Below are 57,671 nucleotides of genomic sequence, written 5' to 3' on the forward strand. Positions count from 1 at the left end.
ACCAATTGCTTCCTTAACAACTAAATCGTCGCCACGTCTTTCTTCAAATTCAAAATTATCTAATGCATCTCGTGCAGCTTCAAAATGATTTAACCCCATTTGATAATGGACATTTTCAGATACTTTTAAAGGAGCTCCTAATTCGTCAGTTATTGCGTCAACAATATCATCTTTTCTATTTTTATATTCTTGAACAATTTTATCTAACAGTTCTTTTCTTTCTGCTACAGAACTTTGTCTAAATTCTAAATATACTTTATCTGCTGCTTCTACCGCTTTATTAACATCCTCTTTATTGCCTTTAGCAATTGTGCCTGCCACTTCTTCAGTTGCTGGGTTGATTACATCAAGTGTTTCTCCACTTGCACTTTCTACCCATTCTCCGTCGATATATTGTTTAGTAAAATTTCTCATCAATTATTCACTCCTTAATTTGTGTTCATGCTTTTATTCTAACCTAGATTTTTAATTTTAAAACATATCTGCTCATTCCAAATCATTGCAAACGTTGTTATTACAGGGTTTTACGCCTGAAATTTATGCATAGTTATAATAGCATTATTTTGTTATATATCAATTAGAAATAACATTTATATCCTTAAAATTTTGCTTTTTTTAGAACATTTAAACATACCATGACATGTCAATCGGCACATCCACTCTTAATCAACAAAATTATTTTAACACTACTAAAGGTTAGATGATTCGACAATAAATAAAAAAGCTATAAAGAAATCTTTAATTAAAGATTTCTTTATAGCTAATCTTAGTATGTTAAAAACAGACTAGATATAACAATCATATTCAAATAAAATATTACATGAAAATGTCAAATTAAAAAGTTAAAATCATTCGCTTTCTAACTCGATATATTCTTGGGCCCATTTTTCCATAGGAACCAATGCCGATGCTAAGGCATCACCTTTATCTGTAAGTTGATATAAAATGTTCATAGGACTAGTAGAAATAATTTTTTTCTCTACAAGTCCCCATTCATTAAGGTCTGTGAGCTTTATGCTAAGTGCACGAGGCGTAATTGTTTTCAAATCACGTTTCATATCAGAAAAATGAGCAGATTTTTCCGTGCACCTAGACAAGTAATTAATGATAAGACCGTTCCAACTTCTACCTACTATTTTAAAGGTCTCTTCTAGATAAGGGCAAACCTCCATGGTCATCACCTCATATCAATTATATTTCCCCACTGTATAAACTATAATTTACTTTATACATTCAGTATAATTATTATACCACATGTTTTATATTTTTTCAGTCCAAATGTCTGCTCCAAGTGATTTTAGTGTTTTAACAATATTAGTATAACCACGATAAATATGTTTTACATTATAAATTGTAGTAACACCTTCAGCTAATAAGCCAGCTACAATTAGACAAGCACCTGCACGTAAATCACTCGCGTATACTTCTGCGCCTGTTAATTTAGATGGTTTGATTGTTGCAGTACCATTATCTGATGTAATATTAGCACCCATATTTTTAAGTTCTTCGACATGCTTGAATCGAGCTGGATAGATTGTTTCAGTCACAAAAGAAACTCCATCAGCCATAAATAATAATGGCGTAATAGGTTGTTGTAAATCTGTAGCAAAACCTGGGTATACTAATGTTTTAATATCTACACTAGAATATGGTGTACTTCTCTTAATCGTTACACTATCATCACCAACATTTATGTTTACACCAAGTTCTTTCAACTTAACAGTTAATGGCTCAACATGGGTAGGGATAATATTATTAATCACAATATCTTCACCACAAGCTGCGGCAATACACATATAAGTTCCTGCTTCAATTCTATCTGGTATCACTTGATGATGTGATCCATGTAAATGCTCAACACCTTTTATTTTGATTGTACTTGTACCAGCACCTTTAATATTAGCGCCTAAACTTGTTAAGAAGTTAGCTACATCAACCACTTCTGGTTCTTTCGCTGCGTTTTCAATTACAGTTTGTCCTTCAGCTCGTACTGCTGCCAACATAATATTAATCGTTGCACCTACACTAACGATATCTAAAAATATATTAGCACCTATTAAACGATCAGCTTCAATTTTCATAGATGTTTCACTGGATTCATCAACATGCGCTCCTAATGCTTTAAAACCCTTGATGTGTTGATCAATCGGTCGTGGACCTAATGGACAACCGCCAGGCAACCCAATTACACATTTTTTAAATCTACCTAACATTGCCCCCATCATATAATATGAAGCACGTAGTGATTCTACTTTATTATTAGGTAATGGAGCATTTTCAATTTCATTTGGATCAACTTCAAGTGTCGTGCCGTCTAGCTTTGCATCAATATTCAAATCACCTAATAAACTCACTAGCGTTTCAACATCTGAGATTTGTGGTAACCCTTCTATTGTAACTTTATCTTCCGCTAGAATTGTAGCTGGAATGATTGCTACAGCACTATTTTTTGCACCATGATTATTAACTTCACCTTTTAGTGTTTGACCGCCTCTAATTTTTATTACTTCTTGAGCCATTCGCTTGATCTCCTTTGCCTTTCAATCAGTATTTCAATTTAATTACATTATTTGCATTATAAAGTAAAAAAATGAAGTTTGCAAAACACACCAATGAAACAAAACTTTTTTAATTTTAAATTATGTATTGCTTCACTTTTATGTATACTATAATGATATTTTTATTCCCGATTTAATAGGGTTCAAATCTTATTTATCTTATTTCTGTTTAAAATTTATGTTGATATTTCAATTTGCTTAATTTTAACGCTCATAGATTATAACATAAAAAAATAAGACTGCGACATTAAAAATTGTCACAGCCTTACCGATTGAATCATCAAGATTACTTTAAAATATGCATCTTTCTATTATAGGCAGATTATTTAGCTCTATTTGATGTACCAAACTCTTTAATTTTACCCACTACTGTTGTTTTAATCGCTTCACGTGCTGGTCCTAAATACTTACGAGGATCATACATTTCTTTATCATTGTCTAAAGCTTCACGTACTGCTTTTGCAGAAGCAATTTGATTTTCTGTATTAACATTTATTTTTGCAGTGCCAAATGGAATCGCTTTTTGAATATCTTTAGTTGGGATACCAGTTCCACCATGTAATACTAATGGTAAGCCAGTTGAAGCACCAATTTCTTCCATTTCTTTAAATCCTAATTTTGGTTCACCTTTATATGGTCCGTGAACTGAACCTAATGCAGGTGCTAAAGTATCAATACCTGTTCTTTCAACAAGCTCTTGACATTCTTTAGGATCTGCATAAATAACACCTTCAGCAACAACATCGTCTTCTTGTCCACCTACTGTACCTAATTCAGCTTCTACCGATACACCATGTTCGTGAGCGTATTCAACTACTTTTGATGTAATTGCTACGTTATCTTCAAATGACTCATGAGAAGCATCAATCATAACTGATGTAAATCCAGCATCGATAGCTTCTTTACATTTATCAAAACTTGAACCATGGTCTAAGTGAATTGCCACTGGAACCGAAATTTCTTTATCGTGCATTAATCCTTCTACCATTTTAACTACTGTATAGAATCCGCCCATATAACGTGCTGCACCTTCAGAAACTCCTAAAATAACTGGAGCATTTTCTTCTTGTGAAGCTTCCAATATCGCTTGTGTAAATTCTAAGTTATTTAAGTTGTATTGGCCAACCGCATAACCATTTTCTTTTGCATCGATTAACATTTCTTTCATTGAAACTAAAGGCATGAAAGTTCCTCCTTAGTGCATTGAGCACATATTTTTACAATTTAATTATATCAAAATCCCAAACAATTTGCATTCTTCTATTCATTTGTAAGCGTTTTTAATTTATTTTTTTAATTTATTCCATTTAAATCAGTCTTTAGCATTCATACTTTTATATAAAATTGCAATATTTTCTATCATTATTTAAAATAAGTTGAGTGAATAGAACGGAGGTACATATATGTCTAAAATTTTAAACACACAATTAAATGGTGTTTTCAATCGAATTGAAGCACAAGATTTAGATATTCAAATGGCAGCTCAATGCTTAATTCAAGCAATAGGCGGAGAAGGTAATGTGTTTGTTAAAGGTTATGGGGACTTGAATTTTTTTGAAAATTATATTTTAAATAGTAATGAAAAGTTAGAATCTAGTGTTGCATTATCCTCACTTAATACATTCGAAGATATTGACACAACAGATAGAGTGTTTCTTTTTTCCCCTTACTATACTGAGAATGTTGAAAATGATGTTAAGTCATTAATTGCAAATGATGTAGACTTTGTCTTAATTTGTAATAAACCAAAAACAGGAAATTTTCCAGATCATTTATTTCATTTTGTTAATCTAAGTACACCAAGACCTATTGTGTATACCGAAGATTACGATAAAATTGTTATACCACATCCAATTGCATTCAACTACATTTATTATGATATATATACACAAATGGTTGAAATGGTTAGAGATTTAAATCTTTAACATCTAAATCACTATTATTCTTCATATCTCATCTAATTTAATAAACAAACTAACTTTAAAAAGGCTGAAACGAATGTCATCGTTTCAGCCTTTTTAATCAATATTTACTTTGTTTGTTGATGATTCAATGATGCTTCTATAAATGCTTTGAATATAGGTTGTGGTCGATTAGGTCTAGATAAGAATTCTGGATGAAATTGACATGCAACGAAGAAATCATTTTCAGGAATTTCTACCATTTCAATCAATCTACCGTCTGGACTAGTTCCAGAGAAAATCATACCTTTTTCTTCTAGTTGATCTCTATATTCATTATTGAACTCATAGCGATGACGATGTCTTTCTTCTATATCTACTGCGTCATAAATTTTATGCGCTAAAGTTCCTTCTTTAATATGACATGGGTATAGCCCTAATCTTAACGTACCACCTAAATCTTCAATGTCTTTCTGTTCGGGCAATAGGTCAATAATCGGATGTGGCGTTGAGGGATCTAATTCTGCAGAGTGTGCATTTTCTAAGCCAAGCACATTTCTTGCAAACTCTACTGTAGCAAGTTGCATTCCTAAGCAGATACCGAAATATGGTACATTATTCTCTCTCGCGTATTTGATAGCGGATATTTTTCCTTCACTTGCTCTGAATCCAAATCCACCAGGAACTAAAATGCCATCAACATCATTCAGTATATCATGTACATTTTCATCAGTTACTTCACTAGAATCTATCCACTTAACTTCAATATCCTTTTTAAATGGATAACCTGCATGTTTTAACGATTCAACTACTGATAAATAAGCATCTTGAAGACTTACATATTTACCAACTAAGCCGATAGTTATTTTGCCATCTAAACTATTTACTGTATCTAGTAAATATTGCCATTCATCTAACTGAGTATCATACTTAGCGTTAAGTTCTAAGCGTTGAATTACAATATCATCCATGTCCTGTTTACTTAATTGTAATGGAATTTCATAGAGTGAATCTGCATCGCGACATTCAATGACACTTTCTTTGTTAATATCACAGAATAAAGCAATTTTATCTTTTAAATCTTGTGTTAATTCATATTCTGTACGTACTACGATTAAGTCTGGTTGAATACCCAACCCACGAAGTTCTTTAACACTATGTTGTGTGGGTTTTGTTTTCATTTCACCGGCAGCTTTTATAAATGGTAAAAGTGTACAATGTACGTACATGACGTTTTCACGACCCAAGTCACTACGAATTTGTCTAATCGCTTCTATAAATGGTAATGATTCAATATCTCCAGTAGTACCACCAATTTCAGTAATAACTACATCAGCATTCGTACTTTCTCCTGCTAAAAGTAAACGCTCTTTAATTTCATTTGTAATATGAGGAATTACTTGAACCGTACCACCTAGATAATCACCACGGCGTTCTTTTTTCAAAACATGTGAATAAACTTTACCAGCAGTAACATTTGAATACTTATTTAAATTAATGTCAATAAATCTTTCATAATGTCCTAAGTCTAAATCTGTTTCCGCACCATCATCAGTAACAAATACTTCACCGTGTTGGTATGGACTCATTGTACCTGGATCAACATTTAAATAGGGATCAAATTTTTGTATTGTAACTTTTAATCCTCTATCTTTTAATAAACGTCCTAAAGATGCTGCTGTGATACCTTTACCTAGTGAAGATACAACCCCACCAGTTACAAAAATAAATTTTGTCATTTTCTGCCTCCTATTATTAAAACAGTCATTCCCACAATACCAACAAAAATTTATGGCATGTTTCATTAATCATTGAAATAGTTATAATTTATGTAAACGTCTAAGCGTTATAATTTATAAATATCATTATATTCACTAAAAATAACGTCATAAATTAAAATTTTATAAAATTTGTATAGTCATTCAAATAAAAAAATCGCTCCCTCTCACAGTATTTGCAAGGGGGAGCGTATAATATTTATACACGTCGTCCTAATTAAAGGAGCCCGAATAAAATTTTATCATTTTCGCAGAAAAAGTCAAATGAATATTGATAGATTATTGATTAATTTTCTTCGTCTTCTTCCTCTTCATCATATTCATCTTCGTCTTCTTCTAAATCTTCATCTTCGTCATCGTCTTCATCAATAACGATTTCATTTTCAGGAATCTCTTCGTCAACTTCTTCTTCATCAGGTTCTTCGATTGTCTCTTGGTCATCAGTGACTGCTGGGATGTCATCATCGTCGTCTGCCTCATCTTCACCAAGTAATTTTAATGTTTTATCTTCTTCATCGTCATCGTCTAAAATGTCGAATTTTTGGATAGTTGGTGCTATTTTTTCTTCAATATCGGCAACTGAATACCAATCACGTAAGCCCCATATGTTTTCTCCAACATTTAGGAAACGACCATCTGTGTTTAAGTCTGTATAGAATTGAACAATTCTATTTTCAATTTCGTGGTCTTCGTAATGACCTAAAGCTTTAAATTCGTCAATAATATCATATAAGTTCATTGTATCGCCTTTTTCAAGTAATAATGTGTAGGCCATATCAATAAATGATTTCTCGTCAACCATTTCTTTAGTGTAATCTTGAATTCTCATTATTTATTCTTCCTTTCAGAGGCATTTATGCATTTATCCAAATCAGTACTATTCATCTTAAGTAATAATAACAAAAGTAAATTATAAATGACAATCCCTGATTTCGCAAACACTATTAATAATTAATATATTTTTCAAAAACAGAAAAATCTTCTGCCTTTTCAATTTCAACAAAATTACTGTTTATACATAGTGGTTTTAATTCATTATTTTCCCCATAAAGTGTTATTGTTATTAGTTTTATACCTTCAAAATGTTTTCGAATATATGTAGGTAATTGTCTCAATGCACTTTCCGCTATGCCGTTATGTCTCTCTGCTTTATCAACTTCAATTGAATTAATATTCATACGCTGTTCATGTTGCTCAATTGCTATAAAACCTACCTTATTATCGTCTTTCATCATATCAATAATATGCACATCATAAGGTGATGTATCTCCATTTGCTGTTAGCTTTAAAGAAGATACATGCTTAGAATCTAAATCTAAATAATATAGACGTTCTTTGCCGATCGGGCCTTCTTCTTTTGTGGCAGCATGCATAAAACCTGCACGTTCATATACATTCCATGCACCTTTATTTTCCGCATCTACAACTAAGTATAAATGATTAAAATTTGGAAATAGCTTTTGAACATATTGTGGCAAATACATCATCATTTTTGTACCATACCCAAACCCTTGAAAATCTTCGTTTACAGATAAAGAACGAACATATATAACTTGTTTAGGTGTATCATAGCCTTCATGTTGATAATATTGATGTAAGACAAAAAAACCTACTACTTCTCCTTCATCATTCAAAGCAATATTAGCTACTCGATCGTTATCCTTCAACGCATCACTAAGCACATCTTTTGGCAATGAAGAATATATCTGTTGGCGCTCACTTAATTTAAAATGACATACAGCTGTTTTATATTTTTCTTCAAAAACTTGTATTGTAATATTTTCAAACGTTTCTTTAATAAACATATTATATCCCCTATTGTGTTTAACTTTTATTAGTTATTAATACCACTTTTACACTAATATAATCGAAAGTTGAACATTTTGTCTTATTAATCTAAGAAACAATTCATGAGCCAGTTGACTTCAAATTGGTCTTTCACTTGTCCATGCATCGCATTAAAAAATGTTTTAGACAGAGGCATATGTGGGTCACCCGCTTCGCTTAATTTATCATATACTTGTTTTTGAGTTTTCAAATCGTCGAAAGTTAAAATTATATTTGTGTTGTCATTGCTCCATTCCCGTCCATATGTGCTGGAAATATGTAATACAACTGTTTCATTAATATGGAGCTCCGCGTGTAAAGTTTTACCGTTTGTTTCGTTTAATATTTTTTCGCTACCACCAAACGCATTTTTATAAAATGTTAATGCTTGTTCTACATCATCTACTTTAATAAAAGGGCTTAATTTCATTAAAACCATTCCTTTCTAATTTTCTATATTTGATTTTCCCTCATTTTATTATACTATAAGTTATAATGTAAATTTTTTAGGAGGTACACAGATGAAAATAGGCATTGATGCCGGCGGAACACTTATAAAAATTGTTCAAGATGATAATGGTAAACGACAATATACTACAAAATTAACTACTGAAATAAATGACGTCATTGAATGGTTGGAACAACAATCTTGTGAAAGTATTAGTTTAACAGGGGGGCAAGCTGGGACAATTCAAAATAGTTTAAATTGTGAATCTCGTATTTTTGTAGAGTTTGATGCTGCTGCAAAAGGCTTAGAACTCTTGTTAGAAGAACAAGGTCATCATTTAGATAATTATATTTTTACTAATGTTGGTACTGGAACATCATTGCATTATTCAAATGGCAAAGAACAACAACGTGTTGGTGGTGTCGGTACAGGCGGTGGTATGATACAAGGTTTGGGTTATTTATTAACTGGATTAAAAGATTACAAACAATTGACAGATACTGCTCAAAAAGGAGATCGCGAATTTATTGATTTAAAAGTAAAACATATCTATAAAGATAGTGAACCTCCTATTTCAGGAGATTTAACTGCTGCTAATTTCGGTCATGTGTTACATAATTTAGACAAGGATTTTTCAGATTCTGACAAATTAGCTTCATTGATTGGTGTCGTGGGAGAAGTCATTACTACGATGTCTATTACAGTAGCGAGAGAATATGGTACAGAAAACGTAGCTTATATTGGTTCTTCGTTCCACAATAATCATTTACTTAAAGAAGTTGTAAAAGATTATACGGTATTACGTGGTTTTAAACCATTTTATATTGAACACGGTGCCTTTTCCGGTGCACTAGGCGCAATTCATTTAAGTTAAAAAAATACCATGACATAAATGTAAAGAATTGTTTTTCTTTACTTATGTCATGGTAAAAAATGAATGTAATTATTCCGTTTGAATATCACAATTCATTCAAACGGAATAATTACTTCCAACAGTGCTTGTATTCAATGATATTAAAACGGTAATTGATCTAATACTTTCTGAGCTGAGACTACGGTACCTACAACGCCTGATTTCAAATCAATCGCTACTGCTTTGTCATCATCTCTTAAAGTATCTAACCATTCTGCGAAGACTTCACCCTCTATTTCAATAATATCGCATTCTTCAAAATCTTCATTTCTTACTTTTTCTGCCCTATTTCTAATACTCCACACCGGCATAATATGTGGTTTTTGATGCTCATCATCACTAATCATAATGAATTGTTTGGCATCTTTATTAGTTAAACCAAATACAGCATCTTCTTCTGCTATATCAATAACAAATTCTTTGAGACGAATTTCATCTAAATCTGACATCAATTCATTTGTAAAATCAATAATATTTACTAAATCACCATCTGTCTGAGATGAAGCATTCATCAACACTTCTTCACCTTCTGCAAACACATCATCCATTTCATATGTTACGAAACGATCAATATCAATTTTTTTAATCTTATCATAATCGGTGTCATGTTTATTTAAGAATGTTTCAGCTGTTTCTTTTTGAGTCCAAACACAAATGACATCTTTCCCTAAAATTTCATGTCTAATTAGTTGTTTTGACTTTGTTGCTATATAAAAATATTCATTTACCAGAATATCTTGAAAAAATGAACTTGCTTTATAAGACATAATCACACCTTCAATTCATTAAAATATTTAACTATATTTAAAATATAAATGAGTATAATACTATAGTCAATTAACGTCATACAATAAATATTAAAATTTTAATATATCTAAACAATAAACTAAGTTAACAAATCCTATTAACTGAATTTTTCCTATATTACTGATTATATTTTTAATTCTTTTAAAAATTGTTGTTCTAGTTTATCCACTTGTTCTTGAGACTGTCCATGCCAAATACATGCAAATCTTGAAGGAACGTTTTCATTATTATACCAATCACCATCATAATATGATAGCGGAAACAAGCAACCCTTACGAACATATTTTATAATTGTTTGAAAGAAATGTTCATTATCATGAGGTGCAATATAACTATAAAACTTTTGATATCCAGACTGAATTAATGGATCTAATAAAAGCATGCTTGTTGAGCCATTTTGTCTAAAATTTAAATCAATCGCAAATATATCACCGTGCTCATCTATAAGTAAATCAAAACCCGCAATGCCAAAATAACCTTTCGACACACCTATTTCCATGATTTCTTTGCCTGCTTGAATGACTGATTCAGGCACATCATGTACATTTTGATTACCACTATAATGTCCATATTTGTCTGTAATTTGCTCTGATGTACCTATATAGTGAATACCCCCTTCTTTTTCACATGCAAATTGCACGCAATAATTAGCTATTTCCTGAATTTTTTGTTCGATAATAATTGTGTCAGTCTCATCTTTTGCTTGTTCAATACGTGATTTTGCTTTAATCAAGTCCTCATCGTCATAACATATCATCACGCCATAACCGCCTGCAGTTGGTAAGTCATCACCAGGCTTCAAGACAAAAGGAAACGTCCAGTTTGTAATCGCATCTTCAAACGCTTCTACTTTTACCACTTCACGTGCAGGTAAATATTTTTGATTCGTCCATTCTGGAATGCGTGCTTTATTATTTAATGCAACAAAAATATCTTTATCCATTGCGTAATATTCTTTTTCTAAAATAGATTCACTATGAATATATTGAAAATAAATGCGTTTATTGTCTTGTTTGGCAAGTTTTTTTATTGTTTTTTCGTACGAAGTTTGATCATAAAAAGTATAGATATTGGTCGGCATTGGTTTGCCAATCAATTCCAATAACATTTCCAATTTCTTTGTGACACTTGCTTGATGTACAATAACAGGCATTTGATCAGCTATAATCAATTCCCTACCAGTCAAAAAATTAGATTGATGTTCCTCTGGTTCTAACCATGGATTGGAAATATAAGATGGTCTAGAAGTATATACGACATCATCATTGTATAAATCACTAAGTGTTAATTTAGGGTGTTGAGTACTTAGTTTTTTCATTTTTTGTTCCCCTTTATATATTGGTGCTGTTCAACTATTTCATTAAGTTCTGCTTGATTTTCTATTAATTCTAATCCCATTAATGCAAGGATTTTAGCACCTCTTATTAAAGCTTGATCTCCATGGGCACTTCCTGCCGCCTCTCGAAAACGATGTGTATGTCCTACTAAATTTCTAGAACCTATTTTAATATGAGGATGAATCGTTGGTACAACGTGACTTACATTACCCGTATCTGTCGAGCCAAAACCAAAATCATCATCTATCACTGCCTCTCCCATTTTCGTAGCATATTTTGCAAATAAATCATCTAATTTGGGTGTTTTAATAAATTCATTAACACCATTTTGTATGGGACCAAATTCATAGTCACATCCCGTTTGAATCGCGGCTCCTTTTGCAATTTGCCCTACTCTATCAGTTAAAATATCCAATTCTTTACGAGATGTTGCACGTGTATAAAAGCGCGCATGTGTGTAGTCTGGGATAATATTAGCAGCTTTTCCACCATCTAATATAACACCATGAACTTTTTGACTTTTTTTGATATGCTGTCTTAGCTGAGCCACGCCATTAAAATATGTAATCATTGCATCTAAAGCATTTCTTGCTTCTTCAGCATTCTCAGACGCATGTGTACTTTTACCATAAAATTTAATGTCTAAAACATCTACCGCTAATGTGTTAATTGTTTTGTAAGTTTCATTTCCGGGATGTACCATTAAAGCAACATCCATTTCATCTACAATACCTTCTTTAACGTAAGCAGCTTTTGCGCTACCATTGACACCACCCTCTTCGGCTGGACAACCAAGTATTACTACTTTTCCACCTGTTTGTTCAATCACTTGCTTCAAAGCTATACCAGCAAATGTACTTGCCGTACCTATAATATTGTGTCCACAAGCATGTCCTAAGCCTGGTAAAGCATCATATTCTGCTAAAAAACCAATAGTTGGTCCATCGATGTCTGAATCATAACGCGCAATAAAGCCTGTAGCATAACCTGCAATATTTGTTTCAACATCAAACCGATGCTTCTCTAAATCTTCAATTAACGTTCTTGAAGCAAATATTTCTTCATTACCTAATTCAGGTCTTTGATGAATAAGGTGACTCAATTCTATGTATGTTAATTTTTCATTTTCTATATAATCTAATATGATTTGTTCATGTGTCATTTTCAATACAACTCCCTTGTACTACAACATTTCACACGTATTATAAAACTTATAAATAAAGCATATTTAATACTAAATGTGCAAAATACATTTTTATTATTACTTATTCTATCCGTTTTGATTAATTCTGTCATTATTTTTCTGAAATTTTAAAAAATGATATTTAGTTGTGTTTTCTAAAATTTATAGAAATTGTAAATAGCGTTACGTCTTGTTACAATTATGATAATTATTATTTTAGGAGGACATCACATGCCAAAAATGAACGTTGAAAGTTTTAATTTAGATCATACCAAAGTAGTAGCACCATTTGTTCGACTTGCAGGTAAAATGGAAGGTGCTAATGGAGATGTTATCCATAAATATGACATTCGTTTTAAACAACCAAACAAAGAACATATGGAAATGCCTGGTTTGCACTCACTTGAACATTTAATGGCTGAAAATATTAGAAATCATTCAGATAAAGTTGTTGATATAAGTCCAATGGGTTGTCAAACTGGTTTTTACGTATCTTTTATCAATCATAGTGATTATGATGATGTGTTAAGTATAATTGAACAAACACTTCAAGATGTATTATCTGCTACAGAAGTTCCAGCATGTAATGAAGTACAATGTGGTTGGGCTGCTAGCCATTCATTAGAAGGTGCCAAAGAAATTGCACAAGCATTTTTAGATAAAAAGAATCAATGGCATGATATTTATGGCGAAGGCAAATAATATCTTATTACCGTTGTAAAATAAGATACAAAAATCAAATTCAAAATATAAGTAACTATTTTTGAATAAGCACTGACAATATTCTAATTTATTTAAAAAGATTGCTTGATTTGAATCGTTATCATCTAATGTCAAAATACACAAGAATCTGAGACATAAAACCTAGAAAAATAGCACGCAGATGATTTAATTAATACATCTGCGTGCTTCTTTATTATTCAATACTGCGGCGTATTATTGTTGGCTCGCTTGCTTAAGAGGACGACTTCAGCCTGTCGTCTTCAGATTGTTCCGTTCCCTCAAGCGTCTCGCCAAAATACACCGTATTTATATGTAATTTCAAATTAAAACACTTTAAAAACAAGTCCATATTTGAATCTTTATTTCTTTGTTTTAATGGCATTTAATATAAAAAAGTAGTAACTTAATGCGCTAATGATAATTAAAACAAAATTGAAAAATGGTATTTTTTATTATTTCCATTTTTAAACGTTTATGTTTATCAGAAATATATTTTTGTAAAGTTTGAACATGCAACTGCTCAAATTATAAGGTTACCTTGGCTGTCCGCATGTTTCGACACAGCTATAAAACTCTATTTTTAAAAGAAATGATGTTATCGTTTAAGTTTTGTTTTTCAAGTTTTCACCTTAACTATAATATATAAAACATAGAAAACGCCAATTTCTATATTAATTTAATAGAAATTGGCGTTTAGTCTATAACCAGAGCATTCTAACCATGGCGCTTTATAATGTATATCCAGTCACGCAACTATTGATTGTTCACTCTATAGTTTGTTCACGATTTTTATTAAGACAAATTGTAGTGGGATTCGACTGTATAACAAACTATTCGGTAGTTGTTTATCGCCTAGTGGCAATTTTTTTCTTGCCATATAAATATTTGCAGGCAATACTGCTAATAAAAACATATTAATCATTTTCTTGAGACATTGGCCAGGTCTATTAACTATTAAAAGCAAGCCAAAAATTATTTCGACTACACCCGAAATAATGACTGCCGATTTTCTAAATGGTAAATATTCAGGTACAATTTTTCTAAAACGTGACTCATGTTTAAAATGTAAGACACCAATAATCATGAAGCCACAGCCTAAAATCAAGCTTAATAACCGCTTCATTTATCGACACCCATTTCTTTTAAATAGCTTCGACCAAATTCTGGTAATGTAACGTCAAAATTATCCGCAATTGTAGCACCTATAGAACTAAACGTATCGTCCGTAGATAGTTCATGGTAATCTTTTATTTTAGGACTAAACATTAGGACTGGGATGTATTCTCTTGTATGATCTGTCCCCGGTGCCGTAGGATCATTGCCGTGGTCTGCAGTAATGATTACTAAGTCGTCATCTTTAAGATGTTTGATAAGTTCTGGTAAACGCTCATCAAAATCTTTCAATGCCTCAGCATATCCATTTTTATCACGTCGATGTCCATACAGAGCGTCAAAATCCACTAAATTCAAGAAACTTAACCCCTTAAATTCACGTTGTACAGTTTCTATGAGCTTATCCATGCCATCCATATTGCTTTTTGTTCGAATTGCTTCAGTAACACCTTCACCATCATAAATGTCATTGATTTTTCCTAATGCAATCACATCAAATTGATTCTCTTTCAACTCATTCATCACTGTTCGTCCAAATGGTTTTAACGCATAATCATGTCGATTAGAAGTTCTTGTAAAAGCACCTGGTTCACCTACATATGGTCGTGCAATGATTCGACCAATTAAATATTTTGGATCTTTAGTTAGTTCTCTTACTTTTTCACAAATATCATACAATTCTTCGAGTGGAATAATATCTTCATGTGCCGCAATTTGAAGTACTGGATCTGCTGATGTATAGACAATCAGGTCTCCAGTTTTCATCTGATGCTCTCCCCACTCATCAATAATTTGTGTACCAGAAGCTGGTCTATTTGCAACTACTTTTCGACCTGTCATCGTTTCAATTTCACTGATTAATTCTTGTGGAAATCCATTAGGATAAACTTTAAAAGGTTGCATAATATTTAAGCCCATAATTTCCCAATGGCCCGTCATCGTATCCTTACCTACAGAAGCTTCACTCATCTTAGTATAAAACGCTTCTGGTTTAGACACTTTTTCGACATTAGGTAATGCAGCGATATTACCTAGACCTAACCTTTGTAAATTAGGTAATGATTTATCAAAACCTTCAAGCGTATGCTTCAAAGTGTGACTACCTTCATCATTAAATGCTTTTGCATCAGGCCCTTCGCCTATACCCACTGAATCCATGACAATTAAATGTACCCTTTTAAATGGTATAGCCATCATTCCATCTCCTATTCAGTAATTATTTTATGAATCAACGTAGGAACTTCGCCGTGTGAACTTATCATAATGCTTTGATTTAATTTTTCCTTAACATCATCAATTTGCTCACGGTTACTATGAATCGTTAATAAAGCTTCGCCTTCATCAACTGAATCTCCTACTTTTTTGTGAAGGACAATGCCAACACTTAAATCAATATCATCTTCTTTAGTTTGTCTACCTGCCCCTAACATCATAGATGCAACACCGATTTCATTGGCAATAATTTCGGTTACTGTACCAGATTTTTGCGAAAGTAAATCAATTTGAAAACGCGCTTGTGGTAGTTTACTAACATCATCAACTACTGAGCCATCACCGTCTTGATTTTCTAAAAATGTACGGAAACTTTCCAATGCTGAACCATCTTCAATTGCTTTTTCTAATAATGCTTGGGCTTCCTCTAAATCTTTAGCTTTGCCGCCAACCACTACCATTTGCGAACCTAAAGTCATAACTAACTCAGTTAAATCTTTTGGACCTTGACCTTTCAGTGTTTCAATCGCCTCTTTAACTTCTAAGGCATTACCTATTGCATTACCTAATGGTTGACTCATGTCTGAAATAATCGCCATCGTGTTTCGGCCAACATTATTACCAATACTAACCATCGCATGTGCAAGTGCTTCAGCATCTTCGATTGTTTTCATAAAGGCACCATTGCCTGTTTTGACATCCAATACAATAGCATCAGCGCCAGCGGCAATTTTTTTACTCATAATAGAAGATGCAATCAGTGGTATTGAATTAACTGTTCCAGTCACATCACGCAACCCATAAAGTTTTTTGTCAGCCGGTGTTAAATTTCCAGTTTGACCAATCACAGCTACTTTCGCTTCATTTACAAGTTCAACAAATTTATCTTCACTAATTTCAACGTGGAATCCTTTGACTGATTCTAATTTATCAATTGTGCCGCCAGTATGACCTAATCCTCTACCACTCATCTTAGCCACAGGAACACCAACAGAAGCTACTAATGGAGCTAATACTAGTGTCGTTGTATCTCCAACACCACCTGTAGAATGTTTATCAACTTTTATCCCATTAATCGCTGATAAATCAATCACGTCACCAGAATTAACCATTGCCATTGTAAGTGCTGCTCTTTCTTGATCATTCATATCCTGGAAAAAAATTGCCATCGCTAAACTCGAAGCTTGATAATCTGGTATTTCACCACTGGTATAAGCATTAATAAAGAATTCTATTTCTTCATTTGTTAAAGCTTGACCATCACGTTTTTTTTCAATAATGTCTACCATTCTCATTTGAGTTGGCCTCCCCTGTTAGACACACTTATCTTCAGGTGTCTCAATTTATACTTAAATATAGCACTTAGTAATCTGAATTACTTTCTAATCCTTGGATGATCTGTACACCTGCACTGGCCCCTATTCGAGTCGCACCTGCTTCTAACATTTTATTGAAATCTTCTAAGTTTCTGACACCACCTGAAGCTTTAACTTCTAATTCATCTCCGACTGTATCTTTCATTAATTTAACATCCTCAGGCGTGGCACCACCACCAGCAAATCCAGTTGATGTTTTCACAAAGTCAGCACCTGCTGCTTTACTGAGCTCACAAGCTTTTACTTTTTCATCATCAGTTAAAAGGCAAGTTTCAATAATTACTTTTACCGTTTTACCATTAGCTGCTGCTACTACGCCTTCAATATCTTTTTGGACTTCATCATAACGTCCGTCTTTTAAGGCACCAATATTGATAACCATATCTACTTCTGATGCGCCATTTTTAATAGCATCTTCTACTTCAAACACTTTCACTTCAGTATTTGTAGCACCTAATGGAAAACCAATAACTGTACATACTAATACGTCAGTATCTTGTAATTTATCAGCTGCGTATTTAACATGTGTAGGGTTAATACACACTGACTTAAAATGGTATTCTGTTGCCTCATCAAGAATTTTATCTACTTGTGTTCTAGTAGACTCCGGTTTTAGTAAAGTGTGATCTATATATTTTGCATAATTCATTCTAATTCCTCCTAATATATTAACTGTATGAAATTATTCTAATTCTTGAAAGTCATTACTATTCTAAAAAATTAATAACATCACAACAAGTGCTTTACCTCTATATTACAAAAATTCGCAAAAATAATAAACAAATGTTATCTTTATTTTGATAAAAGAATTTAAAGGAGAAGAAGTCTATGACAAAATCTACACCACATATTCAACCTAACGGAGTTAAAATTGCTAAAACTGTTTTAATGCCTGGCGACCCCTTGAGAGCTAAATATATCGCTGATAACTATTTAGAAGATGTAAAACAATTTAATGAAGTTAGAAACATGTTTGGTTATACAGGCACTTATAAAGGAAAAGAAGTTTCTGTGATGGGTTCTGGAATGGGTATTCCAAGTATTGGTATTTATTCATACGAACTATATAATTTTTTCAATGTCGACACAATTATTCGAATTGGATCATGTGGCGCTTTACAAGAAAACGTTAACCTATATGACATCATTATTGCTCAAGGTGCTTCTACAAATTCGAGCTATGTAGAGCAATATAATATTCCAGGTCACTATGCGCCCTTAGCTGATTTTGACTTAATGTTAAAAGCAAAACAAAAAGCGGATGAAATTGGTGCTACTACGCATGTTGGTAATATTCTTTCTTCAGACACATTTTATAATGCCGATCCAACATTTAACGAAAAATGGCAACGTATGGGCATCTTAGGCATTGAAATGGAATCTGCTGCATTATACTTAAATGCAACTTTTGCTAATAAAAAGGCATTAGGCGTCTTCACTGTAAGTGATCATATTCTACGTGATGAAGCTACTACTGCAGAAGAACGTCAAAACTCATTTACTCAAATGATGGAAATAGCATTAGAAATTGCTGAATAAAATTTTATAACGTTCATACATGAAGTAAGTTCTTATTTCTATCTCTATTACAAAAAAGACAGGAATCAAATGAAAAATTTGATTCCTGTCTTTTACTGTTTTAAATATAAATACTGTTTGTCTATCTATAAACTATTATTTTCCTAAATAAGATTTTAACATCCAATTGTGTTTATCAATATTGGTTTGCATACCAATAAACATATCTTCAGTTACATCATCTTCGGCATTAGAAGCAACTTCAATTGCTTCTTCTAATTGTTTTGAAATATTTTCAAAATCTGTTGATAATGCTTCAACGATTTGTTCTGCTGTATAACCTTTACCTGCTTCATCTATAATTGATAACTCTAAACTTTCTTTTAATGTACCTACTGGATTACCGTCTACTGCTAAAATACGCTCTGCTAAATCATCTATATATTGACTTGCTTCATCATATAATTCTTCAAATTTTGTGTGTAGTGAGAAGAAATTTGGTCCTTTTACATACCAATGAAAATTGTGTAATTTGGTGAATGCAACTGTCCAGTTTGCTACTTGTTGGTTTAATACTTTTACAACTTCTTCATTATTTTTTGACATATCAAAAATCTCTCCTTTAAATTTTTGTCGTAACTAAGCGACAATCAATTTCCTATTACAATAATTATTATATTATAATAATTACAATCTGTAAAGTGTTTATCGGTATTAAATTATAATTATTATAATTTAGAACGCAGCTTAATCACTCACTTATATTATACCCTGAATTAAGTCATTTAATCTAGTTCTTTTCTGTATGGCATTGCACCTTGAGCACCTAATCCTGTAACTGAAAAACTAGCAGCTAAATTGGCAAAATTAACTGCTTCCTCTAATGACTTATTTTCAATTAGAGCAACTGCTAGCGCACCATTAAACGTATCTCCAGCCCCTGTAGTATCAACTACTTCTTTTTTATATCCCTTAACAAGTTGTTGAGAATCACTGTAAAACAATGCACCCGCAGCCCCTTTAGTTACGATTAATTTTTCAGGATACATCATAAGAGCTTTATCAACTTCATTTTCAAATAATAGTTCACTTTCTGATTCATTTGGCGTCAACCAATTAACTTTCTCAATTATTTCTTTATCTAATGGTCGAAATGGTGCAGGATTTAACATTACCCTCATTTCATGTTTTTGTGCATATTCCACTACTTTTTTAATAGTCTCTTCAGGTATTTCATGTTGCATTACAATAATATCGCCAGCAGCAAAAAATTCTAGTTTTGGAATTACTTTATCTGGCGTTACATAATTATTTGCTGCCGGCACTACAACAATTCGATTATCATCTTCAAACAAGGTTATATGTGCAGTTCCTGACGCTTCATTTTCAATAATATCCATATACTTTGTATTTACATTGTTTTTTTTAAGATTTGAAAGTATTTGCTGTCCATTATCATCATCGCCTACAGCCCCGATCATATAAACATGGTCGCTTAAGTGTGCAGCCGCAACAGCTTGGTTAGCACCTTTACCTCCAGGATTTGTGAAAAATGATTCCCCCATTACTGTTTCACCTACATTAGGTAAAATATCTGTTTTTACCACTAAATCGATTGATGCGCTACCAATCACAACTATGTTTCCCATATTCTTTTCCTCCATCTATGCATTCAGTCAATAAAAAATGATTGCTCATAATCATTAGGTTTGTGCCAATGTGTTTTCCACATTCTGTTTCTATTATCTGCAAAAAGTTGATAACCAAAATCTCTTAACCATTTAGGGGTCATATATAATAATAAGCCAATCCATTTATAATTTGTTAAAGATGAAATCAATGATGCTATTGCATCTGATTTATACTTAAATTGGTCTCCTTCTTGCAAAATAACACTATCGTATTGTTTTGTTTCTGGATAATTTTTAAACATATTTTGAGCTGTAGAACCTTGAAGTTTTGCAAATTGGTAACGTCTAGACAACCCATTTTGAATAAGCCAAATTGCGTAATTGTAACAGTATACGCAGTTACCATCGTAATAAATTATTGGCATGTCTTCATCTCCTTTTATGATTTGTAACCATAAAATATAAATTATTTATTCACAGTTCTATTATATCCTAAAATGATAAAAATAAATCATTATATGAAATATATTATTAGGTATCCTCAAGTATTTATTTTACATACAAAATCGGACAGAAATCTCATTTTATTTAAAATATTTCGTCACCTCACCACAGTAATGATGACTAGAATAGAAAAAGTATTAAACTTTACCTGAATTGAGCTTTAGTCTTCTACAGATAATATAAAAACGCCCAGGACGAAACAATGATGTCCCAGACGCTTATTCACTATTTTTAAACTGTGATTTTAATCTTGATTTACCTTAACAATTCTTGCATATTTTAAAAACTGTTCAGTATATTTTTGTTTTATATCATTTATGCTATCATACGTAATGCCAACGATATGCCAATTAGGATTAAAATGATAAAATGAATCTTTTTTTCTGGACCATTTAACCATACTTCCATCTCTATTATATCTTGGTAATGTCATTTCATAGCCTTCTAAAACATTAATATAAGTTTGAAAAATGTCTGGATCTATACGATTAAAATTATCTATAACCAGATAACTTTTATCATTTCTTGGCATAAGATTAGTAATGAAACCCTCTCTATAATACAAAGCACCCGCCTCATTTGGTAAATATTTACCATATAACATATCCTCTGTAAAATCTGGATGCCCTGCCGTAATTACTGGATTAGCATTTGTCTTTTGTAGCAAGTTTTCTGCAGCTTTTAGACCTTCGCCTTTATCAACTACTAACAGAATAAATGGTTTTACATCCTCATCTGCTTTATCAATAACATCTTGACTTTTAACTGCTTCAAACTGAGATTTCATTCCATCGTTTTCACTCATTTCAAGTATTGCATCAAATTGTGTACGTGACATACTCGCAATCGCTTGTTTTGCATTTTCTTGTAAATAATATAAGTTTTTTAATTTTGGGTGTTTATTTAATGTACTTAATGTTACGGGCTCGATTTCTTTTTCAAAATAAACCTCTATCGCTGTACTATTTGTACGACCAGGGATTGGAGACTTTTCATGTAAATGTTGACTTACTTCACCAACACCAATCACTGATTGTTCTCTATGTTTATTATAAAAAACGAGTTGGTCTCCAATTTCAAGTTGTCTATAAAAATGGTATCCATTTCGTTTAATACCATTATATGTGTGTGTAAACAACGTATTATAAGAATTGGGTTCGAATTCTTGCTCCTCTGATATAAAGAAATATCTAGGTATTTTCGTTTCTCCTTTACCCAAACTCACGATTAAGTCAAATTCGTCTTTTGTAATTTGATTAAATAGTGTTTCTTTCATATTAGTAATACGAAATTCTAATTGTTCACTTCTTTTTAAGTAATCAGCAGTTAATGGTTTCAATTGTTCTAACAACTGAAAATGAACACGAATTTTATTCTGTGCGCCTGTTTGAACGCTAGTAATTTCACCAAATCCTAGTAAACCAGTATCCATCTGTACTTGATAAAATACAACTTTATCTCCTACTTTAGCTTGTTTAAAAGATCGGAAACCTTGTGACGGATTAAATTGAGCACCTGATTCAAATAATGTTGTTTGACCCACTAATGGTTCGTTATGATTCCAGCGATTATATCCGCAATTTAACCAAAAATAATTTGTTTCCTCTGCCATTTAGATACTCCTTATCTCATATAAAAAATTCTATCTTCTCATTATATTTAAAAATTAATCCGCAAACAACGATTACAATAAATTAATCAATTTCATTGATATCAAACTTGTTATTATTACTACAATCCAAGTCACTAGCCCTAATAAAATCGGCTTTGCACCAGCTTGTTTAAATTGTCTGAAATCTACATTTAATCCTATACCTGCCATTGCCATCGTTATTAAGAATAGTGATATTTGTTGAAATATATGAATAACAGTTGGTGAAAAATTAAAAATTGTACTAATGAATGAGGCTATAATAAACCAAACTATAAACCATGGAAAGATTTGTTTGATCGATGTGCCTGTTTGTTTAGATTTTTCTTTACGAATCGTTCTATATGTAAAAAATAATACTACTGGAATAATCATTAACGTCCGTGTTAATTTTACAATTGCACCAGTTTCTAATGCTTTATTTCCGTAATTAGAAGTCGCAGCAATAACACTAGATGTATCATTTATTGCCGTACCCCCAAAATATCCAAAAGCCGTTTGCCCCATGTTCATTAAATGACCGAGTGGTGGGAATATAAAAACTGCTATTAAGTTGAATAAAAATATAGTTGAAATAGCAAATGCTACTTCGTTTTCTTTAGCCTTGATAACTGGGCTTGTGGCAGCAATCGCAGATCCACCACAGATAGATGTCCCAACCCCAATCAGGATGCTAAGATTTTCATTTATTTTAAATATTTTCATCAAAATAAACACGATTATAAATGCAGCTAATAAAGTTATAATTATAATTGGTAGAGATTTCCAACCAATTGAACCTATAGATTGAAAGCTCAACGTAAAACCGAGAACAATAATACTATAATGCAATACTTTTTTACTACTAAATTGGATACCGACACGATATTTTTTGGGAATTTCAATAAAGTTATTTAAAAGAATACCTATAACAATGGCAAAGATTGCACTTCCTATTACTGGAAATTTGCTTCCCATAATGGTTGCAATAAGCGCAATAATAAATGTCATCAATAAACCTCGAGATTTCGACATTTAGCCCACCTCCAATTTAAATTCTATTTTACCATAAATATTTTATCGCTAAAGAAAATTTTATAATCTTTTAATTATAAAACTGATTCATTTTAATTATTAATATCCATTTCGTCCAAACTGAATTTGACTTAATTAATAAAGCTAATGATTATTACTTATAAAAAAAGTATCTTTAACTTCAAAAGTAAAGACACTAAATTTATTGATTATTGAACCATCGTCAATGCACCCATAATTGGCATTAAATTAATGAGTACACCACCAAGTTTTAATAATCCACTTATTTCTTTGTTAGGTATCGTAATTAATGTAGCAATTATACCAATTGCACCAATGATTACGGGTAAGAAAAATGAAGGGAAAATAGGTATTTTTAAAAATATCCCTGCGCCAGCTAATAAGCCGCAAATTAACGATACATATAAATACTTATACATTTTAAAACACTCCGTTTTTATTCTCTATAAATAACTTATAATTAATTCATAATTCCCTTCAAAAATTGTATCTAAATCGTCTGAAGTTAGTATGAAATTTTGACCTTGTGTTACATCATAAATGTCTCCATCAACTATGACTTGTCCATTGCCTTTTAATACAGAAACTAAAACAAATTCTCTCGGTTTCATATAATTTAATGTGCCAGATATTTCCCACTTAACCATTGTAAAAAAGTCATTTGAAACTAGTTGAATTCGTTTGTGATTTTCAATAATTTCAGTATCCGTAGCTATATTAATATTTTCTTGAGTAACTTCGATGACATCCTTTGCTTTTGCTTGATTCAATCCTCTGCTATGATGTGCTTTTTCCTCTCGACCAAAATCGTATACGCGATAAGTGACATCAGAAGATTGCATTGTTTCATAGACAAGTACACCAGCACCTATAGAATGAACCGTTCCTGCTGGTATGAAATAAAATTCACCCGGCTTAACCTTAACTTTATTAAATAAATTTGCATACTCAGTTTCATTGATTTGATTCACTGCAATATCTTTCGAATCTGCATTCACACCATAAATGATTTCTGCGTCTTCTTCTGCATCTATGATATACCAACATTCTGACTTACCATATTGTCCATTCTCATTTTCATAAGCGTATGCGTCATCAGGATGCACATGGATTGATAATGCTTCTTTTGCATCTACAATTTTTGTCATTAATGGAAACTCTTGGCTCGGGAAATCACCAAACAATTCTCGATGATTTTCCCATACCATATCTAGTGTCTGCCCCTTGTATGGCCCATTCAACACTTCACATTTTCCATTTGGGTGTGCTGAAATCCCCCATGCTTCTCCAATATTTTCAGCCGGCAAATCATAACCGAGTGATTTCAACTTTGTGCCACCCCAAATTTTCTCATGTAATACTGGTTTTAAAAATAATGGCATTCACCACACCTCCAAACTTAGTTAATATATTGTTTAATCTGATATTTCCAATTTAGAAAAATATAAATTTATACTATTAATATTACATTTTAAAATTAATTTGACAGAACTATTGAAATTGTATCACATATCTTAACGCATTATAAACTGTCACTTCAACGTTTACTCATATTTAAATCAATAATTATTATATCAATACGTTTCATAGACGTATAGTTAAATTAATGTGATTCAATTACATTCAGTTGAATTTGACAATAAAATTATTCAATTGTCATAAATTTTTTAAATAAAGACTTGCCTTGTCAATATTTTTCACATTATAATGATACTAGAGTCTTTAAAAGACTCAGATTCTTTTACATATAAGGTAATGAATTATGATGATTTTGATCAGATGATTACTGTTCAAAATTTAAAATTTGCAATAAAAGCCCAAACTGCTATAGTTTGGGCTTTTTATTCATTGAAATTTAATTATACTCGCCTTAGACTTTATGAATTTGGAAAGCATTAAAATAAATTTGAAGATAATCGCCATGATGCTTTCTCAAATCTATTTTTCTTTGAAGTTGGCTAATATTGTTTCTTTGACTTCTAATAAATGTGACTCCATTGCTTTAACTGCTTCTACATCATCTTTGTTAGCAATCGCATTATAAATGACTACATGCTCCTCTAGCAATTTATTCATTGTTTTTTGTTTACTATAAATAAATATCTTTCTTGTTTCTTTCATAGAATCTTGCATGAGTTCAGATATATTATTTAGTAATTCAACTAATAAAGAATTATTGCCAGCTTTAGCAATTAATAAATGGAATTCTAAATCAGCTCTTTCTCCTGACGTGCCATCTGTTATCGCTTCCCCCATTCGATTCAAAGCATTTTTCAAATCAATTAAGTTTGCTTCTGTACGATGACAAGCAGCCATTTTAACGGTGGCGCTTTCAACAATTTCTCTTAACTCTAACAATTCTTTTATCTGAACTACTGAATTAAATTTATCTCCTAATTCAAAAAAAGTTGGTTCAATTTGTTTTACAAATGTCCCATATCCTTGTTTTATTTCTAATACGCCTATCGTTCTTAATGCATTCAAAGCTTCTCTTACCGAAGCCACACTCACACCAAATTCTTTACTGAGCTTTTGTATCGATGGTATTTTATCTCCGACTTGATAATTTCCAGATTTGATGCTTTCCAATAAAGTATCTGCGACTTGTTCATAAATTTTAGTGTTTGAAATCTTCATAGTTACCTCCAAACGATATCTATTATTGTATCAAATTTTCTTCATAAAATTTATTAAAATAATAGATATTTCAGTTAAAAATGGACCAAATTACTATAAGTTGTAAATTAGCCCATCTTTGTAACTATTAATTATTTATTTTTAAAGTTATCTAAAGCTTGTGGTATCTCCACATCTCCACTAATAATTTGGAATTCAGTATTTAAATAATCATCAGTTGTTACAACTTCATTGATAACTGAAGCGACATCTTCTCTTGGAATTGAGCCTCTACCTTCAAAAAAGGCTCCTACTTCAATCTTGTTTGTGCCATCATCATTTAATAAAACACCAGGATGTACAATCGTATATGATACTGATGCTTGTTTTAAATATTCATCAGCATAATGTTTAGCAATTGTATAAGGCTTCAAGTCTCCACTAGCATCAAATGCCTCTCTTCTAGAATCATATGTTGACACCATAACAAATTGCTTAACATGATTTGCCTCACTTGCTTTAATAGCTTTAATAGCACCATCTAAGTCTACAATAATTGTTTTATCAGCGCCCGTACTACCACCTGAACCAACAGAAAATACTACACGATCAAAACCTTTGAATTTTTCAGTTAAAGCTTGAATATCGTCTGTTTCTACATCAATTAATGTTGCTTTGATATTTTTTTCTTTTAACTGTTCAACTTGGGATTCTTTTCTAACTCCAGCGGTAAAGTCTATATCTTTTTCTTTCAATTGTTCTACTAAATGTTGACCAACGCCACCATTAGCGCCAATAACTAAAATACTCATATTGGTACCTCCTTAATTAAGTTAATACTAAAAGTCTACCACTTTTATAAGAATTTGAAACAATTATGCACTTTTTGTTGACATATTAGTACGAAAGCATTAATATATGAATATATACTAATATATTAATATATAGAGGTGAATTTTGTGGATGCATCAATAAATACTGAAACATTAAATCATGTAACCGATATTTTCAAAGCATTAAGCGAAACAAATCGCATACGCATCATGCACTTATTATCTCAAAGTTCTAGCAGTGTAGGACATATTGCGCACACTTTAAATATGGGCCAATCTAATGTGTCACATCAGTTACGTATACTCAAACAAGCCCACCTAGTCAAATCTACCCGAGAAGGCCAGTCAATGATATATTCAATTGACGATACACATGTAACTGATTTACTAAAACAAGCAATACATCACGCAAATCACAAACTATAAAACTATAATGAAAGGTGTGGACCTATATGACTCAACAACACGAACACAATCACACACACAATCATACACATGGACATGTACATACCAATAATAAAAAAATCTTGCTCATTAGCTTTTTAATTATTGGTATATTTATGATTGTTGAAATCATCGGAGGTTTTTTAGCACATAGTTTAGCACTATTATCTGATGGTTTACACATGTTCAGTGATTCAATTTCATTAGGTGTGGCTTTATTAGCTTTTATTTATTCTGAAAAACACGCTACTAAATCTAAGACTTTTGGCTACAAACGCTTCGAAATATTAGCAGCATTATTTAATGGCGTAACGTTATTTGTTATCGGTATTTTTATAATTATAGAAGCAATCGACCGGTTCTTTAATCCAATAGCTGTAAAATCTACAGAAATGTTTATTATCAGTGTAATTGGACTCATCGTTAATATCGTTGTTGCTTCCTTTATGTTTAAAGGTGGAGATACAGATCATAATATAAACATGCGTGGTGCATTTCTCCATGTAATTGGTGACTTATTAGGTTCTGTCGGAGCCATTACAGCAGCCATTCTTATTTGGGCATTTAATTGGACGTTTGCGGATCCTATTGCGAGTATTATCGTTTCTCTACTTATTATTAAAAGTAGTTGGGGGATAACAAAATCATCCATCAATATATTGATGGAAGGTACGCCAAGTGATGTCAATATGAGTGAAATCATAAGTGCTATTACAAGTGAAGCGCAAATTATAAATGTACATGATTGTCATATTTGGACTATTTCTAACGAAATAAATGCTTTAAGTTGTCATGCAGTTGTACCAAATGATATGACAATTGAAGAAGGTGAACAACTTTTAAACTTACTCGAACATCGTCTAACACATTTAAACATTCAACATATGACAATACAGTTTGAAACAGAATATCATAATCATGACAACAATACTTTATGTTCAGCAATTTATACAGAAAAATAACATGAATAAAAAGTGACTAGATTTTAAAGCTTAAAATAAGCAATATCAATCTAGTCACTTTTATTATTTAAATTTCTTTTAAAATATATAGCAAATCCAAAACATTTTATGCCTATAAAAATTTATCAAATATCAGCTCTTTAGCTGGCACTTGTTTTTCTTTAAAACCTCTTATAAATTCTTCATTATCATAAGGAACTTTAACCCTTTCAAATGAAAATTCATTTTCATCGATAGTAACAATACCATATACAGCATATGCGCCATTATTCAATCCAACAGATCCAGGATTAAAATAAACTTTAGATTTATCATCAAACAAATGAACCGTATGATTATGACCAAAAACAATTAAATCTGCTTCTTTATCCTCGAATAGTGATTTAATATTTTCTTCTGTAGGTTCCACAATGGGACTAAACGGCTGCCCATCAATTGGCGTGTTCAATTTATCATTTGAGATTTCATAATGAATGAACATGATTTTTTTATGATTTATAGTTTTTTCAATAACACGAGGTAACGCATTTAATTTATCATAATAATCTTCGTCTAAGTGACTTTCAATCCATTGGTGGTGTTCATAAAATTTATCTTTTAAGTCTTCAGGATAAGGCGTATCGTTAACAATTGACATCACCGCTTCATCATGATTACCTGCAATAATTTCCATATCATCTCTTTCAAATATTTCGTCAAGTACTTTGTTTGTTTCATGGCCTACACCAATATTATCGCCTAGGTTATATATTTTATTTATATCTTTTCTTCTATCAATATCATCCAATACTGTATCCAACGCATCAAAATTGCCATGTACATCAGTAAGAATTGCAAATTTCATGATGATATCTCCTTTCAACATTTTCTCATTTGGTCATTTTAACATTTTATAGCCATTTTGTTACCTATTAATTTTAAAATCTCTAATTTTTTGATAGCATATGCTTATCACTAAAAAGGAGTGCTTAAAATTTGTTTAAATTTCATAAACTAGCATTACAAAATGCTAAACCGCAAAATGCTAAAATTTTACTATTCACAATTGTAAGTTTTATCATATTATTTGCTTTGACTGTTCTAACTTTTATACCAGTTCAACCAGCAATATATAAGTTTTTAATGTCAATGGCAATGCAACAACCTATTGGTAGTGCCTTAATTACATTAATACTAGCAATATTAATTCCATTAGTGGTTTTCATATTTGTAGGCTATCAACTTATTGCTGGAACTATATACACTATAGACAATGCAATTAATAAAGACAAGGTTAAATTCAAAGATTTATTTTCAATATTTAAAAAAGGTAAATATGCTAAATCGTTAAAATTATCTTTAATTACTTTATTAAGTATTATTATTATATTATTACTTAATATTCTAATAAGTAAGCTATTACAATTAGGCATTGTACAATTATTCAATGCATTACAAGGACCGTTAAGCAGTTCTGATCATGCACTTGGATGGTCATTAACATTCCAAATCATTGCCGCTACTTTACAAGTATTTATATTGTCATTTGTTTATTGGTTCTTTACAATCCTAATCATCAATTATACATTAGCTTTTGTTAAGGAACCTAGTAGAGGCGCATGGTCATCTGTGAAACGTGGCTTTAAAGCTATTAAAAACGGCAATAAAACTTGGTTTAAATTCTATATAGGTATATTATTGCTAAATTTACTTGTTATCATTTTAGCAAACCCAGTAAGTCAATTAGTTTCTATTAGTACTGGTAGTATTTCACAAACATTAGCAACGACTATTATCTATATTGTGTCAGTAATCGTTATTATAATTAGATTAATCGTTTATTACACAAACTTATTAGCAATTATTCAATACTACAATAAAAATGGCGAGAAAATAGATAAATCAGAAGTTAAAAAATCAAAAGCTTCTACACAATCTAATCAAACATCTAAAGTAAGCAATAGTGTTAATCATACAACTGAGAAAGCTACGGATAAAGTTAATCAAACTTCTGATCAGTTTAAAGATAATGCTGAAGAAAAGGCTTCAGATATCAAAGATCAAATTGATAACAAAGAAAAATAAATATCAATAGGAAACAGTTAAGACCATCGTTCTACCTTCAAAAAGGACTAATCCACGTTCAAAAGGATTAGTCCTTTTGAATTTATACTTGTCTTTTTTTACGATACTACTTAACTTTTTATATTATACTTGCACACTCTCAATCGATTCTTATGCTAAAGCATGTGAACAGTCAATTATCCATATCAAAAAAAGACACTTTATCTCATTTAATAATCATTATTAAACGAGAAAAGTGTCTTATTTAATCAATTTATCTATACGTATATTTTATAATAAATGTTTTTTCAAATATAATGCCGCACCGTTTTCTTCATTTGTGAATGAAGTGACATCATCAGCTAAAGCTTGAATTTCTGGCCGAGCGTTCTTCATCGCTACAGTATAATTACCAAACGCAAACATCGCTCTGTCGTTATCACTATCACCAATGACTAATGTTTCTTCTTGTTTAATGCCAAAGTAGTCTATCATTTCTTTAATTCCAGTGCCTTTGTCAATACCAAAAGCCATTGTTTCCGCGTTAAAGCGCGATGAATTTGATACACTGATTTGAAGTGCTGTTTGGTCATCGATTAACTGATTTCGAAATTGAGTAATCTTATCATAATCTGGTGAGAATAAATAAATTTTTGAAAATGATGTATCAGGGATAATTGGTTCCCAACTCACTTTTTCAACAATAGATTCTCTACGGGATGTCCACTCACTATAGCCTACGTTTTCAGGTGGTGTTGATTGTTTAAACATAGCTTCTGCCCACGTTTGATCTTCATTAAGAATGATACGATTGCCGTCGAAAGGAAACACTTCATAATAAATTGCTTGTGCTTTTGCTCTTTTCACAATTTCATTTACCGTATCAAATGTTAAACTATGTTTAAAAATAGTTTCATTGTGAATGACACCGTTCGTACCATTAGAACTAATAATACCATCCACTTTAAAGTCTTTAGGTACAAGGTAATGAATCTCATCATGTGCTCTTCCAGTAGCTAAAAACACTTTATAACCATGATTTCTTAAAGTCTGTATTATTTCTGTCGTTTCGTTATCTACACGATTATTTTTATGTAAAATTGTACCATCCATATCCAAAAATATTGCTTTAACATTTTCCATTTAATATAAATCCTCCATCATATGTTATCGTCTTAAATTATGGCACTTTGTCTATGTTTCTGCAATGTCTTCATCTTCTAAAAACAATGTATAGCGCCCATGGTTATATGTTATGCTGACATTCCGCTTAAAGAAGTGACTTAATGTTGTATTATTTAGAATTTCGGATAATTGACCTTGTTTGAAAGATTGTCCATTTTTCAATAAAAAACCATAATCAATGTCCTGGGTGATTTCTTCTACAAAATGCGTGACATAAATTACTGCTAATTGAGGATTTTGCTTGTACAATTGTGTCAGTGCACTTAATAAATCTTCTCTTGCAATAAAATCTAGCCCTGAAGCTGGTTCATCCAAAATTAAAAGTTTAGGGCTCCCCATCAAAGCTCTTGCTATCAACACTTTTTGACGCTCTCCAGTAGAAAGATAACCATAATATTGATTTTCAAATTGAGTCATTCCCATTTGCTTTAAATATTGTTTTGCCAAATCTATGTGTTGTTGTTGTACATCCTGAAACACACCGATTGACTTAAATATCCCACTCATTACTACATCTAAAACAATTTCACCATCTTGAAAACGATCCATTAAACTACTAGATACAAATCCAATTTGCTGGCGTACATTTTCAGCAGAATATCCTTTGTTTCCAGGCTTCATACCAAATAAAGTCATTTCACCTGACGTATTTGGCTCATAGGCATTTAAAATATTCAATAGTGTCGTCTTACCTGCCCCATTCAAACCATATAACATCCATTTTTCTCCCTCTTTAATCTGCCAACTCACACCTTGAACAATTTCTTTTCCATCTTTTCTTCTTGCTATATTGTTCAAATCAATCAGCATATATATCCCCCTTTGTTAAATTGCCATTTATTTTTGATTCTGTCTAAATATATTTTCCAATGTCTTACCTTTAGCTAATTCATCAACCATCTTGTCTAAATACCTAATCTCTTTCATTACTGATTCTTCCATATTTTCAACACGTATCCCACAAATAACACCTGTCACTTTAGTTCTATGTGGATTTAATTGTGGTGCTTGTTGAATAAATGTTTCATAATCAGTACCATCTTCTACCATTTCATCCAACTGAGATTGACTATAGTCGGTCATCCACTTAATGATCGTGTCCACTTCATTTTTCGTTCTACCTTTTTTTTCGGCCTTTTTCACTAAATGAGGATAAACATTTCCAAAAGCCATAGTATAAATTTTAGGTTTTGTCATTATTGTACACTACCTTTCTTAAATTTCTATATGTAATCGTTCTTCTTAGCATATTAAATTTTCTAAACTTTTGAAAACATTTCACTTTCAATAAGTTAAAAATAAAAGCTGAGACAATTTAATGTCCCAGCTCAAACTTATTTATAAATTTATTCAACTGTAACAGACTTAGCTAAGTTACGTGGTTTATCCACATCTAAATCTCTGTGCAGTGCAGCATAATATGAAATTAACTGCATTGCCACAACAGCAACTAATGGTGTTAACAACTCATGGACATGAGGAATAACGTATGTGTCGCCCTCTTTATTTAATCCATCCATAGAAATTATACAAGGGTTTGCTCCACGTGCAGCAACTTCTTTCACATTGCCGCGAATAGAAAGGTTTACATTTTCTTGTGTAGCTAAAGCAATCACTGGAGTACCCTCTTCAATAAGAGCAATCGTACCGTGTTTAAGTTCACCACCTGCAAAACCTTCTGCTTGAATATAAGAAATTTCTTTAAGCTTCAATGCGCCTTCTAAACTAACATTATAGTCGATTGTACGACCAATAAAGAATGCATTTCTAGTTGTTTCTAAGAAATCTGTAGCAATTTGTTTCATTACATCTGCATCATCCACAATTGTTTCAATAGCAGTAGTCACTTTCGCGAGTTCTCGTAATAACTCAACGTCGGCTTCTTTACCGTGTTCTTTCGCTACAATTTGTGACAAAATTGAAAGTACTGCAATTTGTGCAGTGTAGGCTTTTGTAGATGCAACGGCTATTTCAGGACCGGCATGTAATAATAAAGTATGATCTGCTTCACGAGATAATGTTGAACCAGGAACGTTTGTAATTGTTAATGATTTGTGCCCTAGTTTCTTAGTTTCTACTAATACAGCACGACTATCCGCTGTTTCACCTGATTGTGAAATGTAAATAAATAATGGTTTTTCAGAAAGTAATGGCATATTATATACAAATTCTGAAGCAACATGTACTTCTGTAGGCACGCCTGCCCATTTTTCTAAGTATTCTTTACCAACTAATCCTGCATGATAACTTGTACCTGCTGCGATGATGTAAATTCTGTCTGCATCTGCTACATCTTTTATAATATCCGCATCCATTTTCAAATTACCTTCAGCATCTTGATATTCCTGGATAATACGACGCATTACTGCAGGTTGTTCATGGATTTCTTTCAACATGTAATGATCATAAACACCTTTTTCTGCATCAGCAGCATCAATTTGTGCAGTATAAGCTTCTCTGTCTTGTACCGTACCTTCTTGGTCTTTAATAACTACATCATCACGTTTAACAATAACAATTTCATGATCATGAATTTCTTTGTATTGGTTTGTTACTTGTAACATTGCAAGTGCATCTGAAGCAATAACATTAAAATCATCGCCTACACCAATTAATAACGGCGATTTATTTTTTGCAACATACATAGTGTCACGGTCATGACTATCAATTAATCCTAATGCGTAAGAACCTTCTAATAACGATACAACTTTCGTAAACGCTGCTTCTGTAGAAAGTCCAGTATTTGAGAAGTATTCAACTAATTGAACAATAACTTCTGTATCAGTTTCAGATAGAAATTTTACATCTGATAAATATTCATTTTTTAACTCTTCATAGTTTTCAATTACACCATTATGCACTAAAGTGAAACGTTTAGTTGCAGATTGATGTGGGTGTGAATTTTCATAATTTGGCACACCATGTGTTGCCCAACGTGTGTGACCAATACCTACATTGCCATCAACGTCTTTACTATCTGCAACTTTTCTTAACTCTGCAATACGTCCTTTTGATTTAAATACATTTGTGCCATCATCGTTAACAACAGCAACACCAGCAGAGTCATATCCTCTATATTCTAATTTTTCTAATCCTTTTAGTAACAATTCTTTGGCATTATCATGCCCGATATATCCAACTATTCCACACATATACATACTCCTCCAATTTAATGGTGAAGGGTATTGAACGTTCGGCGTATAGGAACCTGTTCAATATATAAGACCAATTCAAATAAATTTCTTAACATTCGTTTTTATAAGAAATTTTAAAAATAGGCACAGAAATCCCATTCACCTTTACTTTTAATTTTTATTTAATTTGGCTATCTTATTAACTTTGTGCACTAGGTCACCCTAATGTTTTCCTTAATAAGTTTACGAATGAGCCACATCCGGGATAGCATCCGCCGATGGTTCGATAACTATCCTCCTCGTCTACAAGCTTCGATTTCATATCTATTAAGATTTCTGCTATAAATCTTAAATGTTAAATATTTAACCGCTTCACTTGCACAGGCGCTTTTATTGATATATTTAAGACAAACTTTCCTCCTTTCCTTCAATACCACTAATTGTACAATGTATTTGTGACCAAATGCAAATTTTTTATTAACTTCATCCTTAAAATAATTGCAAAATGTTTTTATTATTAAAAATTCAAAACCTTCTATATATTAATAGTCATAAACTTGTCAAAAAATATGTGCCAAATTTGAGATTACTATTTGTTGTTTATTTATGTAAACAGACCTACAATGATACTTAAATACAGAGAAAAAGAGGTGCAAATTATGTCACAAACAGATGCTCAAGAAAATAAAGGAATTGGTCGTAAAGTTCAAGCCTTTGGTTCATTTTTAAGTAGTATGATTATGCCTAATATTGGTGCTTTTATTGCTTGGGGTTTTATAGCAGCAATATTTATAGATGGCGGTTGGTGGCCAAATAAAGATTTAAGTGAATTAGCTGGACCAATGATTACTTATTTAATACCATTATTAATTGCTTATAGTGGTGGTCGCCTAATTCACGAGATGCGTGGCGGAATTATTGCAGCTGTAGCAACAATGGGTGTTATTGTAGCATTACCAGAAACACCTATGTTACTAGGTGCAATGATTATGGGACCACTTGTTGGTTGGTTAATGAAGAAAACTGATGAATTCATTCAACCAAGAACACCACAAGGTTTTGAAATGTTATTCAATAACTTCTCAGCTGGTATTTTAGGTTTTATTATGACTATCATAGGTTTTAAAATATTAGCACCAATCATGGAATTTATCATGCATATTTTATCAGTTGCTGTTGAAGCATTGGTACATGCGCATTTACTTCCATTGGTAAGTATTATTGTTGAACCTGCTAAGATCGTATTTTTAAATAACGCTATAAATCATGGTGTATTTACACCATTGGGTGCAGATCAAGCTGCATCTGCAGGCCAATCTATTTTATACACAATCGAATCAAACCCTGGTCCAGGTTTAGGTGTTTTAGTTGCTTATATGATCTTTGGTAAAGGGACAGCTAAAGCTACTTCATATGGGGCTGGGATTATCCACTTCTTAGGTGGTATTCATGAAATTTACTTCCCTTATGTGTTAATGAGACCTTTATTGTTCATCGCAGTAATATTAGGTGGTATGACTGGTGTTGCTACTTATTCATTATTAGACTTTGGGTTCAAGAGTCCAGCTTCACCTGGTTCATTTATCGTATATATGTTAAATGCCCCTAAAGGCGAATTCTTACACATGATTACAGGTGTGTTATTAGCAGCAATCGTTTCATTTATTGTTTCATCAATTATTTTAAAATTCACAAAAGAAATAGAAGAAGATTTAGAAGCAGCGACAGAGAAAATGGAAGCATCAAAAGGTAAAAAATCGAGTGTATCTTCTAAGTTAACAGGGAATAATGATGATAACACTTCAACAACTACAAAAGATACAGCTGACAAAAATAGTGATAGTCAATCAGAGGATGATTTACTAGATAACTATGATACAGAGAATGTAGATGCACATGACTACAGTAAAGTAAATCATGTTATCTTCGCTTGTGACGCAGGTATGGGATCAAGTGCTATGGGCGCAAGTATGTTACGTAACAAATTCAAAAAAGCTAGCATTCAAGACGTTGAAGTAACGAATACAGCGATTAATCAATTGCCAAGTGACGCTCAACTTGTCATTACTCAGAAAAAATTAACAGATAGAGCAATCAAACAAGTTCCAAATGCAATTCATATTTCAGTAGAGAACTTCTTAAATTCTCCTAGATATGATGAATTATTAGAAAACCTTAAAAAAGAAGAAAACTAATCACTCACTAAAAGAGAAATAAATTGGAGGGTATGGCTATGTTTTTGAGTACACGTGAAAAAGAAATTATCGAAATGTTAATTAAGTATCACGGTCAATATGTCACTATTTATGACATTGCTCAACATTTAGCTGTATCCTCTCGTACTATTCATAGAGAATTAAAGTCTATTGAGCCATTTTTAGAAAGTTTTAATATTGAATTGGAACGCGTTACGAAAAAAGGTTTACAGTTATCTGGTGGTCCATCAGCGATACATTCATTAAAAAATGAATTACTTCAACAAGTTACGATTGATTTGTCTCAAGAAGAACAAAAAGTAATTATATTATATGCACTTATTCAAGCTAAAGATCCAATCAAGCAATACAGTTTAGCACACGAAATTGGTGTTTCTACGCAAACCCTAGCTAAATTACTAGATGAGTTAGATGATGAACTCGTACAATATCAATTAACGCTTCAAAAAAAGCGTGGTGAAGGTATTCACCTTTATGGTGCTGAATCAAAAAAAAGAGAGTTATTAAGTCAATTGATGGTTAATAATTTAAACAGTACGAGTGTTTATTCTGTAATAGAAAACCACTTTGTGTATCAATCCATTAATCAAACTCAGTTACCAATGGTAGATTTAGATAAAATCTTCCAAGTTGAGAGAATTCTTATGGATCATTTAGGACAACTACCTTATTCACTGACAGAATCAAGCTATTTAACTTTAACAGTACACATTGTGCTCAGCATTGATCGAATGCTTAAAGATGAATATGTAGCTTTAAATGATGATATTTATAATCATGTCAAAGATACCTTTGAACATCAAGTCGCCTCAGCTTTAGCATTACATTTAGAGCACATCTACGGCGTTCAGTTCAACCAAGCCGAAATAACCTTTATCACGATTCATTTACGCGGGGCCAAACGCAAAGAAACTACTGAAGTGTTTAAAAATAATAAAGACGATCAACGCATCGAAAATCTTATTCAAATGGTATCAGAGATTTCTCAACAAACATTTAAAGATTGTCGAACGCTAAGCGAAGGGTTAAAATTGCATATAATACCTGCAATCAATCGATTAAATGCTAATATTGAAACGCATAATCCTTTAACTGAAATGATTAAGCATAAATATCCAAGATTATTTGAAAGTGTACATCAAGGTTTAATAAAAACATGGCCAAATTTTCAATTTCCAGAAAGTGAAATTGCATTTATCGTATTACATTTCGGTGGTGCAATTCAAAAACAAGCCACATCTTTTTATAATGTACTCGTCGTTTGCAGTAGTGGGATTGGTACAAGCCGTCTACTTGCTACACGATTACAACAAACATTTAGTGAAATTCAACAAACAACGCAAGCCTCTGTGGGTGATCTTAAATCCATTGATATTCAACAATATGATGCTATTATTTCAACAGTTAATCTAGATATCAGCTTACCGTATCTCACAGTTAATCCATTGTTACCAGATGCAGACATTAATCACGTAGCTGCTTTTCTAAACATGCAACAAGACAAGCCACAAACGCAAATATTTGATGATGCTGATATTACCTTTTCAAACCCCGAATATCAATTAGATTATATCCGTAAAGGACTTGAAGTCATTGATTCGATATATATTGATTATACACATACTCAAGATTGGATTATGTATTTAACAAGACAATTATTTAAACATCAAATTATTGAGGATAAACAGTCATTCGCTGAACTTATTAAGCAACGCATGGATGAACAAGGCTTTGTTTTAAATCCTTATCCTATTGCTATGCCACACTTAAAAAGTGATTTAATTAAAAAACCATTAATCCTAGTCACTATATTAGAAAAACCACTTTTGCTTAAAAGTAATCAAAATGACAAAGTTTCTGTAACATATTTATTAAATATGTTCATACCTCCGGATGATATCATGGCACAACTTATTAGTGAATTATCAGGAAAAATTGGTGAGCATCTCGATAATATCGATCAATTTATGCAACAACCAGAACAATTATCAGATTTACTAAAACAAAGTTATCTGAAAGCATTACAAAATCAATTAAACATGGAGTGAATAATATGAGCGAATTATTTAGCAATGACAATATTTTTATTAATCAAACTGTGAAAGATCAAAATGAAGCAATTGAAAAAGCAGGACAAGCACTTGTATCCAGTGGTGCAGTTACAGAAGACTACATTCAAGCTATGAAAGATCGTGAGCAAGTTGTAACAACATTTATGGGTAATGGACTGGCTATTCCCCACGGTACTGATGAAGCGAAAACCAGTGTTTTAAAATCAGGATTAACTTTAATTCAAATTCCTGATGGTGTTGATTGGGATGGAGAAGAAGTTAAAGTGGTTGTAGGTATCGCAGGTAAAGATGGTGAGCATTTAGATTTACTATCAAAAATTGCTATCACATTTAGTGAAGAAGAAAATGTTGAACGCATTATCAATGCTTCATCAGCTGAAGAAATTAAACAAGTATTTGAGGAGGCTGACGCATAATGAAAGCATTACATTTTGGCGCGGGTAACATTGGTCGTGGTTTTATTGGTTATATTTTAGCTGATAATGATATTAAAGTTACATTTGCAGATGTCAATGCTGAAATTATTGATGCTTTAGATTCAAAACATGAATATGATGTGATACTAGCAGACGATGCGCAAACAACAACTCGTGTGCACAATGTTGACGCAATCAATTCAGGACAACCTTCTGCTAAATTAAAACAAGCTGTATTAGAAGCTGATTTAATTACTACTGCAGTCGGTGTAAATATTTTACCAATTATAGCTAAAACGTTTGCGCCTTATTTAAAAGAAAAAGAAACACCGGTAAATATTGTAGCATGTGAAAATGCCATTATGGCTACGAACACATTGAAAGAAGCAATCTTAGATATCACCGGTCCATTAGATGACCATATTCATTTTGTCAATTCTGCAGTTGATCGAATTGTTCCTCTGCAGTCCAATGAGAATATTTTAGATGTCATCGTGGAGCCTTTCTATGAATGGGTTGTAGAAAAAGATGCATGGTATGGTCCAGAATTAGATCATATCAAATACGTGTCTAATTTAACGCCTTATATTGAACGAAAATTATTAACAGTAAACACTGGTCATGCATTCTTAGCCTACGCTGGTAGATATAATAATCAACCTACGATTTTAGATGCAATGAATGATAAAATAATCAAACATGACTTGGAAGAAGTTTTAAAAGAAACCAGTCAATACATTACTAACCAATTTGATTTTTCAACATCAGAACAAGCAAAATACGTTGATAAAATTATTGAGCGCTTTAAAAACCCTCATCTTTCAGATGAAGTAACTCGTGTTGGTCGAGGCACAATCCGTAAAATTGGACCTCAAGATAGAATAATTAAACCATTAAATTATCTCTATCAAAATAATCTAAAACATCATGCTTTAATTAAAGCAGCTGCATTACTATTAAAATACGATGATACGAATGATCAAGAAACAGTTGAAAAAAATAATTATATTAAAGCTTATGGTGTTGAAGCCTTCTTAAAAGATTATGCTAAAATTGATGATCACTTGGCTTCTGAAATTAACAAAGAATACAACGTTTTATAAAAGATATTGTATTATTAAATAACACAATTAAATATCCAAAATTATAGACTAATCCTCATTTATATGGATTAGTCTTTTTAGTTAATTTTTACAACATTGGTTGTATTTGCAAGAAATAAGTGGCTTTATAGCTCAATTCTGTACTTTTCTTATGCTTCTGATTCTACTAGATATCTACCTAACTTATTTTACAAAATGAATTTAAAATATAATATTATGAATTACACTCTGCGATTGATTTATAGCTAATAAAAAAACTGTCAATACATATACTAACACTATCATTAGTATCTGTATTAACAGTTTCAAATAAGCATAGAACTTATTCATTTAACCCCATTTTCTCTTTAACTACATCTGCAATTGTTTGGGCATAATGTTGTGCTGCTTCATCAGTTGCTGCTTCCACCATAACTCTTACTAATGGTTCTGTGCCTGATGGTCTAACTAAAATACGCCCTTCTCCGTTCATTTCAACCTCTACTCTAGTCATAACTTCCTGAACATCTACATTTTCTTCTACGCGATATTTATCAGTCACACGCACATTAACTAAAGATTGAGGATATTTTTTCATTTGTTTTGCAAGTTGACTCAAGCTTTTACCAGTCATTTTAATAATGCTTGCTAACTGCACGCCTGTTAATAAACCATCACCTGTAGTGTTATAATCCATTAACACGATATGGCCAGATTGTTCTCCACCTAAATTATAATTACCTCTACGCATTTCTTCAACTACGTAACGATCTCCTACTTTTGTTTTATTAGATTGAATGCCTTCATCTTCTAAAGCTTTGTAGAATCCTAAATTACTCATAACGGTTGAGACAATCATATTATTATTTAATTCTTGGTTCTTGCTCATTGCTTGACCAATGATGAACATAATTTGATCTCCGTCAACGATATCTCCATTTTCATCAATAGCGATTATTCTATCACCATCACCATCAAACGCTAATCCAAAGTCACATTCAGCCTCAACAACTTTTTCAGACAATGTTTCTGGATGTGTTGATCCTACATGATCATTAATATTATAACCATTAGGATTACAGCCAACCGTAACTGTATCAGCCTCTAAATCTCCAAATAAAAACGGTGCTAGAGATGAAGTAGAACCATGGGCACCATCTAAGGCGATTTTCATACCGTCTAAGTTAACATCAATCGTTGATTTTAAATAACTTAAATACTTCTGCGCACCTTCAAAATAATCAGAATAATGCACAATGTCTTCACCTACAGGTCGTGGTAATTCTGGATTTTCTTGATCTAATAATTGCTCAATTTCTCTTTCTTGATCATCAGATAGTTTGAAACCATCTGAACCGAAAAATTTAATACCGTTATCTGGGACAGGATTATGAGAAGCAGAAATCATAACACCTAATTCAGCTTCCATCTCTTTAGTTAAATATGCTACGCCAGGTGTTGATATAACGCCTAAACGCATAACTTCTGCACCGATTGAAATCAATCCAGCAATCAACGCAGATTCAAGCATTTCACCAGAAACACGAGTATCTCTACCTACTAGTACTTTAGGGTGCTTTTCACCTTCATTATGGGCTAACACGTAACCTCCAAAACGCCCTAATTTAAACGCAAGTTCTGGCGTTAATTCTTTGTTTGCAACGCCCCTTACGCCGTCTGTACCAAAATATTTTGCCATGATTTATATCTCCTTTATAAAAATCTATTTAATATTAATTTTTGCTGTTGTTTCATTTGGTTCAATTTTCGAAACGTCATCTGGTAATTTAAATTCTACATTTTTTTCAGTTGATTCTGTAACTCCATCTAAATCGATTTCAGCAGTAATTTCGTCAATATCTTGAATGTCGTTTCTATTACCGAAAATTTCCACTTCTTCTTTATCTAATTTTATATCATCTATTTCTTTACCTTTAGGTAAGGCACCTATTGCTTTAGTTTTCACTTTTACTTTCTTACTATAATCTTCCAATTTGACGCTCAAATTAACTTCATTTGGTTGTATTAATACTTTGATTTTATTGAGTTTTCTATCAAAAGCAGTGATACGTGCAATATCCGTAGTATCTTTACTAATTTTATCTTTATCTTTAAACGTAGCTTTTAAATATGCAATTTTATCAATTTGCTTGCTACCACCAGTAACTTTAACTGTTTCAGGTGATACGCTTTGGTCACTCACTTTATAATTGGCATCTAAGTCATTATCACTCACATCAGGTTCTACTTTAAGTTTCTTAGTAACTTTTTCTTCAAGATTAACTGTTGTTTCTTTTGGCTTAACTGTATAATCAACGTCTTTATTTAAACCATTGACCTTGAATTGTGTGGTATGTTTTCCAGCTTTCTCACCACTCAAATCAAGAACAGCTTTAATATTTTCGCCGTTTTCAGCTTTCAACACTTGAGATTGTGGACCAGATATTTCAATATCCACTTTATTCGGTACATCGCTAGCATATAACGATTTACTATCATAATTAACTTGTACTGGTACGTCCTGAAGTGTTTCAGTAGATTTTTGTCCCAGTTGGTCAGCATTAAAGATATTACCAAACATGTTATTGACAGATAAGAAGAATACTAATGCTAAAACTAATGCGATTAATCTTAATCCCCATTTACTTTCTAACATATTAATTCACACCTTTCTCTTGAAAGTGTGTGCCAAACCAATGTTCAGCCAATAATTCTTCAAATGCTTCATTAGATATATCTTTTCTTAATTTACCATCAAACGTGACTGAAATAGATCCTGTTTCTTCAGATACTACTACTGTAAATGCATCTGAAACTTCTGAAATGCCCACAGCTGCCCTATGTCTTGTTCCCAGACTTTTAGCTATTTTAGCACTGTCTGACAGTGGCAAATAACTGGCAGCACTTGCAATTTTGTTCGCTTGAATGATCATAGCACCATCATGTAAAGGTGTATTTGGTATAAACACATTAGTCAGTAATTCTTGAGAAATTTCGGAATTCATTGCTATACCTGTTTCAATATAATCTTGTAATCCTGTTTCTTTTTCAAATACGATTAATGCGCCAATCCGGCGTTTAGCCATATACTGAACAGCCTTAGAAACAGATGAAATAAGCTTGTCTTCATCACTATTCAAACTTGTAGAATAGCGTTTAAATAGACTTCCTCTACCCAGTTGTTCTAAAGCACGTCTAATTTCCGGCTGAAATATAACGATTAAAGCTAAAACACCCCATTGTATTACTAAATCAAACAAACGAGATGTCGCTGTTAAGTTTAACATTTTACTCACTTGTTGGCCGATCACAATTACTACAATACCTTTCAGCAATTGAATCGCTTTTGTACCTTTAAATACTGTAATGAGAAGATAAAGTACATACCATACAATGAGCAAATCGAGTACACTAGCAATTATTTTGACTGTACTCCAATCATCAAAAAAGTTGGATAAATCCATAACATCTCCTCCGGTTATCTGTTCCCATATTATATATTATACCAATCATAACATTAACTGTCATATTAAGTATTAAATTTTTATCATAAAATTAAAAGGAATAATATGGAATTAGCCCCATATTATTCCTTTTATTGTTTTATAATAATGTTTCACCAAAGAAACTACCTACTAATGAAACTGCCTGTTCTGACGTGTGATTATTCATATCTATCAATGGATTTACTTCAACTAAATCCATGGAAGTGATTAAATTTGAATTATGTAATAATTCTAGCGCAAAATGACTTTCTCTATATGTTAAGCCTCCTAATACTCTTGTACCAGTTCCTGGTGTTTCAGCAGGATCTAAGGCATCTACATCTAATGACAAATGAATGCCATCTGTTTTAGATTTCAAGTAATCTAAAGTTGCCTCCATCACGTGCTTAATCCCAAGTTTATCAATATCGGCCATTGTATATGTTTTTATATTATTTTCTTTAATATATTGACGTTCTCCCTTATCTAAATCTCTCATACCTATCAGTACAATGTTCTCTGGTCTAACTTTTGGCGCATAATTAGAGATATTCACTAAACGTGAGTCCCCTTCGCCTGCCAACACTCGCAGTGGCATCCCATGTATATTACCTGAAGGTGATTCTTCAGGTACATTTAAATCACCATGTGCATCATACCAAATCACTCCTAAATTTTCATAGTGTTTACTAATACCAGAAATTGAGCCTATTGCTATGGAATGGTCACCACCTAATATAAGTGGAAAATTACCATTATCAACACTTTGTGATACTGTTTCACTAAGTTGGTTAGATACTTCAACTATTTCATCTAAATTGCGTAATCCTTTTTGAGCTGAGTTGAACTTCTCTAAATGTATTGCAGGAACACTAATATTACCTGAATCTTTAACATTAATTCCAATATTTTGTATTCGTTCTACAATACCTGCATAACGGATTGCGTCCGGTCCAAAATCTACCCCCAATTTTTTTTGGCCATAAGTCGAAGGTGCACCAATAATCTCTACTAATTTATCCATTTAAAAAACCCCTTTGTTTTCGTTTGATATTAGGATAATCTAAAATGATATGACTTTCAAGCTAATACAAAAGCCCCCAATTATGTAAATTTAAGCAAATTACATAAAGAAACAAAATAACGATTTTTAATTCAAAATAACTAGATATAGCAACGTCATTTTATTATTTTAAACAAAAAAATGTATATAATAAATATTAAAAAACTTCTATTAAAAAACAAAAAAAGCATTCCCGAAGGAATGCTTAAAAGTGAGCCATAGAGGATTCGAACCTCTGACCCTCTGATTAAAAGTCAGATGCTCTACCAACTGAGCTAATGGCTCTAATGGCTGGGCTAGCTGGATTCGAACCAGCGCGTGACGGAGTCAAAGTCCGTTGCCTTACCGCTTGGCTATAGCCCATTAATGGTGGAGGGGGGCAGATTCGAACTGCCGAACCCGAAGGAGCGGATTTACAGTCCGCCGCGTTTAGCCACTTCGCTACCCCTCCGTATTATTAAATTAACAATGGTGGAGGATGACGGGTTCGAACCGCCGACCCCCTGCTTGTAAGGCAGATGCTCTCCCAGCTGAGCTAATCCTCCAATATGTATCAATGACCCCGACGGGACTCGAACCCGTGTTACCGCCGTGAAAGGGCGGTGTCTTAACCGCTTGACCACGGGGCCATATGGCTCCACAGGTAGGACTCGAACCTACGACCGATCGGTTAACAGCCGATAGCTCTACCACTGAGCTACTGTGGAATAATAATATATTTGCCTGGCAACGTCCTACTCTTGCGGAACGTAAGTCCGACTACCATCGCGCTAAGGAGCTTAACTTCTGTGTTCGGCATGGGAACAGGTGTGACCTCCTTGCTATAGTCACCAGACAATGTCATGTATAAAATTTATACACTCAAAACTAGATTGTAAGTAAAATTTAGTTCAACCAACAAAACTTTTAAATTTGATTAAGTCTTCGATCGATTAGTATTCGTCAGCTCCACATATCGCTATGCTTCCACCTCGAACCTATTAACCTCATCATCTTTGAGGGATCTTATAACCGAAGTTGGGAAATCTCATCTTGAGGGGGGCTTCATGCTTAGATGCTTTCAGCACTTATCCCGTCCATACATAGCTACCCAGCGATGCCGTTGGCACGACAACTGGTACACCAGAGGTATGTCCATCCCGGTCCTCTCGTACTAAGGACAGCTCCTCTCAAATTTCCTACGCCCACGACGGATAGGGACCGAACTGTCTCACGACGTTCTGAACCCAGCTCGCGTACCGCTTTAATGGGCGAACAGCCCAACCCTTGGGACCGACTACAGCCCCAGGATGCGATGAGCCGACATCGAGGTGCCAAACCTCCCCGTCGATGTGAACTCTTGGGGGAGATAAGCCTGTTATCCCCGGGGTAGCTTTTATCCGTTGAGCGATGGCCCTTCCATGCGGAACCACCGGATCACTAAGTCCGTCTTTCGACCCTGCTCGACTTGTAAGTCTCGCAGTCAAGCTTCCTTGTGCCTTTACACTCTATGAATGATTTCCAACCATTCTGAGGAAACCTTTGAGCGCCTCCGTTACTCTTTAGGAGGCGACCGCCCCAGTCAAACTGTCCATCTGACACTGTCTCCCACCATGATTAATGGTGCGGGTTAGAAATCCAATACAGCGAGGGTAGTATCCCACCAACGCCTCCACGTAAGCTAGCGCTCACGTATCTAAGGCTCCTACCTATCCTGTACAAGCTGTACCGAATTTCAATATCAGACTACAGTAAAGCTCCACGGGGTCTTTCCGTCCTGTCGCGGGTAACCTGCATCTTCACAGGTACTATGATTTCACCGAGTCTCTCGTTGAGACAGTGCCCAAATCGTTACGCCTTTCGTGCGGGTCGGAACTTACCCGACAAGGAATTTCGCTACCTTAGGACCGTTATAGTTACGGCCGCCGTTTACTGGGGCTTCGATTCGTAGCTTCGCAGAAGCTAACCACTCCTCTTAACCTTCCAGCACCGGGCAGGCGTCAGCCCCTATACATCACCTTACGGTTTAGCAGAGACCTGTGTTTTTGATAAACAGTCGCTTGGGCCTATTCACTGCGGCTCTCCTGGGCGTGAACCCTAAAGAGCACCCCTTCTCCCGAAGTTACGGGGTCATTTTGCCGAGTTCCTTAACGAGAGTTCGCTCGCTCACCTTAGAATTCTCATCTTGACTACCTGTGTCGGTTTGCGGTACGGGCACCATAAATCTAGCTAGAGGCTTTTCTCGGCAGTGTGAAATCAACGACTCGAGGAAACAATTTCCTCTCCCCATCACAGCTTGACCTTATGAGTGCCGGATTTGCCTAACACTCAGTCTTACTGCTTGGACGTACAATCCAATCGTACGCTTCGCCTATCCTACTGCGTCCCCCCATCGCTTAAAACGATTCATGGTGGTACAGGAATATCAACCTGTTATCCATCGCCTACGCCTATCGGCCTCAGCTTAGGACCCGACTAACCCAGAGCGGACGAGCCTTCCTCTGGAAACCTTAGTCAATCGGTGGACGGGATTCTCACCCGTCTTTCGCTACTCACACCGGCATTCTCACTTCTAAGCGCTCCACATGTCCTTGCGATCATGCTTCAACGCCCTTAGAACGCTCTCCTACCATTGTCCTACGGACAATCCACAGCTTCGGTAATATGTTTAGCCCCGGTACATTTTCGGCGCAGTGTCACTCGACTAGTGAGCTATTACGCACTCTTTAAATGATGGCTGCTTCTAAGCCAACATACTAGTTGTCTGGGCAACGCCACATCCTTTTCCACTTAACATATATTTTGGGACCTTAGCTGGTGGTCTGGGCTGTTTCCCTTTCGAACACGGACCTTATCACCCGCGTTCTGACTCCCAAGTTAAATTGATTGGCATTCGGAGTTTGTCTGAATTCGGTAACCCGAGAAGGGCCCCTCGTCCAAACAGTGCTCTACCTCCAATAATCATCACTTGAGGCTAGCCCTAAAGCTATTTCGGAGAGAACCAGCTATCTCCAGGTTCGATTGGAATTTCTCCGCTACCCTCAACTCATCCGCTCACTTTTCAACGTAAGTCGGTTCGGTCCTCCATTCAGTGTTACCTGAACTTCAACCTGGTCAAGGGTAGATCACCTGGTTTCGGGTCTACGACCAAATACTCAACGCCCTATTCAGACTCGCTTTCGCTACGGCTCCACATTCACTGCTTAACCTTGCATCAAATCGTAACTCGCCGGTTCATTCTACAAAAGGCACGCCATCACCCATTAACGGGCTCTGACTACTTGTAAGCACACGGTTTCAAGTTCTCTTTCACTCCCCTTCCGGGGTACTTTTCACCTTTCCCTCACGGTACTGGTTCACTATCGGTCACTAGAGAGTATTTAGCCTTGGGAGATGGTCCTCCCAGATTCCGACGGAATTTCTCGTGTTCCGTCGTACTCAGGATCCACTCAAGAGAGAACAGACTTTCGACTACAGGATTATTACCTTCTTTGATGCATCTTTCCAGATGCTTCGTCTAATCTATTCCTTTGTAACTCCGTATAGAGTGTCCTACAACCCCAACAAGCAAGCTCGTTGGTTTGGGCTCTTCCCGTTTCGCTCGCCGCTACTCAGGGAATCGATTTTTCTTTCTCTTCCTGCGGGTACTAAGATGTTTCAGTTCTCCGCGTCTACCTTCGATACGCTATGTATTTACGTATCGATAATACGACATAACTCGTATTGGGTTCCCCCATTCGGAAATCTCTGGATCACAGCTTACTTACAGCTCCCCAAAGCATATCGTCGTTAGTAACGTCCTTCATCGGCTTCTAGTGCCAAGGCATCCACCGTGCGCCCTTAATAACTTAATCTATTTGCTTTCCAACTCGACAACCGTCGGTTGAAAACCCAAAATGTTATTAATCTGTGAGTGTTCTTTCGAACACTAGCGATTATTTCTTTTTGAATTCAAGCTTATTTAAAACTCTTATTCACTCGGTTTTGCTTGGTAAAATCATAAATTTTACTTACTTATCTAGTTTTCAATGTACAAATCATTAAAGAATACTCGAATGAGCATTCAAAACTGAATACAATATGTCAATGTTATTCCTTTGTCATCTTCTATAGAAGATGTTCCGAATATATCCTTAGAAAGGAGGTGATCCAGCCGCACCTTCCGATACGGCTACCTTGTTACGACTTCACCCCAATCATTTGTCCCACCTTCGACGGCTAGCTCCATAAATGGTTACTCCACCGGCTTCGGGTGTTACAAACTCTCGTGGTGTGACGGGCGGTGTGTACAAGACCCGGGAACGTATTCACCGTAGCATGCTGATCTACGATTACTAGCGATTCCAGCTTCATGTAGTCGAGTTGCAGACTACAATCCGAACTAAGAACAACTTTATGGGATTTGCATGACCTCGCGGTTTAGCTGCCCTTTGTATTGTCCATTGTAGCACGTGTGTAGCCCAAATCATAAGGGGCATGATGATTTGACGTCATCCCCACCTTCCTCCGGTTTGTCACCGGCAGTCAACTTAGAGTGCCCAACTTAATGCTGGCAACTAAGCTTAAGGGTTGCGCTCGTTGCGGGACTTAACCCAACATCTCACGACACGAGCTGACGACAACCATGCACCACCTGTCACTTTGTCCCCCGAAGGGGAAGGCTCTATCTCTAGAGTTGTCAAAGGATGTCAAGATTTGGTAAGGTTCTTCGCGTTGCTTCGAATTAAACCACATGCTCCACCGCTTGTGCGGGTCCCCGTCAATTCCTTTGAGTTTCAACCTTGCGGTCGTACTCCCCAGGCGGAGTGCTTAATGCGTTAGCTGCAGCACTAAGGGGCGGAAACCCCCTAACACTTAGCACTCATCGTTTACGGCGTGGACTACCAGGGTATCTAATCCTGTTTGATCCCCACGCTTTCGCACATCAGCGTCAGTTACAGACCAGAAAGTCGCCTTCGCCACTGGTGTTCCTCCATATCTCTGCGCATTTCACCGCTACACATGGAATTCCACTTTCCTCTTCTGCACTCAAGTTTCCCAGTTTCCAATGACCCTCCACGGTTGAGCCGTGGGCTTTCACATCAGACTTAAGAAACCGCCTACGCGCGCTTTACGCCCAATAATTCCGGATAACGCTTGCCACCTACGTATTACCGCGGCTGCTGGCACGTAGTTAGCCGTGGCTTTCTGATTAGGTACCGTCAAGACGTGCACAGTTACTTACACATTTGTTCTTCCCTAATAACAGAGTTTTACGATCCGAAGACCTTCATCACTCACGCGGCGTTGCTCCGTCAGGCTTTCGCCCATTGCGGAAGATTCCCTACTGCTGCCTCCCGTAGGAGTCTGGACCGTGTCTCAGTTCCAGTGTGGCCGATCACCCTCTCAGGTCGGCTACGTATCGTTGCCTTGGTAAGCCGTTACCTTACCAACTAGCTAATACGGCGCGGGTCCATCTATAAGTGATAGCAAAACCATCTTTCACTTTAGAACCATGCGGTTCTAAATGTTATCCGGCATTAGCCCCGGTTTCCCGGAGTTATTCCAGTCTTATAGGTAGGTTACCCACGTGTTACTCACCCGTCCGCCGCTAACGTCAAAGGAGCAAGCTCCTTATCTGTTCGCTCGACTTGCATGTATTAGGCACGCCGCCAGCGTTCATCCTGAGCCAGGATCAAACTCTCCATAAAAAATTATGATGTTTGATTAGCTCATAAAATACTAATTTGTGTTATCAATAACACGTTGTTTTGATTCAACATTTAATGTTGAAATCGGAATTAACGTTGACATATTGCAATTCAGTTTTCAATGTTCATTTTCGACAAATAATTGCTTTTCTATCTTATCATCTTCGTTAACGTTTCGTCAACAAAAATTTAATTTGTTTAACAATTACTTAACATCACTTTAATAATATTAAAATATTATTTTCTTTTTTTCAAGTATATTTTTTACACTTTTAAAAATTTATTTAAATAATGTTTTGTCATTTTTGACGACTTTTATATATTATCAATTTGACTATAAAAAGTCAATGGTTTATATAAATTTTTGTAACAAAGTTTTACAACTGTATAACAACACATTTGTTGGTCACAAGAAATCATTTTAACACCAATTCAAAAAATTGCAAGAGAAAAAATGAGTAGAAAACTTTAATTTTCTACTCACGCTTCTAAAAACCTTATTTTTTTGTTTTGTCGATGATTTGTTTTGCCATTGATTGATATATTTTACCTAGTCGATCTTCTGCTTGGTAAATGGATGGTGCGAAATCTTTTGGATTCCATGATGGTTGCTCTAAAGGTAATTGACCTAAAAGCTCAGTTTGCAACTCATCTGCTAATTTTTCTCCGCCACCCTTACCAAATACATACTCTTTATTTCCAGTTTCTTTACTTTCGAAATATGACATGTTTTCTATGACACCTAATATAGAATGTTCTGTATGTTTAGCCATAGCTCCTGCTCTTGCTGCAACAAAAGCTGCAGTTGGATGAGGTGTAGAAACAATGATTTCTTTACTAGATGGTAACATCGTATGTACATCTAAAGCAACATCACCGGTACCTGGTGGTAAATCTAAAAGCAGGTAATCTAAATCTCCCCATCGTACTTCAACAAAAAAGTTAGTTAACATTTTACCTAACATAGGTCCTCTCCATATAACTGGTGCGTTTTCTTCAACAAAAAATGCCATTGAGATTACTTTAACACCATGTCTTTCAACCGGTATAATCTCTTTGCCGTCTACTTCCGGTTTTTTATCTATTCCCATCATATCTGGAACACTAAATCCATATATGTCAGCATCTACGAGTCCAACTTTTTTGCCTTCTCTTGCTAGTGAAACAGCTAAGTTTACAGCTACAGTGGATTTACCAACCCCCCCTTTTCCAGAAGCGATCGCTATAAATTCAACAGGATTGTCTTTTGATAATAACCCTTCTATAGTTTGTGGTTGGTCATCACTGTTACCTCTATATTGTTCAACAACATCAGATGGCAACTCTTCAAATCTTATCCCAACAGTATTCGCACCATTTTCTTTCAGCACTTCCACAATAGCCATTTGTAAATCTAACTGAGGCTGTCCTCCTAACTGAGCCATTGCCACCTTCACACTTACATGTTCTATCTCATCTTTTGTTGTTACCTCTATGATCCCATCTGTCTCCTTTAAAGGAACATTAATAATTGGATCTTTAAGTTCTCCAACAAGTTCTTTAACTTGCTCTATCGTTAACACAAAGCGTCCCCCTCTATTTTATAAATATATCCATTAATATTCTAACAAACATCACTTAATTTTGCTTTAAGTAGTTTACATTTAGTATAAATATAATCTTAGTAATACAAAAGAAGTTAGCTCAATTTGTTTTAATTCTTAACAACTGGAGCTAACCTCTTTATTTTTTAGACCTTTCGCGTGTTAATTTCGTTAACATCCCTGTTTTCCTTTATAAACAACGCTATGCTAAACCCAATGACAACGAATACACTAATAACTATAAATGAGTAGTCCACACCATTAGCAATCGCTTGTCGTTGTAATAGTTCTTTATTTTCTATACCTCTAGCATTCTGAGTATATACTTTTGTTCCTATTGTCATAACAGTTACCATCAAGGCCGTGCCTAGGGAGCCCGCAGTAACACGGCCAAAATTACTTATTGCAGTTCCATGAGAAATCTCTCTTTTTTGAAGTGCATTTATGCCAGCTGTATTTAAAGGCATCATTAAGAGTGAGACTGAAAACATTCTTAAAGCATATACAATAACGAGATACAAATATGAGGTATCGGCGCTTAAAAAACATAACATAATCGAGAAGACAGTCAACAAACTGAAACCAATGATAATTAACGGCCTAGCACCATATTTATCATAAAACTTACCAGTAAATATCGACATGATACCATTAATGATTGCGCCAGGCATGATAACTAAACCCGAAAGAAACGCAGACAATCCTAATGCGTTTTGCACATATAATGGAATTAATAAAGCTGGACCTATCATAGACATCATTACAATCATGGATGTAATTGTAGTTAACGTAAACACTCTGTTTTTGAATACAATTAAGTTTAGTAAAGGATTAGGGACCTGCAATTGTCTTTTAATAAATACCCAAATAATAAATAGGCTGACAAGTAATGAAACAATAACAATTGGACTATCAAAACCTAGATTACCAGCACTACTAAACGCATAAAGCATCAATCCAAACCCAAATGTTGAATAGATTACGGAACGTTTGTCCAATTTCGTATCTTTTGTCGTATTATAACTTTTAATAAATATAGCTCCAAAGATAAAACCAATCAATGATATTCCTACAACAATAATGAACGGCATTCTCCAACTCGACAAGTCAATAACTAGACCTGAAAGGGTTGGACCTATCGCTGGTGCAAATTGAATAACTAGTCCTGCGAGCCCCATTGCAAACCCACGCTCATTTTTGGGAAACAACATAAATAATGTAAATTGCATTAGAGGCATAATGATACCCGCCCCTATAGCTTGAATCACACGTGCTAACATTAAAATACCAAATGAAGGCGCTATGGATGCAATGATTGAACCAAGTAAAAAGATACCCATGGCTATCAAATATAACGGTCTTGTCTTAACTCTATCCATTAAGAAAGCTGTCAGTGGAATCATTACTCCATTTACTAACATAAAACCAGTTACTAACCATTGCGATTTACTTTCGTTAATATGAAGCCCTTTCATTATTTGAGGCAATGCTGTATTTAATAGTGTCTGATTTAATATAGCAATAAAAGCACTAATAATCATAACCGCAACAATCATGTTTCTATTTGTTTTAGACAAATTTTCTACGGACACTTAATCACCTCTCACCACTTATATCATCGACTATTTATTCTGATTAAGATTTTCGCTATCAGGATAAAAGACTTCTTTACATACAAATAACATACCCATAATTACAACAATTACCCAAAAATCAATATCTATATACGCATAATGAATGTGAACTATAAAATAGAATAGTAATGTGGTAACAGTAAATGTTATTAAATGATACGTTATCCCTTGAAAATAAGGGTTGTCTGGTAGTTTTTTCCTAAAATAATCCATCAAATTTTCAATGATAAATAATGTAAAATAACCCAATACGATATAGCTACCATAATAGATTAAGTTATCATAAAAGCTTTTATTATAACCAAAGTATGCTAGATGAAAAAATATAAGGATACGACTTAATCCATATAAACCAAATCCTAAGAATGCAAGAAATATAGCACCTGAAATGATAAATACCGAAAGTACAATAAGCGTCGTAAATAAATACTTTATATATTTCATTGCTTACTGTCCTCCCTCTCATCTAATTTATTTTTTATTTATTTTACATTAACTCTTAATTAAAAAACTGTTTCTTATTTTACCATTATAACAACATACACCAAAATACAAATAAGCAAGTATTAAAATTCACTAAACTTCAATACTTGCTTAATAATTAAAATACATATGACTTTTCATTTTCATTCTAAGAATTGCATTTGTGATTATCTTGTTTATATTGTGTCTGCCAAAGTACAAACAATATAAACAAGATGATAAGACTAAGTATAATCACATTGTGTATCGGTAAATAGATAAATGAAACCGTTAAACCATAAACTGTTCCCATAATTGTAGAGCCGATAGAATTACCTAGACTTTTCGTTAATGTATATAGTGACATCATGCGTTTCATATTCTGAGGTGACGTTTCTTCTTGAGTTATTACACTGTCTTTCGTATACACTGTTCCAAAACTAACACCAGCCAGCAATAAACTAAACGCTATAAATATCGGTGTTTTTGTACCTGCGAATATAAAAATGCCACATATTGTTAAAAGAGTAAAAGCAAATATATACAAACCTTTTCTAGACATTTTTGCTTCTAACCTATTTAAATTAAAATTCAACACTAACCAAGCAAAGGAAATTGGAAAAATAACAAATCCACTCTGCAAGGGAGATAGCCCCAGTTCTTCTTGTAGATATATTGGCATATATAAATTATATCCCATCAGTATCATTGCATATAAAAAATCTGTAGTAAAAACGAGTATGATAGTTTTATTAAATTCTTTAACAGGGAAGAAAGGCGCTGCTACACCCTTTTCATTTTTAATTAATATCATACCCATAATAATTGCTATAATAAATGAAAGACAATTTAAATACCACTGACTGTTATTCATTACTGTAAACATTAAAAAGAAAACAAACAGATAAAATAACATAAGTCCTTTCATATCTAATTTATGTGAAGTTGTCGTCTGTTCATGTTTAAAATGAAACGTAAATACTACCAATAACATGGCGATGATAGCGATAGGTATATTAACGAAAAACAACCAATGCCAAGTAGCTAATTCTAAAATTCCACCACCTAAGACTGGACCTATAATACTTGATATCCCCCATACACTACCGACAATTCCCATAATTTTATATCTTAAAGGAATTGCAAAAGCAAGCTTAGGGACAATTTGGCTCAAAGCCATCATTATTCCAGCACCCAATCCCTGAATAAAGCGCGAGATAATTAAAATACCAAATGTACTACTTATACCTGAAAAAAAACTTCCAATTGTAAAAAATACTAATCCCAAAAGTGTTATGTATATAATTTTAGTGCGATCCAATAATTCACCTACAATTGGATTAGCAATCACAATTGCTATAAAGTAAACTGAAAATATCAGTGATATTGAACCAGTCACATTTAAATCTTCTTTTATAGTTGGCAATGCTAATGAAACGATTGATGTTTCAATTGCAGACATAAACATAATTAATATTAATGCAACAACAACACCAAATGTTTTTATATTCATATTTAATCTCCTAACACGAAACTTTCATTATCAATCATTACTAAATCACTATTTGTCCCTAAGTTCAATAGGTTTCCAGTAAATTACTTCTTTTGCCCTATAAAAATGACTAAAAAGAAAGCGAGAATTAAAATCAAATGAACCATTTTGATTTATCTCCCGCTTCCCTGATTGGCTGTATTTCTTTAATCTCATTAATCTTATAAAATAATAATGTTTTACATTAAAACGTTCCATCTATTCGACCATTACATAAAATATAAAATTGCTATAAAGTGAAACACAGAAGCTATTAAAATAAATAAATGCCAAATCATGTGAAAATACGGTCGCTCTTTTTGTGCATAGAACCAAGCACCTATCGTATAGGCTATGCCACCCAACAATATAAATAACATAAACTTCAAGCTCGTATCGAAAAGAATTGTAGGTAAAAATATTATCCCAATCCAACCCATCACTAAATACATCGTTAAGCTAAGCTTATGATTTACATGTTTAGCCAATGATTTATAGAGTATGCCCCAAATGGTTATGCCCCATAAAACTATCATTGCTGTCCAACCTATCCAACCACCTACTAACACTAGACATACAGGTGTATAGGTACCGGCAATGGCAATATAAATCATGCTATGATCAATGATTCTAAGTATAAATTTGTGCGACGAATGATTAGGCATTGTATGATATACCGTTGAAGATAAAAACATTAAAAAAATACTTATTACATAGATAGAAACACTAAAAGAACCTAAAATACCATGTGCAAAATAACTTTGTAACGCTGCATACGGTAAAGCACATAAAGTTACAAAGGCAGCGACGCCATGTGATACTGCATTACCAATTTCTTCTCCAAATGTTAATGGTATGATATTTTTAAATGTTTTAGTGACTTTATTACTTTTAACCTCTAATGGTTTAGTCATTAGTGTAATCACCTTTTCTTAGATCCTATTTAAACGTTTTAAATCAGCTGTAGCAGTTTCTACACTATCTTTCCCTTCTTTATTCTTTAACGGAGAAAACTCTTCTTCTCTTGGCACTTGTAATGTAAGAAAACTATGTGCATATTGGAAAATATCAAAATAAAATAATTCAAATTTTAAAGCGGGCTTTTCAATAATTCCAAAATCGTCATCCAATTGTTTAAGCTGTTTTACTGCTAAATGATAAGGCAATTTATTATCTACAGCAGCGTTAATAAATTGTAACTTAAACATATGTATACCAATGTTTGCATTATTTAATTGGTTTGCAGTTTCCGCTTCTAGTTCAGAGTATTCAAGCACGGTATCTTTATCAGCATTTTTAACTAACCTTCCAACACTCTCACCGTGTTTAGGTTGAATCGATTTCGTCGTAATATCCATACTATTTTGGAAAGTGTATCCTGCAAAAAACAAATCTAACACCTTCACTAAAACATTATCAATGTTATTTAAAAAGATATATTCAACACCGTTTTCAGTCATATCTTCAAGATAGCCTGCTTTTTTCAGTGATTTAAATACACCACCGTTACCATTTGGCGTTTCTAAAATAGAACTATCTACATCTAAAATAAGTTTTCCTTCTTCAGATAATGCAACGATATTATCTTGAATAAAGAAATGAACGTGGTTCTTGTCATATCCAAAATAATTTTTTTCTTCAAAAAACAACTGAGTTTGACTATCATTTATTTTACTTGTCATAATGTACCAATCTACATAAACACCCGATTGTTCTTTCAATTCTA

50 protein-coding genes, 6 tRNA genes and 3 rRNA genes (2 of these 59 cut by a window edge) are annotated in these 57,671 nt (G+C 33.6%); 11 read left to right on the forward strand and 48 right to left on the reverse strand.

The genetic code is table 11. From position 1 onward, the window contains the following. From MUA21_RS08895 to fdaB, 4 genes are all read right to left on the reverse strand, one after another. Positions 1 to 414: the 5' portion of an aldehyde dehydrogenase family protein gene (locus MUA21_RS08895; RefSeq protein ID WP_046207749.1), read on the reverse strand. It extends 1,017 nt beyond the left edge of the window; the window shows 414 of its 1,431 coding nt (coding positions 1–414); the start codon lies at positions 412 to 414; the stop codon falls past the left edge of the window. Positions 415 to 848: 434 nt separating this feature from the next. After that, the gene (locus MUA21_RS08900) at positions 849 to 1,172 is read right to left on the reverse strand and encodes a winged helix-turn-helix transcriptional regulator (protein WP_046207748.1); all 324 of its coding nucleotides are present in this window, start codon (positions 1,170 to 1,172) and stop codon (positions 849 to 851) included. Between the two features lie 87 nt (positions 1,173 to 1,259). Next, positions 1,260 to 2,519 (reverse strand): UDP-N-acetylglucosamine 1-carboxyvinyltransferase, encoded by a 1,260-nt coding sequence (murA, locus tag MUA21_RS08905; RefSeq protein ID WP_046207747.1) that lies wholly within the window; start codon positions 2,517 to 2,519, stop codon positions 1,260 to 1,262. A gap of 361 nt (positions 2,520 to 2,880) precedes the next feature. Continuing rightward, positions 2,881 to 3,741, reverse strand: a complete 861-nt coding sequence (gene fdaB / locus MUA21_RS08910; RefSeq protein ID WP_107525993.1) for a class IIb fructose-bisphosphate aldolase FdaB — start codon at positions 3,739 to 3,741, stop codon at positions 2,881 to 2,883. A gap of 220 nt (positions 3,742 to 3,961) precedes the next feature. Here fdaB and MUA21_RS08915 point away from each other — a divergent pair, with 220 nt between their 5' ends. Then, positions 3,962 to 4,483, forward strand: a complete 522-nt coding sequence (locus MUA21_RS08915; protein WP_046207745.1) for a DUF2529 family protein — start codon at positions 3,962 to 3,964, stop codon at positions 4,481 to 4,483. Positions 4,484 to 4,587: 104 nt separating this feature from the next. Here MUA21_RS08915 and pyrG read toward each other — a convergent pair whose 3' ends face one another. The 4 genes from pyrG to MUA21_RS08935 all read right to left on the reverse strand — a co-directional run bounded on the left by pyrG (position 4,588) and on the right by MUA21_RS08935 (position 8,494). Beyond that, positions 4,588 to 6,198, reverse strand: a complete 1,611-nt coding sequence (gene pyrG / locus MUA21_RS08920) for a CTP synthase (protein WP_070039525.1) — start codon at positions 6,196 to 6,198, stop codon at positions 4,588 to 4,590. 325 nt (positions 6,199 to 6,523) lie between these two features. Beyond that, a complete protein-coding gene (gene rpoE / locus MUA21_RS08925; RefSeq protein WP_019468279.1) occupies positions 6,524 to 7,066 on the reverse strand; it encodes a DNA-directed RNA polymerase subunit delta in 543 nt (180 codons plus the stop codon). A gap of 115 nt (positions 7,067 to 7,181) precedes the next feature. After that, positions 7,182 to 8,042, reverse strand: a complete 861-nt coding sequence (locus MUA21_RS08930; RefSeq protein WP_073346117.1) for a GNAT family N-acetyltransferase — start codon at positions 8,040 to 8,042, stop codon at positions 7,182 to 7,184. A gap of 86 nt (positions 8,043 to 8,128) precedes the next feature. Further along, positions 8,129 to 8,494 carry a VOC family protein gene (locus MUA21_RS08935; protein ID WP_073346122.1) on the reverse strand — a complete coding sequence of 122 codons (366 nt, stop codon included), beginning with the start codon at positions 8,492 to 8,494 and terminating at the stop codon, positions 8,129 to 8,131. A 91-nt stretch (positions 8,495 to 8,585) separates the two neighbouring features. Between MUA21_RS08935 and coaW the strand changes: the two genes are divergently transcribed. Continuing rightward, entirely contained in the window at positions 8,586 to 9,386 is an 801-nt protein-coding gene (gene coaW / locus MUA21_RS08940) for a type II pantothenate kinase (protein ID WP_046207741.1), read from the forward strand. Between the two features lie 140 nt (positions 9,387 to 9,526). Here the strand turns inward: coaW and MUA21_RS08945 are convergent, their stop codons facing one another. The 3 genes from MUA21_RS08945 to MUA21_RS08955 all read right to left on the reverse strand — a co-directional run bounded on the left by MUA21_RS08945 (position 9,527) and on the right by MUA21_RS08955 (position 12,731). Continuing rightward, the gene (locus tag MUA21_RS08945; RefSeq protein WP_107525996.1) at positions 9,527 to 10,192 is read right to left on the reverse strand and encodes a DUF2750 domain-containing protein; all 666 of its coding nucleotides are present in this window, start codon (positions 10,190 to 10,192) and stop codon (positions 9,527 to 9,529) included. A gap of 164 nt (positions 10,193 to 10,356) precedes the next feature. Next, on the reverse strand, positions 10,357 to 11,550 hold the full coding sequence (ldmS, locus tag MUA21_RS08950; RefSeq protein WP_262561100.1) for an L-aspartate--L-methionine ligase LdmS: 1,194 nt from the start codon (positions 11,548 to 11,550) through the stop codon (positions 10,357 to 10,359). Next, entirely contained in the window at positions 11,547 to 12,731 is a 1,185-nt protein-coding gene (locus MUA21_RS08955) for a M20 family metallopeptidase (protein WP_107525997.1), read from the reverse strand. Before MUA21_RS08955 ends, ldmS begins: the two co-directional genes overlap by 4 nt. Positions 12,732 to 12,983: 252 nt before the next feature. Between MUA21_RS08955 and MUA21_RS08960 the strand changes: the two genes are divergently transcribed. After that, a complete protein-coding gene (locus MUA21_RS08960; RefSeq protein ID WP_046207737.1) occupies positions 12,984 to 13,454 on the forward strand; it encodes an S-ribosylhomocysteine lyase in 471 nt (156 codons plus the stop codon). Between the two features lie 790 nt (positions 13,455 to 14,244). Here the strand turns inward: MUA21_RS08960 and MUA21_RS08965 are convergent. The 4 genes from MUA21_RS08965 to deoC all read right to left on the reverse strand — a co-directional run bounded on the left by MUA21_RS08965 (position 14,245) and on the right by deoC (position 17,825). Next, positions 14,245 to 14,598: a DoxX family protein gene (locus tag MUA21_RS08965; protein WP_073346129.1), complete on the reverse strand. Its 354-nt coding sequence runs from the start codon at positions 14,596 to 14,598 to the stop codon at positions 14,245 to 14,247. Further along, positions 14,595 to 15,782, reverse strand: coding sequence for a phosphopentomutase (gene deoB / locus MUA21_RS08970; RefSeq protein ID WP_262561102.1), 1,188 nt, complete (start codon positions 15,780 to 15,782; stop codon positions 14,595 to 14,597). The genes MUA21_RS08965 and deoB overlap by 4 nt, the downstream gene beginning before the upstream one ends. Positions 15,783 to 15,793: 11 nt before the next feature. Beyond that, the gene (locus MUA21_RS08975) at positions 15,794 to 17,095 is read right to left on the reverse strand and encodes a pyrimidine-nucleoside phosphorylase (RefSeq protein WP_262561103.1); all 1,302 of its coding nucleotides are present in this window, start codon (positions 17,093 to 17,095) and stop codon (positions 15,794 to 15,796) included. 67 nt (positions 17,096 to 17,162) lie between these two features. Then, positions 17,163 to 17,825: a deoxyribose-phosphate aldolase gene (deoC, locus tag MUA21_RS08980; RefSeq protein ID WP_262561104.1), complete on the reverse strand. Its 663-nt coding sequence runs from the start codon at positions 17,823 to 17,825 to the stop codon at positions 17,163 to 17,165. Positions 17,826 to 18,004: 179 nt separating this feature from the next. On the opposite strand from deoC, the gene deoD reads away from it, so the two are divergent. Further along, entirely contained in the window at positions 18,005 to 18,715 is a 711-nt protein-coding gene (deoD, locus tag MUA21_RS08985; protein WP_046207732.1) for a purine-nucleoside phosphorylase, read from the forward strand. A 135-nt stretch (positions 18,716 to 18,850) separates the two neighbouring features. On the opposite strand, the gene MUA21_RS08990 is transcribed toward deoD, so the two are convergent. The 9 genes from MUA21_RS08990 to MUA21_RS09030 all read right to left on the reverse strand — a co-directional run bounded on the left by MUA21_RS08990 (position 18,851) and on the right by MUA21_RS09030 (position 26,943). Continuing rightward, on the reverse strand, positions 18,851 to 19,300 hold the full coding sequence (locus MUA21_RS08990) for a Dps family protein (RefSeq protein WP_262561106.1): 450 nt from the start codon (positions 19,298 to 19,300) through the stop codon (positions 18,851 to 18,853). A 179-nt stretch (positions 19,301 to 19,479) separates the two neighbouring features. Beyond that, a complete protein-coding gene (gene rbsK, locus MUA21_RS08995; RefSeq protein WP_046207730.1) occupies positions 19,480 to 20,343 on the reverse strand; it encodes a ribokinase in 864 nt (287 codons plus the stop codon). A 23-nt stretch (positions 20,344 to 20,366) separates the two neighbouring features. Next, complete coding sequence (locus MUA21_RS09000) at positions 20,367 to 20,750, reverse strand: thiol-disulfide oxidoreductase DCC family protein (protein WP_262561107.1); 384 nt, start codon at positions 20,748 to 20,750, stop codon at positions 20,367 to 20,369. A gap of 323 nt (positions 20,751 to 21,073) precedes the next feature. Then, positions 21,074 to 22,441: an EVE domain-containing protein gene (locus MUA21_RS09005; RefSeq protein WP_046207728.1), complete on the reverse strand. Its 1,368-nt coding sequence runs from the start codon at positions 22,439 to 22,441 to the stop codon at positions 21,074 to 21,076. 72 nt (positions 22,442 to 22,513) lie between these two features. Continuing rightward, complete coding sequence (locus MUA21_RS09010; RefSeq protein ID WP_107526003.1) at positions 22,514 to 23,494, reverse strand: YeiH family protein; 981 nt, start codon at positions 23,492 to 23,494, stop codon at positions 22,514 to 22,516. 209 nt (positions 23,495 to 23,703) lie between these two features. Beyond that, positions 23,704 to 23,934, reverse strand: coding sequence for a hypothetical protein (locus MUA21_RS09015; protein ID WP_046207726.1), 231 nt, complete (start codon positions 23,932 to 23,934; stop codon positions 23,704 to 23,706). A 24-nt stretch (positions 23,935 to 23,958) separates the two neighbouring features. Next, positions 23,959 to 24,897 carry a type I phosphomannose isomerase catalytic subunit gene (locus MUA21_RS09020; protein ID WP_262561108.1) on the reverse strand — a complete coding sequence of 313 codons (939 nt, stop codon included), beginning with the start codon at positions 24,895 to 24,897 and terminating at the stop codon, positions 23,959 to 23,961. Between the two features lie 556 nt (positions 24,898 to 25,453). Beyond that, positions 25,454 to 26,152, reverse strand: coding sequence for a FadR/GntR family transcriptional regulator (locus MUA21_RS09025; RefSeq protein ID WP_046207724.1), 699 nt, complete (start codon positions 26,150 to 26,152; stop codon positions 25,454 to 25,456). A 131-nt stretch (positions 26,153 to 26,283) separates the two neighbouring features. Beyond that, positions 26,284 to 26,943: an SDR family oxidoreductase gene (locus MUA21_RS09030; RefSeq protein WP_064209828.1), complete on the reverse strand. Its 660-nt coding sequence runs from the start codon at positions 26,941 to 26,943 to the stop codon at positions 26,284 to 26,286. A 147-nt stretch (positions 26,944 to 27,090) separates the two neighbouring features. Here MUA21_RS09030 and MUA21_RS09035 point away from each other — a divergent pair, with 147 nt between their 5' ends. Together MUA21_RS09035 and czrB are read left to right on the forward strand one after the other, a co-directional pair. After that, on the forward strand, positions 27,091 to 27,390 hold the full coding sequence (locus MUA21_RS09035) for an ArsR/SmtB family transcription factor (RefSeq protein WP_080937829.1): 300 nt from the start codon (positions 27,091 to 27,093) through the stop codon (positions 27,388 to 27,390). 26 nt (positions 27,391 to 27,416) lie between these two features. Next, positions 27,417 to 28,370, forward strand: coding sequence for a CDF family zinc efflux transporter CzrB (czrB, locus tag MUA21_RS09040; protein WP_107526005.1), 954 nt, complete (start codon positions 27,417 to 27,419; stop codon positions 28,368 to 28,370). 112 nt (positions 28,371 to 28,482) lie between these two features. On the opposite strand, the gene MUA21_RS09045 is transcribed toward czrB, so the two are convergent. Next, positions 28,483 to 29,214 carry a metallophosphoesterase family protein gene (locus MUA21_RS09045; RefSeq protein ID WP_262561109.1) on the reverse strand — a complete coding sequence of 244 codons (732 nt, stop codon included), beginning with the start codon at positions 29,212 to 29,214 and terminating at the stop codon, positions 28,483 to 28,485. A gap of 131 nt (positions 29,215 to 29,345) precedes the next feature. Between MUA21_RS09045 and MUA21_RS09050 the strand changes: the two genes are divergently transcribed. Next, positions 29,346 to 30,434, forward strand: coding sequence for a hypothetical protein (locus MUA21_RS09050; RefSeq protein ID WP_107526006.1), 1,089 nt, complete (start codon positions 29,346 to 29,348; stop codon positions 30,432 to 30,434). 270 nt (positions 30,435 to 30,704) lie between these two features. Here MUA21_RS09050 and MUA21_RS09055 read toward each other — a convergent pair whose 3' ends face one another. The 4 genes from MUA21_RS09055 to glmS form a co-directional block, all read right to left on the reverse strand. Further along, complete coding sequence (locus MUA21_RS09055; RefSeq protein ID WP_075100257.1) at positions 30,705 to 31,556, reverse strand: HAD family hydrolase; 852 nt, start codon at positions 31,554 to 31,556, stop codon at positions 30,705 to 30,707. A 51-nt stretch (positions 31,557 to 31,607) separates the two neighbouring features. Continuing rightward, entirely contained in the window at positions 31,608 to 32,408 is an 801-nt protein-coding gene (locus MUA21_RS09060; RefSeq protein WP_046207717.1) for an ABC transporter ATP-binding protein, read from the reverse strand. A gap of 27 nt (positions 32,409 to 32,435) precedes the next feature. After that, positions 32,436 to 32,795: a DUF2200 domain-containing protein gene (locus MUA21_RS09065; protein WP_070657408.1), complete on the reverse strand. Its 360-nt coding sequence runs from the start codon at positions 32,793 to 32,795 to the stop codon at positions 32,436 to 32,438. A gap of 149 nt (positions 32,796 to 32,944) precedes the next feature. Beyond that, positions 32,945 to 34,750: a glutamine--fructose-6-phosphate transaminase (isomerizing) gene (gene glmS, locus MUA21_RS09070; protein ID WP_046207715.1), complete on the reverse strand. Its 1,806-nt coding sequence runs from the start codon at positions 34,748 to 34,750 to the stop codon at positions 32,945 to 32,947. Between the two features lie 641 nt (positions 34,751 to 35,391). On the opposite strand from glmS, the gene MUA21_RS09075 reads away from it, so the two are divergent. Genes MUA21_RS09075 through MUA21_RS09090 form a run of 4 tightly spaced genes read left to right on the forward strand, consistent with a single transcriptional unit; the run spans position 35,392 to position 40,539 of the window. Next, positions 35,392 to 36,927: a PTS mannitol transporter subunit IIBC gene (locus MUA21_RS09075; RefSeq protein ID WP_262561110.1), complete on the forward strand. Its 1,536-nt coding sequence runs from the start codon at positions 35,392 to 35,394 to the stop codon at positions 36,925 to 36,927. Positions 36,928 to 36,965: 38 nt separating this feature from the next. Further along, a complete protein-coding gene (locus MUA21_RS09080) occupies positions 36,966 to 38,996 on the forward strand; it encodes a BglG family transcription antiterminator (protein ID WP_262561111.1) in 2,031 nt (676 codons plus the stop codon). Between the two features lie 5 nt (positions 38,997 to 39,001). Continuing rightward, complete coding sequence (locus MUA21_RS09085) at positions 39,002 to 39,436, forward strand: PTS mannitol transporter subunit IIA (protein WP_046207711.1); 435 nt, start codon at positions 39,002 to 39,004, stop codon at positions 39,434 to 39,436. Continuing rightward, the gene (locus MUA21_RS09090) at positions 39,436 to 40,539 is read left to right on the forward strand and encodes a mannitol-1-phosphate 5-dehydrogenase (RefSeq protein ID WP_107526010.1); all 1,104 of its coding nucleotides are present in this window, start codon (positions 39,436 to 39,438) and stop codon (positions 40,537 to 40,539) included. Before MUA21_RS09085 ends, MUA21_RS09090 begins: the two co-directional genes overlap by 1 nt. 322 nt (positions 40,540 to 40,861) lie before the next feature. Here the strand turns inward: MUA21_RS09090 and glmM are convergent, their stop codons facing one another. The 19 genes from glmM to MUA21_RS09185 form a co-directional block, all read right to left on the reverse strand. Then, positions 40,862 to 42,217 (reverse strand): phosphoglucosamine mutase, encoded by a 1,356-nt coding sequence (glmM, locus tag MUA21_RS09095; RefSeq protein ID WP_070657414.1) that lies wholly within the window; start codon positions 42,215 to 42,217, stop codon positions 40,862 to 40,864. Between the two features lie 24 nt (positions 42,218 to 42,241). Continuing rightward, complete coding sequence (locus MUA21_RS09100) at positions 42,242 to 43,174, reverse strand: CdaR family protein (protein ID WP_046207708.1); 933 nt, start codon at positions 43,172 to 43,174, stop codon at positions 42,242 to 42,244. A gap of 1 nt (position 43,175) precedes the next feature. Further along, complete coding sequence (cdaA, locus tag MUA21_RS09105) at positions 43,176 to 43,982, reverse strand: diadenylate cyclase CdaA (protein WP_019467737.1); 807 nt, start codon at positions 43,980 to 43,982, stop codon at positions 43,176 to 43,178. Positions 43,983 to 44,121: 139 nt separating this feature from the next. Then, the gene (rocF, locus tag MUA21_RS09110; protein ID WP_107526012.1) at positions 44,122 to 45,027 is read right to left on the reverse strand and encodes an arginase; all 906 of its coding nucleotides are present in this window, start codon (positions 45,025 to 45,027) and stop codon (positions 44,122 to 44,124) included. A gap of 251 nt (positions 45,028 to 45,278) precedes the next feature. Next, positions 45,279 to 45,351: transfer RNA gene (locus MUA21_RS09115), tRNA-Lys, on the reverse strand. 3 nt (positions 45,352 to 45,354) lie between these two features. Next, positions 45,355 to 45,429: transfer RNA gene (locus MUA21_RS09120), tRNA-Gln, on the reverse strand. Positions 45,430 to 45,433: 4 nt separating this feature from the next. Then, positions 45,434 to 45,517 (reverse strand) — tRNA-Tyr (locus tag MUA21_RS09125). A gap of 18 nt (positions 45,518 to 45,535) precedes the next feature. Continuing rightward, positions 45,536 to 45,611, reverse strand: a tRNA-Val gene (locus tag MUA21_RS09130). Between the two features lie 12 nt (positions 45,612 to 45,623). Then, positions 45,624 to 45,695, reverse strand: a tRNA-Glu gene (locus MUA21_RS09135). A gap of 3 nt (positions 45,696 to 45,698) precedes the next feature. Further along, a tRNA-Asn gene (locus MUA21_RS09140) sits at positions 45,699 to 45,773 on the reverse strand. 14 nt (positions 45,774 to 45,787) lie between these two features. Next, positions 45,788 to 45,901, reverse strand: a 5S ribosomal RNA gene (gene rrf, locus MUA21_RS09145). Between the two features lie 77 nt (positions 45,902 to 45,978). Beyond that, positions 45,979 to 48,899: ribosomal RNA gene (locus MUA21_RS09150) — 23S ribosomal RNA — on the reverse strand. Between the two features lie 283 nt (positions 48,900 to 49,182). Continuing rightward, positions 49,183 to 50,735 (reverse strand): 16S ribosomal RNA (locus MUA21_RS09155). The 16S, 23S and 5S rRNA genes sit together here with 6 tRNA genes alongside, the layout of an rRNA operon. 497 nt (positions 50,736 to 51,232) lie before the next feature. Beyond that, the gene (gene salA, locus MUA21_RS09160) at positions 51,233 to 52,297 is read right to left on the reverse strand and encodes an iron-sulfur carrier protein/transcriptional regulator SalA (protein WP_046208387.1); all 1,065 of its coding nucleotides are present in this window, start codon (positions 52,295 to 52,297) and stop codon (positions 51,233 to 51,235) included. A 167-nt stretch (positions 52,298 to 52,464) separates the two neighbouring features. Next, on the reverse strand, positions 52,465 to 53,910 hold the full coding sequence (locus MUA21_RS09165) for an MDR family MFS transporter (protein WP_107365407.1): 1,446 nt from the start codon (positions 53,908 to 53,910) through the stop codon (positions 52,465 to 52,467). Between the two features lie 30 nt (positions 53,911 to 53,940). After that, the gene (locus tag MUA21_RS09170; RefSeq protein WP_046208389.1) at positions 53,941 to 54,396 is read right to left on the reverse strand and encodes a SepA family multidrug efflux transporter; all 456 of its coding nucleotides are present in this window, start codon (positions 54,394 to 54,396) and stop codon (positions 53,941 to 53,943) included. Between the two features lie 187 nt (positions 54,397 to 54,583). Next, complete coding sequence (gene sdrM, locus MUA21_RS09175) at positions 54,584 to 55,927, reverse strand: multidrug efflux MFS transporter SdrM (protein ID WP_262561113.1); 1,344 nt, start codon at positions 55,925 to 55,927, stop codon at positions 54,584 to 54,586. A gap of 248 nt (positions 55,928 to 56,175) precedes the next feature. Beyond that, a complete protein-coding gene (gene trhA, locus MUA21_RS09180; protein WP_046208391.1) occupies positions 56,176 to 56,859 on the reverse strand; it encodes a PAQR family membrane homeostasis protein TrhA in 684 nt (227 codons plus the stop codon). Positions 56,860 to 56,877: 18 nt separating this feature from the next. Then, positions 56,878 to 57,671, reverse strand: the 3' portion of a protein-coding gene (locus tag MUA21_RS09185; protein ID WP_107525463.1) for a UTP--glucose-1-phosphate uridylyltransferase. Its footprint extends 394 nt past the window's final position; only the last 794 of its 1,188 coding nucleotides appear in the window; its start codon lies beyond the right edge, outside the window; the stop codon is at positions 56,878 to 56,880.

The sequence above is a fragment of the Staphylococcus ureilyticus genome (genome assembly GCF_025558845.1).
GTDB classification, from domain to species: Bacteria; Bacillota; Bacilli; order Staphylococcales; family Staphylococcaceae; genus Staphylococcus; species Staphylococcus ureilyticus.

What these genes read in the sequence shown, in the direction of transcription:
- rpoE (WP_019468279.1), bottom strand. Translation starts at nt 7,066, where the DNA reads ATGAGAATTCAAGATTACACTAAAGAAATGGTTGACGAGAAATCATTT.
- MUA21_RS08915 (WP_046207745.1), top strand. Translation starts at nt 3,962, where the DNA reads ATGTCTAAAATTTTAAACACACAATTAAATGGTGTTTTCAATCGAATT.
- MUA21_RS09055 (WP_075100257.1), bottom strand. Translation starts at nt 31,556, where the DNA reads ATGGAAAATGTTAAAGCAATATTTTTGGATATGGATGGTACAATTTTA.
- glmM (WP_070657414.1), bottom strand. Translation starts at nt 42,217, where the DNA reads ATGGCAAAATATTTTGGTACAGACGGCGTAAGGGGCGTTGCAAACAAA.
- trhA (WP_046208391.1), bottom strand. Translation starts at nt 56,859, where the DNA reads ATGACTAAACCATTAGAGGTTAAAAGTAATAAAGTCACTAAAACATTT.
- MUA21_RS09075 (WP_262561110.1), top strand. Translation starts at nt 35,392, where the DNA reads ATGTCACAAACAGATGCTCAAGAAAATAAAGGAATTGGTCGTAAAGTT.
- MUA21_RS09015 (WP_046207726.1), bottom strand. Translation starts at nt 23,934, where the DNA reads ATGTATAAGTATTTATATGTATCGTTAATTTGCGGCTTATTAGCTGGC.
- MUA21_RS08965 (WP_073346129.1), bottom strand. Translation starts at nt 14,598, where the DNA reads ATGAAGCGGTTATTAAGCTTGATTTTAGGCTGTGGCTTCATGATTATT.
- murA (WP_046207747.1), bottom strand. Translation starts at nt 2,519, where the DNA reads ATGGCTCAAGAAGTAATAAAAATTAGAGGCGGTCAAACACTAAAAGGT.
- fdaB (WP_107525993.1), bottom strand. Translation starts at nt 3,741, where the DNA reads ATGCCTTTAGTTTCAATGAAAGAAATGTTAATCGATGCAAAAGAAAAT.
- MUA21_RS08975 (WP_262561103.1), bottom strand. Translation starts at nt 17,095, where the DNA reads ATGAGAATGGTAGACATTATTGAAAAAAAACGTGATGGTCAAGCTTTA.
- MUA21_RS08990 (WP_262561106.1), bottom strand. Translation starts at nt 19,300, where the DNA reads ATGTCAAAAAATAATGAAGAAGTTGTAAAAGTATTAAACCAACAAGTA.
- deoD (WP_046207732.1), top strand. Translation starts at nt 18,005, where the DNA reads ATGACAAAATCTACACCACATATTCAACCTAACGGAGTTAAAATTGCT.
- MUA21_RS09030 (WP_064209828.1), bottom strand. Translation starts at nt 26,943, where the DNA reads ATGAGTATTTTAGTTATTGGCGCTAATGGTGGCGTTGGTCAACATTTA.
- MUA21_RS09005 (WP_046207728.1), bottom strand. Translation starts at nt 22,441, where the DNA reads ATGGCAGAGGAAACAAATTATTTTTGGTTAAATTGCGGATATAATCGC.
- coaW (WP_046207741.1), top strand. Translation starts at nt 8,586, where the DNA reads ATGAAAATAGGCATTGATGCCGGCGGAACACTTATAAAAATTGTTCAA.
- ldmS (WP_262561100.1), bottom strand. Translation starts at nt 11,550, where the DNA reads ATGAAAAAACTAAGTACTCAACACCCTAAATTAACACTTAGTGATTTA.
- MUA21_RS08955 (WP_107525997.1), bottom strand. Translation starts at nt 12,731, where the DNA reads ATGACACATGAACAAATCATATTAGATTATATAGAAAATGAAAAATTA.
- rocF (WP_107526012.1), bottom strand. Translation starts at nt 45,027, where the DNA reads ATGGATAAATTAGTAGAGATTATTGGTGCACCTTCGACTTATGGCCAA.
- deoB (WP_262561102.1), bottom strand. Translation starts at nt 15,782, where the DNA reads ATGGCTATACCATTTAAAAGGGTACATTTAATTGTCATGGATTCAGTG.
- deoC (WP_262561104.1), bottom strand. Translation starts at nt 17,825, where the DNA reads ATGAATTATGCAAAATATATAGATCACACTTTACTAAAACCGGAGTCT.
- MUA21_RS09060 (WP_046207717.1), bottom strand. Translation starts at nt 32,408, where the DNA reads ATGCTGATTGATTTGAACAATATAGCAAGAAGAAAAGATGGAAAAGAA.
- pyrG (WP_070039525.1), bottom strand. Translation starts at nt 6,198, where the DNA reads ATGACAAAATTTATTTTTGTAACTGGTGGGGTTGTATCTTCACTAGGT.
- MUA21_RS08945 (WP_107525996.1), bottom strand. Translation starts at nt 10,192, where the DNA reads ATGTCTTATAAAGCAAGTTCATTTTTTCAAGATATTCTGGTAAATGAA.
- MUA21_RS09065 (WP_070657408.1), bottom strand. Translation starts at nt 32,795, where the DNA reads ATGACAAAACCTAAAATTTATACTATGGCTTTTGGAAATGTTTATCCT.
- MUA21_RS09170 (WP_046208389.1), bottom strand. Translation starts at nt 54,396, where the DNA reads ATGAAATATATAAAGTATTTATTTACGACGCTTATTGTACTTTCGGTA.
- MUA21_RS09000 (WP_262561107.1), bottom strand. Translation starts at nt 20,750, where the DNA reads ATGCCAATAATTTATTACGATGGTAACTGCGTATACTGTTACAATTAC.
- MUA21_RS09045 (WP_262561109.1), bottom strand. Translation starts at nt 29,214, where the DNA reads ATGAAATTTGCAATTCTTACTGATGTACATGGCAATTTTGATGCGTTG.
- MUA21_RS09020 (WP_262561108.1), bottom strand. Translation starts at nt 24,897, where the DNA reads ATGCCATTATTTTTAAAACCAGTATTACATGAGAAAATTTGGGGTGGC.
- glmS (WP_046207715.1), bottom strand. Translation starts at nt 34,750, where the DNA reads ATGTGTGGAATAGTTGGATATATCGGGCATGATAATGCCAAAGAATTG.
- MUA21_RS09025 (WP_046207724.1), bottom strand. Translation starts at nt 26,152, where the DNA reads ATGAAGATTTCAAACACTAAAATTTATGAACAAGTCGCAGATACTTTA.
- cdaA (WP_019467737.1), bottom strand. Translation starts at nt 43,982, where the DNA reads ATGGATTTATCCAACTTTTTTGATGATTGGAGTACAGTCAAAATAATT.
- czrB (WP_107526005.1), top strand. Translation starts at nt 27,417, where the DNA reads ATGACTCAACAACACGAACACAATCACACACACAATCATACACATGGA.
- MUA21_RS08930 (WP_073346117.1), bottom strand. Translation starts at nt 8,042, where the DNA reads ATGTTTATTAAAGAAACGTTTGAAAATATTACAATACAAGTTTTTGAA.
- rbsK (WP_046207730.1), bottom strand. Translation starts at nt 20,343, where the DNA reads ATGGGAAACATAGTTGTGATTGGTAGCGCATCAATCGATTTAGTGGTA.
- sdrM (WP_262561113.1), bottom strand. Translation starts at nt 55,927, where the DNA reads ATGAATATAAAAACATTTGGTGTTGTTGTTGCATTAATATTAATTATG.
- MUA21_RS08960 (WP_046207737.1), top strand. Translation starts at nt 12,984, where the DNA reads ATGCCAAAAATGAACGTTGAAAGTTTTAATTTAGATCATACCAAAGTA.
- MUA21_RS09085 (WP_046207711.1), top strand. Translation starts at nt 39,002, where the DNA reads ATGAGCGAATTATTTAGCAATGACAATATTTTTATTAATCAAACTGTG.
- MUA21_RS09080 (WP_262561111.1), top strand. Translation starts at nt 36,966, where the DNA reads ATGTTTTTGAGTACACGTGAAAAAGAAATTATCGAAATGTTAATTAAG.
- MUA21_RS08935 (WP_073346122.1), bottom strand. Translation starts at nt 8,494, where the DNA reads ATGAAATTAAGCCCTTTTATTAAAGTAGATGATGTAGAACAAGCATTA.
- MUA21_RS09100 (WP_046207708.1), bottom strand. Translation starts at nt 43,174, where the DNA reads ATGTTAGAAAGTAAATGGGGATTAAGATTAATCGCATTAGTTTTAGCA.
- MUA21_RS09010 (WP_107526003.1), bottom strand. Translation starts at nt 23,494, where the DNA reads ATGTCGAAATCTCGAGGTTTATTGATGACATTTATTATTGCGCTTATT.
- MUA21_RS09090 (WP_107526010.1), top strand. Translation starts at nt 39,436, where the DNA reads ATGAAAGCATTACATTTTGGCGCGGGTAACATTGGTCGTGGTTTTATT.
- MUA21_RS08900 (WP_046207748.1), bottom strand. Translation starts at nt 1,172, where the DNA reads ATGGAGGTTTGCCCTTATCTAGAAGAGACCTTTAAAATAGTAGGTAGA.